Source organism: Lysobacter sp. DMC104 (genome assembly GCF_056313665.1).
Map to the genome: position 1 here is coordinate 335,321 of NZ_JBQUZW010000002.1, position 55,199 is coordinate 390,519.

The 55,199-nt window shown below is 69.6% G+C and carries 57 protein-coding genes and 1 riboswitch (2 of these 58 running past the window's edge); of the genes, 26 read left to right on the plus strand and 31 right to left on the minus strand.

The annotated features are described in order from the left end of the window. The 15 genes from ACT53R_RS04425 to ACT53R_RS04495 form a co-directional block, all read right to left on the minus strand. Positions 1-261 carry the 5' portion of a PilN domain-containing protein gene (locus tag ACT53R_RS04425; protein WP_476170624.1) on the minus strand. The gene continues 993 nt to the left of window position 1, outside the view, so the window shows 261 of its 1,254 coding nt (coding positions 1-261); it begins with the start codon at positions 259-261; its stop codon lies off the left edge, out of view. Positions 262-364: 103 nt separating this feature from the next. Beyond that, entirely contained in the window at positions 365-1,258 is an 894-nt protein-coding gene (locus ACT53R_RS04430; protein ID WP_476170625.1) for a type II secretion system minor pseudopilin, read from the minus strand. After that, the gene (locus ACT53R_RS04435) at positions 1,258-1,923 is read right to left on the minus strand and encodes a prepilin-type N-terminal cleavage/methylation domain-containing protein (protein ID WP_476170626.1); all 666 of its coding nucleotides are present in this window, start codon (positions 1,921-1,923) and stop codon (positions 1,258-1,260) included. The genes ACT53R_RS04430 and ACT53R_RS04435 overlap by 1 nt, the downstream gene beginning before the upstream one ends. Further along, a complete protein-coding gene (gene xpsI, locus ACT53R_RS04440; RefSeq protein ID WP_476170627.1) occupies positions 1,920-2,372 on the minus strand; it encodes a type II secretion system protein XpsI in 453 nt (150 codons plus the stop codon). Before xpsI ends, ACT53R_RS04435 begins: the two co-directional genes overlap by 4 nt. After that, a complete protein-coding gene (gene xpsH, locus ACT53R_RS04445) occupies positions 2,369-2,866 on the minus strand; it encodes a type II secretion system protein XpsH (RefSeq protein WP_476170628.1) in 498 nt (165 codons plus the stop codon). Before xpsH ends, xpsI begins: the two co-directional genes overlap by 4 nt. Positions 2,867-2,896: 30 nt before the next feature. Beyond that, positions 2,897-3,334: a type II secretion system major pseudopilin GspG gene (gspG, locus tag ACT53R_RS04450; RefSeq protein ID WP_476170629.1), complete on the minus strand. Its 438-nt coding sequence runs from the start codon at positions 3,332-3,334 to the stop codon at positions 2,897-2,899. A gap of 83 nt (positions 3,335-3,417) precedes the next feature. After that, a complete protein-coding gene (xpsF, locus tag ACT53R_RS04455; RefSeq protein ID WP_476170630.1) occupies positions 3,418-4,629 on the minus strand; it encodes a type II secretion system protein XpsF in 1,212 nt (403 codons plus the stop codon). A gap of 124 nt (positions 4,630-4,753) precedes the next feature. Continuing rightward, positions 4,754-5,650, minus strand: a complete 897-nt coding sequence (locus tag ACT53R_RS04460; RefSeq protein WP_476170631.1) for a hypothetical protein — start codon at positions 5,648-5,650, stop codon at positions 4,754-4,756. A gap of 127 nt (positions 5,651-5,777) precedes the next feature. Further along, positions 5,778-7,493, minus strand: coding sequence for a type II secretion system ATPase GspE (gene gspE, locus ACT53R_RS04465; RefSeq protein ID WP_476170738.1), 1,716 nt, complete (start codon positions 7,491-7,493; stop codon positions 5,778-5,780). Between the two features lie 227 nt (positions 7,494-7,720). Further along, positions 7,721-10,135 carry a peptidoglycan-binding protein gene (locus ACT53R_RS04470; RefSeq protein ID WP_476170632.1) on the minus strand — a complete coding sequence of 805 codons (2,415 nt, stop codon included), beginning with the start codon at positions 10,133-10,135 and terminating at the stop codon, positions 7,721-7,723. 63 nt (positions 10,136-10,198) lie between these two features. Beyond that, positions 10,199-10,972: a hypothetical protein gene (locus ACT53R_RS04475; protein WP_476170633.1), complete on the minus strand. Its 774-nt coding sequence runs from the start codon at positions 10,970-10,972 to the stop codon at positions 10,199-10,201. Between the two features lie 92 nt (positions 10,973-11,064). Beyond that, positions 11,065-13,233, minus strand: a complete 2,169-nt coding sequence (locus tag ACT53R_RS04480; RefSeq protein WP_476170634.1) for a peptidoglycan-binding protein — start codon at positions 13,231-13,233, stop codon at positions 11,065-11,067. 55 nt (positions 13,234-13,288) lie between these two features. After that, positions 13,289-14,113, minus strand: a complete 825-nt coding sequence (locus tag ACT53R_RS04485; RefSeq protein WP_476170635.1) for a hypothetical protein — start codon at positions 14,111-14,113, stop codon at positions 13,289-13,291. A 292-nt stretch (positions 14,114-14,405) separates the two neighbouring features. After that, a complete protein-coding gene (locus ACT53R_RS04490) occupies positions 14,406-15,536 on the minus strand; it encodes a PilT/PilU family type 4a pilus ATPase (RefSeq protein WP_476170636.1) in 1,131 nt (376 codons plus the stop codon). 51 nt (positions 15,537-15,587) lie between these two features. Beyond that, entirely contained in the window at positions 15,588-16,625 is a 1,038-nt protein-coding gene (locus ACT53R_RS04495) for a type IV pilus twitching motility protein PilT (RefSeq protein ID WP_476170637.1), read from the minus strand. A gap of 177 nt (positions 16,626-16,802) precedes the next feature. Here ACT53R_RS04495 and ACT53R_RS04500 point away from each other — a divergent pair, with 177 nt between their 5' ends. The 5 genes from ACT53R_RS04500 to ACT53R_RS04520 all read left to right on the plus strand — a co-directional run bounded on the left by ACT53R_RS04500 (position 16,803) and on the right by ACT53R_RS04520 (position 21,122). After that, positions 16,803-17,549: a YggS family pyridoxal phosphate-dependent enzyme gene (locus ACT53R_RS04500; RefSeq protein ID WP_476170638.1), complete on the plus strand. Its 747-nt coding sequence runs from the start codon at positions 16,803-16,805 to the stop codon at positions 17,547-17,549. Next, on the plus strand, positions 17,546-18,379 hold the full coding sequence (gene proC / locus ACT53R_RS04505; protein ID WP_476170639.1) for a pyrroline-5-carboxylate reductase: 834 nt from the start codon (positions 17,546-17,548) through the stop codon (positions 18,377-18,379). Before ACT53R_RS04500 ends, proC begins: the two co-directional genes overlap by 4 nt. 168 nt (positions 18,380-18,547) lie before the next feature. Then, positions 18,548-20,098: a phosphatase domain-containing putative toxin gene (locus tag ACT53R_RS04510; protein ID WP_476170640.1), complete on the plus strand. Its 1,551-nt coding sequence runs from the start codon at positions 18,548-18,550 to the stop codon at positions 20,096-20,098. 74 nt (positions 20,099-20,172) lie between these two features. Next, complete coding sequence (locus ACT53R_RS04515; protein ID WP_476170641.1) at positions 20,173-20,583, plus strand: hypothetical protein; 411 nt, start codon at positions 20,173-20,175, stop codon at positions 20,581-20,583. A gap of 38 nt (positions 20,584-20,621) precedes the next feature. After that, positions 20,622-21,122: a DUF4426 domain-containing protein gene (locus tag ACT53R_RS04520; RefSeq protein ID WP_476170642.1), complete on the plus strand. Its 501-nt coding sequence runs from the start codon at positions 20,622-20,624 to the stop codon at positions 21,120-21,122. A 97-nt stretch (positions 21,123-21,219) separates the two neighbouring features. Here the strand turns inward: ACT53R_RS04520 and ACT53R_RS04525 are convergent, their stop codons facing one another. Then, entirely contained in the window at positions 21,220-22,017 is a 798-nt protein-coding gene (locus ACT53R_RS04525; protein ID WP_476170643.1) for a cobalamin-binding protein, read from the minus strand. Between ACT53R_RS04525 and ACT53R_RS04530 the strand changes: the two genes are divergently transcribed. Next, positions 21,946-23,007, plus strand: a complete 1,062-nt coding sequence (locus ACT53R_RS04530) for a hypothetical protein (protein WP_476170740.1) — start codon at positions 21,946-21,948, stop codon at positions 23,005-23,007. The two genes, ACT53R_RS04525 and ACT53R_RS04530, sit on opposite strands and share 72 nt — an antisense overlap. An 8-nt stretch (positions 23,008-23,015) precedes the next feature. Here the strand turns inward: ACT53R_RS04530 and pdxH are convergent, their stop codons facing one another. Beyond that, a complete protein-coding gene (pdxH, locus tag ACT53R_RS04535) occupies positions 23,016-23,612 on the minus strand; it encodes a pyridoxamine 5'-phosphate oxidase (protein WP_476170644.1) in 597 nt (198 codons plus the stop codon). A gap of 39 nt (positions 23,613-23,651) precedes the next feature. Between pdxH and ACT53R_RS04540 the strand changes: the two genes are divergently transcribed. Beyond that, positions 23,652-24,482 (plus strand): kinase, encoded by an 831-nt coding sequence (locus ACT53R_RS04540; RefSeq protein ID WP_476170645.1) that lies wholly within the window; start codon positions 23,652-23,654, stop codon positions 24,480-24,482. A gap of 29 nt (positions 24,483-24,511) precedes the next feature. On the opposite strand, the gene ACT53R_RS04545 is transcribed toward ACT53R_RS04540, so the two are convergent. Continuing rightward, positions 24,512-24,715 (minus strand): dodecin family protein, encoded by a 204-nt coding sequence (locus ACT53R_RS04545; protein WP_476170646.1) that lies wholly within the window; start codon positions 24,713-24,715, stop codon positions 24,512-24,514. A gap of 71 nt (positions 24,716-24,786) precedes the next feature. Between ACT53R_RS04545 and ACT53R_RS04550 the strand changes: the two genes are divergently transcribed. The 6 genes from ACT53R_RS04550 to ACT53R_RS04575 all read left to right on the plus strand — a co-directional run bounded on the left by ACT53R_RS04550 (position 24,787) and on the right by ACT53R_RS04575 (position 29,315). After that, positions 24,787-25,356 carry a shikimate kinase gene (locus tag ACT53R_RS04550; RefSeq protein ID WP_476170647.1) on the plus strand — a complete coding sequence of 190 codons (570 nt, stop codon included), beginning with the start codon at positions 24,787-24,789 and terminating at the stop codon, positions 25,354-25,356. Next, the gene (gene aroB / locus ACT53R_RS04555) at positions 25,353-26,465 is read left to right on the plus strand and encodes a 3-dehydroquinate synthase (protein WP_476170648.1); all 1,113 of its coding nucleotides are present in this window, start codon (positions 25,353-25,355) and stop codon (positions 26,463-26,465) included. Before ACT53R_RS04550 ends, aroB begins: the two co-directional genes overlap by 4 nt. 70 nt (positions 26,466-26,535) lie before the next feature. Continuing rightward, positions 26,536-26,790 carry a WGR domain-containing protein gene (locus ACT53R_RS04560; protein WP_476170649.1) on the plus strand — a complete coding sequence of 85 codons (255 nt, stop codon included), beginning with the start codon at positions 26,536-26,538 and terminating at the stop codon, positions 26,788-26,790. Positions 26,791-26,839: 49 nt separating this feature from the next. Beyond that, a complete protein-coding gene (gene hemE, locus ACT53R_RS04565; RefSeq protein ID WP_476170650.1) occupies positions 26,840-27,925 on the plus strand; it encodes a uroporphyrinogen decarboxylase in 1,086 nt (361 codons plus the stop codon). Positions 27,926-27,947: 22 nt separating this feature from the next. Beyond that, a complete protein-coding gene (locus tag ACT53R_RS04570; protein ID WP_476170651.1) occupies positions 27,948-28,670 on the plus strand; it encodes a hypothetical protein in 723 nt (240 codons plus the stop codon). A 36-nt stretch (positions 28,671-28,706) separates the two neighbouring features. Further along, positions 28,707-29,315 carry a DUF4291 domain-containing protein gene (locus ACT53R_RS04575; RefSeq protein ID WP_476170652.1) on the plus strand — a complete coding sequence of 203 codons (609 nt, stop codon included), beginning with the start codon at positions 28,707-28,709 and terminating at the stop codon, positions 29,313-29,315. 36 nt (positions 29,316-29,351) lie between these two features. Here ACT53R_RS04575 and ACT53R_RS04580 read toward each other — a convergent pair whose 3' ends face one another. Beyond that, a complete protein-coding gene (locus ACT53R_RS04580; protein ID WP_476170653.1) occupies positions 29,352-32,870 on the minus strand; it encodes a hybrid sensor histidine kinase/response regulator in 3,519 nt (1,172 codons plus the stop codon). Positions 32,871-33,062: 192 nt separating this feature from the next. Between ACT53R_RS04580 and ACT53R_RS04585 the strand changes: the two genes are divergently transcribed. Genes ACT53R_RS04585 through ACT53R_RS04595 form a run of 3 tightly spaced genes read left to right on the plus strand, consistent with a single transcriptional unit; the run spans position 33,063 to position 34,980 of the window. Further along, positions 33,063-33,770: a YceI family protein gene (locus tag ACT53R_RS04585; RefSeq protein WP_476170654.1), complete on the plus strand. Its 708-nt coding sequence runs from the start codon at positions 33,063-33,065 to the stop codon at positions 33,768-33,770. Next, positions 33,767-34,384, plus strand: a complete 618-nt coding sequence (locus tag ACT53R_RS04590; protein ID WP_476170655.1) for a cytochrome b — start codon at positions 33,767-33,769, stop codon at positions 34,382-34,384. The genes ACT53R_RS04585 and ACT53R_RS04590 overlap by 4 nt, the downstream gene beginning before the upstream one ends. 14 nt (positions 34,385-34,398) lie before the next feature. Next, complete coding sequence (locus tag ACT53R_RS04595) at positions 34,399-34,980, plus strand: YceI family protein (RefSeq protein WP_476170656.1); 582 nt, start codon at positions 34,399-34,401, stop codon at positions 34,978-34,980. 7 nt (positions 34,981-34,987) lie between these two features. On the opposite strand, the gene ACT53R_RS04600 is transcribed toward ACT53R_RS04595, so the two are convergent. Further along, entirely contained in the window at positions 34,988-35,542 is a 555-nt protein-coding gene (locus tag ACT53R_RS04600; protein WP_476170657.1) for a hypothetical protein, read from the minus strand. Between the two features lie 14 nt (positions 35,543-35,556). After that, on the minus strand, positions 35,557-35,811 hold the full coding sequence (locus tag ACT53R_RS04605; RefSeq protein ID WP_476170658.1) for a glutaredoxin family protein: 255 nt from the start codon (positions 35,809-35,811) through the stop codon (positions 35,557-35,559). 91 nt (positions 35,812-35,902) lie between these two features. On the opposite strand from ACT53R_RS04605, the gene ACT53R_RS04610 reads away from it, so the two are divergent. Both ACT53R_RS04610 and ACT53R_RS04615 read left to right on the plus strand, forming a co-directional pair. Then, positions 35,903-37,285 carry an L-serine ammonia-lyase gene (locus ACT53R_RS04610; RefSeq protein ID WP_476170659.1) on the plus strand — a complete coding sequence of 461 codons (1,383 nt, stop codon included), beginning with the start codon at positions 35,903-35,905 and terminating at the stop codon, positions 37,283-37,285. Between the two features lie 232 nt (positions 37,286-37,517). After that, entirely contained in the window at positions 37,518-39,722 is a 2,205-nt protein-coding gene (locus tag ACT53R_RS04615; protein ID WP_476170660.1) for a putative bifunctional diguanylate cyclase/phosphodiesterase, read from the plus strand. Here the strand turns inward: ACT53R_RS04615 and ACT53R_RS04620 are convergent. The 3 genes from ACT53R_RS04620 to metX are packed head-to-tail and all read right to left on the minus strand — an operon-like array spanning position 39,710 to position 43,100. Next, positions 39,710-40,834, minus strand: coding sequence for a Rossmann-fold NAD(P)-binding domain-containing protein (locus tag ACT53R_RS04620; RefSeq protein ID WP_476170661.1), 1,125 nt, complete (start codon positions 40,832-40,834; stop codon positions 39,710-39,712). The genes ACT53R_RS04615 and ACT53R_RS04620 overlap by 13 nt on opposite strands. Then, positions 40,831-42,060 (minus strand): O-succinylhomoserine (thiol)-lyase, encoded by a 1,230-nt coding sequence (locus ACT53R_RS04625; protein ID WP_476170662.1) that lies wholly within the window; start codon positions 42,058-42,060, stop codon positions 40,831-40,833. Before ACT53R_RS04625 ends, ACT53R_RS04620 begins: the two co-directional genes overlap by 4 nt. Beyond that, a complete protein-coding gene (gene metX / locus ACT53R_RS04630; RefSeq protein WP_476170663.1) occupies positions 42,057-43,100 on the minus strand; it encodes a homoserine O-succinyltransferase MetX in 1,044 nt (347 codons plus the stop codon). Before metX ends, ACT53R_RS04625 begins: the two co-directional genes overlap by 4 nt. 86 nt (positions 43,101-43,186) lie before the next feature. Further along, a riboswitch (SAM riboswitch) is annotated at positions 43,187-43,318 on the minus strand. A gap of 120 nt (positions 43,319-43,438) precedes the next feature. Here metX and ACT53R_RS04635 point away from each other — a divergent pair. Both ACT53R_RS04635 and ACT53R_RS04640 read left to right on the plus strand, forming a co-directional pair. After that, entirely contained in the window at positions 43,439-44,578 is a 1,140-nt protein-coding gene (locus ACT53R_RS04635) for an NHL repeat-containing protein (protein WP_476170664.1), read from the plus strand. A gap of 5 nt (positions 44,579-44,583) precedes the next feature. Beyond that, complete coding sequence (locus ACT53R_RS04640; RefSeq protein WP_476170665.1) at positions 44,584-45,483, plus strand: M23 family metallopeptidase; 900 nt, start codon at positions 44,584-44,586, stop codon at positions 45,481-45,483. 12 nt (positions 45,484-45,495) lie between these two features. On the opposite strand, the gene ACT53R_RS04645 is transcribed toward ACT53R_RS04640, so the two are convergent. Further along, on the minus strand, positions 45,496-46,038 hold the full coding sequence (locus ACT53R_RS04645; RefSeq protein WP_476170666.1) for a DNA-3-methyladenine glycosylase I: 543 nt from the start codon (positions 46,036-46,038) through the stop codon (positions 45,496-45,498). 181 nt (positions 46,039-46,219) lie between these two features. Between ACT53R_RS04645 and ACT53R_RS04650 the strand changes: the two genes are divergently transcribed. The 3 genes from ACT53R_RS04650 (at position 46,220) to ACT53R_RS04660 (ending at position 48,647) form a co-directional block, all read left to right on the plus strand. Continuing rightward, complete coding sequence (locus tag ACT53R_RS04650) at positions 46,220-47,836, plus strand: peptide chain release factor 3 (RefSeq protein WP_476170667.1); 1,617 nt, start codon at positions 46,220-46,222, stop codon at positions 47,834-47,836. Positions 47,837-47,840: 4 nt separating this feature from the next. Next, positions 47,841-48,329 carry a hypothetical protein gene (locus ACT53R_RS04655; RefSeq protein ID WP_476170668.1) on the plus strand — a complete coding sequence of 163 codons (489 nt, stop codon included), beginning with the start codon at positions 47,841-47,843 and terminating at the stop codon, positions 48,327-48,329. A gap of 75 nt (positions 48,330-48,404) precedes the next feature. Further along, positions 48,405-48,647, plus strand: coding sequence for a hypothetical protein (locus ACT53R_RS04660; protein ID WP_476170669.1), 243 nt, complete (start codon positions 48,405-48,407; stop codon positions 48,645-48,647). A 64-nt stretch (positions 48,648-48,711) separates the two neighbouring features. Here the strand turns inward: ACT53R_RS04660 and ACT53R_RS04665 are convergent, their stop codons facing one another. Further along, the gene (locus ACT53R_RS04665) at positions 48,712-49,326 is read right to left on the minus strand and encodes an aspartyl/asparaginyl beta-hydroxylase domain-containing protein (protein ID WP_476170670.1); all 615 of its coding nucleotides are present in this window, start codon (positions 49,324-49,326) and stop codon (positions 48,712-48,714) included. A gap of 24 nt (positions 49,327-49,350) precedes the next feature. Further along, positions 49,351-49,974 (minus strand): sulfotransferase family 2 domain-containing protein, encoded by a 624-nt coding sequence (locus tag ACT53R_RS04670; protein WP_476170671.1) that lies wholly within the window; start codon positions 49,972-49,974, stop codon positions 49,351-49,353. 111 nt (positions 49,975-50,085) lie between these two features. On the opposite strand from ACT53R_RS04670, the gene trhA reads away from it, so the two are divergent. Further along, positions 50,086-50,730: a PAQR family membrane homeostasis protein TrhA gene (gene trhA, locus ACT53R_RS04675; RefSeq protein WP_476170672.1), complete on the plus strand. Its 645-nt coding sequence runs from the start codon at positions 50,086-50,088 to the stop codon at positions 50,728-50,730. 14 nt (positions 50,731-50,744) lie between these two features. Here the strand turns inward: trhA and ACT53R_RS04680 are convergent, their stop codons facing one another. From ACT53R_RS04680 to mtgA, 4 genes are all read right to left on the minus strand, one after another. Further along, entirely contained in the window at positions 50,745-51,209 is a 465-nt protein-coding gene (locus tag ACT53R_RS04680) for a BLUF domain-containing protein (protein WP_476170673.1), read from the minus strand. A 370-nt stretch (positions 51,210-51,579) separates the two neighbouring features. Then, positions 51,580-52,020: a CBS domain-containing protein gene (locus ACT53R_RS04685; protein ID WP_476170674.1), complete on the minus strand. Its 441-nt coding sequence runs from the start codon at positions 52,018-52,020 to the stop codon at positions 51,580-51,582. After that, a complete protein-coding gene (locus ACT53R_RS04690; protein WP_476170675.1) occupies positions 51,980-53,017 on the minus strand; it encodes a glycosyltransferase family 2 protein in 1,038 nt (345 codons plus the stop codon). The genes ACT53R_RS04685 and ACT53R_RS04690 overlap by 41 nt, the downstream gene beginning before the upstream one ends. Before the next feature lie 51 nt (positions 53,018-53,068). Continuing rightward, the gene (gene mtgA / locus ACT53R_RS04695; RefSeq protein WP_476170739.1) at positions 53,069-53,833 is read right to left on the minus strand and encodes a monofunctional biosynthetic peptidoglycan transglycosylase; all 765 of its coding nucleotides are present in this window, start codon (positions 53,831-53,833) and stop codon (positions 53,069-53,071) included. Between the two features lie 108 nt (positions 53,834-53,941). On the opposite strand from mtgA, the gene hslO reads away from it, so the two are divergent. Together hslO and ACT53R_RS04705 are read left to right on the plus strand one after the other, a co-directional pair. After that, positions 53,942-54,865: an Hsp33 family molecular chaperone HslO gene (gene hslO, locus ACT53R_RS04700; RefSeq protein WP_476170676.1), complete on the plus strand. Its 924-nt coding sequence runs from the start codon at positions 53,942-53,944 to the stop codon at positions 54,863-54,865. Positions 54,866-54,993: 128 nt separating this feature from the next. Next, positions 54,994-55,199, plus strand: the 5' portion of a protein-coding gene (locus ACT53R_RS04705; RefSeq protein ID WP_476170677.1) for an XOO1806 family protein. It continues 628 nt past the right edge of the window; only the first 206 of its 834 coding nucleotides appear in the window; the start codon lies at positions 54,994-54,996; its stop codon lies off the right edge, out of view.

Genomic DNA, 55,199 nt, shown 5'->3' on the forward strand with positions numbered 1-55,199 from the left:
GGTCAGCCCGAGCGTGAGCGTCTCGTCGCGCGTCTCGACCAGCAGGCGCTGCTGGGCCAGGCCGAAGACCGCGCGCATCCGCGGCGGCAGCCAACTGCCCAGGGCATGGATCCACCAGGCCCAGAAACCGCGCAGCCCCGGCCACGCGCGGCCGAGGGCGGCCTGCGGCCCCTTGGGAAGCGCCCGGGCGGGCGTCGCGTTGTCGGCGGGTGTACTCAGAACCTGTCCTCGTTCGATCGCCGCGGCGCGCCCCCATGGCACGCCACGCACACAAGACCCCGTGGATCCCGAAAGGTTCGGGCTCCCGGAGCAGGAAGGGTGCGGGCCCGCGACGGGCCCTGGCCGGAGCAGCGCGGTGTCGGGGTCATCGCGCGATGGCACCGACGTCCCAGCGCAGCGGCGTGTAGGCCGACCCCGGCAGCCCACTGTTGCCGGCGCGCACCACGGCGCGGAGCACCGAGACGCGACCGCCGCGCAACCGCGCACGGCTGTCGATACTATACGTGCCCGTGCCCGCACCGACGAGCGGCGCCGCCTCCCCCGGCTGGCGCGGCCGGCGCCGTTCCGACAGGGTGCGATCGGCGTCGATGCCCATCGCCTGCAGCACCTTGGCGTCGGCGTACTGCTCGTTCGGCCGGCCCTGGCCGCTGTAGACGGTGAGGTGCGGCGCCAGCTTGGCGAAGAGCTCCGGGGTCATGCCCAGTACCAGTTGGACCTCGGCCACCGTCTCGAACGGCGCGTCCTTGGCCCCGTAGGGCAGGTCGGCGCTGGCGTAGTCGCCATCCTCGCCACCGCCCTCGGCCTGAGTCAGGGTGTCGGGGTCGCGCCAGTCCATGATCGCCGCCGCCAGCTTGCGTGCCGGCGTGCGCTCGACGCCCTCCGCCTGCATCAGCCCGGCCAGCAGGTCGAGGTCGGCGGCGTTGAGGTCGATCTTCCCGGATTCGTCGGTGATCGTGATCTTCACGTCGGCGTCGCCGTAGTGCCAGTCGTAGTCGCGGCCGTCCGGCAGCCATTGCCGGGTCTGGTCCAGATCGACCACGCGGGTCATCGCGTATTCCAGCCCGGCGCGGGCGGCTTCGTCGGCGACCACGCCGTCGCTGAGCGTCCGCCCCTGCAGGTACTCGACGCGCGCGGCCATGGCGAACGCGCCGACCACCGCGGTCAGCAGCGCGATCAGCCAGATCACCAGCAGCAGTGCGGCGCCCGACGCGGTGCGGCGCTGCGGACGAACGCGACGGCGGCGGGCGGCAGCGGCCATCACGGCACCAACTGCGCCGTGCCGCCGTAGCTCGCCGCCTGCGGCAGCGACACCACGATCGGCGGCCAGCGCTGGCCATCGCCATCGACGATGTCGATGCGCACCTGCAGCGGCATGCGGTCGACCTGCGTCCATTCGTCCTGCCAGTCGGCGACGCGCATCTGCTGGTCGAGCGCGCGATAGCGGATCTTCACCGCGCGCAGGCCGCCGACCAGCGACTCCGGCGGCCGCGGGTTGGTTTCCTCGACGACCTTGTTCGCCAGCACCACCGAGAACTGCGCCTGCAGGCGCACGCCATCGCCGTCGGGCACCACCGTGATGTCGTGCAGGTGGGGACCGCCGCGGCCGAGGTAGGCCGGCAGGTCGGCGACGAAGCGCAGGCGCGCGTTGTCGCCGGCGAAGCGCGACGGATTGCCGGTCTTGCCGTCCATGTCGTAGGCCACCGGCAGCGCGGAAGCGATGCGCTTGCGCAGGAAACCCTCGACCGCGCGCATGCGCTCGTTGCGCTGCGCGCGCTGCTCGCCGCGCGTGGCGGCATGCGACGACGCGCGCAGCGTGGCGAAACCCAGGGTCATCGCCGCCGCCAGCAGCACGGTGGCGACGAGCAGTTCGATCAGGGTGAAGCCGGCGACGCGAGGACGACGGCGCGGTTTGCGGCGGCTCATGGCACCCGCCCCGCGGCGCTCAGGTCGGTGGGCATGACCAGCCGCAACGAACGGATGGCGAGCGTCTGCCGCGGGCCACCCTCGCCCCAGTGCAGCACGAGGTCCAGTTGCATCAATTGCGGCGCGCCGAGGATCTGCTCCGGCTTCTTCGTCATCGTCGGGTCGACATACGGCGACACGGTCAGTTCCCAGCGATAGCGACCGTCCTCCAGTTCGCCGTCCTTGCGGCCCGGCACCAGCGCCTCGCCGACACCGGCCTGGTCCAGCAGCGATTGCGCATGCAGCGCGGCACGGCCGTATTCGTCGGACAACTTCACCTGCTTCGTCGCGTTGGTCATCGCGCCCAGCAGCAGGCTGAGCGCCAGCGCGAGCAGGCCGAACGCGACCACGACCTCGATCAGGGTGTAGCCGCGCGCGGCGGCGCGGCGATGCCGTGGACGACGCATCATGGCCTCGCCTCGCCGCGATGCAACGCCACTTCGCCGGTCAACCAGGCCACGTCGACGTTCCACACCGCGCGCTCGTGGCGCAACTGGATGCGGCCGCCGGTGGAGGCGCCGTCCTCGAAGAACAGAATCACGCCTTCGCCCCGCTTCGTCTGCACCTGGCGCACGCCGATGAACACCACGTCGATCGACGACGGCAACGTGCCGTCGTGATTTTTCGCGCCGGTCCAGGTGCGTTTGTCCGGCACCACTTCGAAACGCTGCACGGTGCCGGTGGCGATGGCCTGCGCGCGCGCGAAGCGCAGTTCGGAGGCCAGCTCCTTCGCCGCGGAGCGCATGCGCATGCCGTCGATGCCGCCGTTCATCGCGCCCACGGTGAGCAACGTAAGCGCGGCGATCAGCGTGACCACGACCAGCATCTCGATCAGCGTGAAGCCGGCGGCACGGCGGGCCGCGGCGGCCGGTCGGCGTTGGCGTCGGAAGCGACGGGTGCGCATGCGTCGACGCCCGGAGCGAAGGCTCCGCGCTTACTGCTCGTAACGGATGTCGGCGTCGACGCTGCTGCCGCCCGGCTTGCCGTCCTTGCCGTAGCTGATCAGGTCGAACGGGCCGTCCTGACCGGGCACCGCGTACTGCAGTGGATGATTGAACGGATCCTTGAGCTGGTCCTTCTTCACGTACGGCCCGATCCAGCCGTTGGCCTGCGGATCGGTGACGAGGTCTTCCAGCGTGCGCGGGTAGTCGCCGACATCGGCGTTGTACTGCTCGATCTGCGCGGCGACCTGGCCGAGCTGGGTCTTCGCCAGCTTGTACTTGGCCTTGTCGCTGTTGCCGAAGATCTGGCTGCCGACGACCGCCAGCACCGCGCCGATCAGCACGATCACGATGATGATCTCGATCAGCGTCATGCCGGCCTGCGAGTGGCGCGGGGAATAGCGACGGGTAGAGCGGCGGGCGTGGCGCATGCGGGTCAGTCCATTCTGAGAGGGAGGACGCGGGGGCGTCCGGAATTATAGGGCGGGCCGTTCTCGTGCCATGAGCACGACGGTCACAACGAACCGGTGAGCTGGTACATCGGCAGCAGCACGGCCATGATCACGAAACCGATCACCAGCGCGAGCACGATGGTGATGATCGGCACGAGCAGCGCGAGCATGCGGTCCAGCGCCTGCCCGGTCTCGGCCTCGAAGGTATCGGCGGTCTTCAGCAGCATGCTGTCGAGCGCGCCGGACTCCTCGCCGACCTGGATCATCTGCAATGCCAGACGCGGGAACCGCTTGCCCTTGCCCAGCGCCGCCGACAGACCGATGCCGTTCTTGACGTCGCCGGCAGCTGCTTCGACATCGGCGATCAGCGCCTGGTTCCCCAGGATGCGGCCGCCGATGCCCAGCGCAGTGAGCAGCGGCACGCCGTTGCGCAGCAGGGTGCCGACGGTGCGCGCCAGCCGCGCGGTCTCCATGCGGGCGACGATCGAGCCGGCGAGCTTGCGCTTGAGCAGCCATTCGTCGAATCGCGCGCGGAACGCCGGCTCGCGGAACTTGCGCGCGAACACCCAGACGGCGACCGCGGGCAGTGCCACCAGCAGCCACCACCAGTCGTGGACCACGTTGCCCAGCGCCAGCACCATCCGCGAGAACAGCGGCAGTTCGGTGTCGAGGTTCTCGTACATCTGCGAGAACTGCGGCACCACGTAGCCGAGCAGGAACAGCAGCGAGAAGCCGACCATCGTCACCAGGATGGCCGGGTAGATCAAGGCATTGATGACGCGTCCGCGCAGCGCGCGGCTGCGTTCGAGATAGTCGGCCAGCCGCTGCAGGGTGTCATGCAGGCTGCCGCCGGCTTCACCGGCGCGGATCATGTTGACGTACAGCCGCGAGAACGCGCCGTGCTGGCGCTCCAGCGCGACCGACAGCGACGTGCCGCCGCGGACCGCGTCGCGGATGTCGGAAATCGTGCGCCGGGCGACCTCGTCCTCGGGCAGTTCCAGCAGGATGGTCAGCGCGCGGTCGAGCGGCTGGCCGGCGCCGAGCAGGGTCGCCAGCTGCTGGGTGAACTGCACCAGCCGCGCGCCGGCAAAGGGCTTGGGCTTGAACAGGCTGCGCAGGGCGATGCCGTCGCCGCCGCCGGCCGGGCGCGTCTCCATCGGCAGATGGCCCTGCTCCTGCAGCCGCAGCACCACGTCGGCGTCGCTGGCGGCTTCCATCTGGCCGTCCAGGACTTCACCGCGGCTGTTCAGGGCTTTGTAGCGGTACAGGGGCATGGCGACGATCGACCGGGGGATGGGCCCGCCGGCAGGGGCGGGGTCCGGCAGCATATCGGCCGCCGTCCCCGATTGGGAGCCTCCGCGGCGGCGAAGGTTCCCGCGGGCGCGAGGTCGGGCCCGGTCAGCCGCCGGCGGCGGGCGGAGCCGCCGGATTCAGCAGCGAGCGGTTGATGATCGCGATGGTGGCCTCGAGCTTGGCCGGGTCGATCGACGAACTGCGGTTCGCCCGGTAGTAGCTGGGGAAATCCGGCTGGTTGCAGGCGAACATGCCCACGCACAGCTGGATCATCACCCGCGACCCGCGCGCGCAGTCGAAACCGGCGCGGCAGGCCGCCAGCGTCCAGGCCTGCTGACCAAGGGCGCCGTTGAAGGCCTCGGCCTGCACGGCGTCCGGCCAGCTGCCGCGCATCCGCGGCACGATGGTCGCGATCTCGAACATCGCCGCCGGATCACCGGAATTGCGCGTCTCTTCGACGAAATAGCGCATCTGGCCCAGACCGACCTGCTGCGCATTGCGGCCCACGTAGCGAATCTGCGCGGCCAGGTCGCCGGCCTTGGCGCTGCGATGCAGCCAGTATTCGGCGAGGCTGGGGGTCTTTTGCAGGTCCGCGTCGGCCTGCACGCACATGCGCTTGGCGTCGAACACGGTCTGGATGGCCTGCTGCGAATTGGGATCGGCCGAATTGAGCTGGGACAGCATGCGCAGGTTGCTCGCCAGCGCCCCGCCGAACGCGGTGCAGTCCTCGTAGACCTCGGAAAGGCGGCGCTGCGCGACGCGGTCGCCGTCCAGCGCAGCCTGGCGGATCTCGACGTAGCTGGCTTCGCGCCACCAGCGGCGATGGGCCTCGACCGCCTTGCGGATGCCCTCGGCGCGCTGTTCCGGGGTGAGCTTCGGCGAGTGCGCGACCGTTTCGGCCAGCCCGGCGTCCTCGTCGCGGTCGCGGATGAGCCACCAGCCAAGCCCGAGCAGGCCCAGAACCACGACGACCGCGATCACGGCCAGGATTCCCTTCTTCATGCCCCCACCTCAGCGAATGTCCACGGGCGCCCCCCGCACGGGCCGGCCTGCGCCGGCGACGGCACCGACCATCCGGGGGTCGGGCCGCGTTGGACCGGATGTTAACGGAGCCCCGCGCCTCCGCGCATCAGGCATCTTCCGTGACGCGCAGCACTTCTTCGATGGTGGTGACGCCGGCCAGGGCTTTGGCGATGCCGTCCTCGTACATCGTGCGCATGCCGGCCTGGCGCGCCAATTGCTCCAGTTCGCCCATGCCGGCGTGGCGCATCACTGCGCGACGGATCTCGTCGTTCATCACCAGGAATTCCATGATCGTGGTCCGGCCGAGGTAGCCGGTCGGCGCGATCGCGGAGCCGCGCGGGCGGAACAAATGGATCGGGCCTTCCGGGCAGTAGCGGCGCAGGTCGAACTTCTCGATCTCCTCCGGCGAGGCCTCGTAACGTTCGGCGTGAACCGGCTCCAGCCGGCGCACGAGGCGCTGGGCGAGGATGCCGTTGATCGTGGAGGTCAGCAGATAGTCCTCGACGCCCATGTCGAGCAGGCGGGTGATGCCGCCGGCCGCGTTGTTGGTGTGCAGCGTCGACAGCACCAGGTGGCCGGTGAGCGCGGACTGGATCGCGATCTTGCACGTCTCCAGATCGCGCATTTCGCCGATCATGATGATGTCCGGGTCCTGGCGGACGATGCTGCGCAGGGCATGCGCGAAATCCAGGCCGATCTGCGGCTTGGCCTGGATCTGGTTGATGCCCTCGATCTGGTATTCGATCGGGTCCTCGACGGTGATGATCTTCACGTCGGGGGTGTTGATCTTGCTCAGCGCAGTGTAGAGCGTGGTGGTCTTGCCCGAACCGGTCGGGCCGGTCACCAGCAGGATGCCGTGCGGCTGCTCCAGCACCTTCTGGAACTGCGGCAGGAACTCGTCGGTGAAACCGAGCTTCTTGAAGTCGAAGACCACGGTTTCGCGATCGAGCAGTCGCATCACCACCGATTCGCCGTGCGCGGTCGGCACCGTGCTCACGCGCAGGTCCAGCTCCTTGCCCTGCACCCGCAGCATGATGCGACCGTCCTGCGGCAGGCGGCGCTCGGCGATGTTGAGCTTGGCCATGATCTTCACGCGCGAGATGACCGCGGCGGTGAGGTTGGCCGGCGGGCTTTCGCCCTCCTCCAGCACGCCGTCGATGCGGTAGCGCACCTTCAGCCGGTTCTCGAACGGTTCGATGTGGATGTCGGACGCACGCAGTTCGACCGCGCGCTGGATGACCAGGTTGACCAGACGGATGACCGGCGCCTCGGACGCGAGGTCGCGCAGGTGCTCGACGTCGTCCATGTCGCCGGACTCGCCCTCGGCGGTCTCGACGATGGCGCCCATCGCACTGCGGCCCTGGCCATGCCAGCGTTCGATCAGGTCACCGATCTCCGAGCGCAGGCCCACCAGCGGGCGGACTTCGCGCTGGGTGGCGAGGCGGATCGCGTCGCGGACGTAGGGGTCCTGCGGATCGGCCATCAGCACGTCGACCCGGCCCGGCGCTTCGGCCACGGGCACGGCCGCGAACTGCTTCATGAACTTGAGGCTGAGGTCGAGGCCTTCCGGCGGCAGGTCCGGCAGCTCCTTGACCGCCAGCAGCGGCAGGCCGAGCACGTCGGCGCAGGTCTCGGCGTGGTCGCGCTCGGACACCAGGCCGAGGCGGGCGATCAGGGCGAGCAGCTCACCGCCGGTTTCCTCCTGGACGCGCTGGGCGCGGACCAGGTCGGCCTCCTTCAGCCGGCCCTTGTCGATCAGCGCCGCGACGACGCGGTCGCCGTCGCTGGTGGGGGGCGGGGTCGGGTCGCCGGTCGGCGCCAGGACAGCTGCATTCACCTTGGTCGTTCTCCGTGCTGGCCCGCGCCGGGCAAGGCCGGACGCGCAAGGCCGTTACTGTAACCCGGCGCTCCCGCCGGAAACGACCGCGCCGCCCGAAGGCGGCGCGGTCGTGTTCCATCCCAAGGCCCGTTCCGTCGGACCCGCCCATGGGACCGCCGGACCGTGCGGAAGTTCCGCAACGGTCCGACGAACGGCGATGCCCGGCGCAATCAGCGCTGGGCGACCGCCTTGGGCTGTTGATCCTGCTCGGGCGCCTGCTGCGGATTCGCCGCCGGCGTGGCTTGCTGCTGCGTGCGCGCGGCCTCGGCCATGCGCGAGCTCTGGTCCACCGTCTGCGTCGTCGCCTGCGTGTAGTCGATGTACGAATTCTTCGACGCCGGATTGGTCGGATTGCCTTCCACCGCGATCAGCAGCGACTGCCCGTTCGGCGTGTTGGTCTTCGCGACGTGGTCGATCGAACTCAGCCCACTCGCCTTGGCGTCGGCCGCGACGGCCGCGGCGGCCTTCGTCAGCTCGTCCTGCGACTTGAAACCGCCGCTGGGGCCGAGCTGCTGCAGGTTCGCCATCGCCTGCTCGTACAGCCGATGGTCCGGGTGCTTCGGATCGGCGATCGACGGACGCTCGGTCTCGGCGCTGCGCTGCGGCTGGCCAGCGTCGGTCGGCGGCTTCTCGGACGACGAGGACGGCGGCGTCTGCGGGTTCGGGGTCTGCTGCGGCGTCTGCGGATTTGGCGTCTGCTGCGGTGCAGTCTGTTGCGGGGCCTGCTGCTCGGGCGCCTGCTGCTGATTCGGCGTCTGCTGAGGGGCTTGCTGCTGCGCAGGCGGCTGTTGTTGCGGCGCCTGCTGCTGTGCAGGCGGCTGCTGCTCGGGCGCCTGCTGCTGCGGGTTCGGCGTCTGCTGCAGCGCCTGCTGTGCCGGCTGCTGCGGATTCGTTTGCTGCTGGCCCGGATAGATGCCCAGCGCGGTCAGCGTGTCGTGGCCGGCCTTGCCGTCGACCGGATGCAGGCCCTGCTGCGTCTGGTACTGCCGCACCGCCGCCTCGGTCTGGTCGCCGAAGTAGCCCGTCGTCGGCAGCGACTTGCCGTTAACCTGCACGTCGGCCGCGTTCAGCGCTTCCTGCAGGTGTTTGACATCGGGCCCCTGGTCGCCGTGCACCATCAGCGTGCGCGGCGGGAATTCCAGGTACTTGCGCGGATCCACCGCCTGCCCGCCCAGCACCACGCCGTTGCTGTTCTCCCGCACCTCGAAATGCAGGTGGGTGTCGCCCTGCGACGGCGTGTTGCCACTGCGGCCCATGGTGCCGATCACGGTGTTCTCGGTGACCCGTGCGCCCGCTTCGACGTTGCGCGAATTCAGGTGCCCGTACAGCGTCTGCAGGCCGTTGTCGTGCTGGATCACCACGGTGTTGCCGTAGCCCTGCATCTGGCCGCTGAAAATGACGCGGCCGGGCCCGAAGGATTCGATCGGATCGCCGACCTTGCCCTGGATGTCGATGCCCTTGTGATCGCGGCCGCCGGCGCGCGGCGTGCCGAATTCACCCTCGCCCTCGCCGGGCTTGTCCGCGTGGTTGATGTTGAAGTTGCCCGGCGCCGGCCAGGTGTTGCCGCCGGGCGTGGTCTGCGCCGGATGCGGCTGCGCGGGCGGCTGCGATTGCGACGGCTGCTGCGGCTGCTGGGGCTGGGACTGCTGCGGCTGTTGGGGTTGCTGCGGCTGCGGCGCGGGCGTGCCGCGGCGCAGTTCGTCGTAGATGCCCAGCGCGGTCAGCGTGTCGTGGCCGGCCTTGCCGTCGACCGGATGCAGGCCCTTCTGCGTCTGGTACTGGCGCACGGCCGCTTCGGTCATGTCGCCGTAGTAGCCGGTGGTCGGCAGCGGCTGGCCCTTGGCGTCGCGGATGCCGGCATCGTTCAGTGCCTGCTGAAGGCGGGTCACAGCATCGCCGCGCTCGCCATGCTTGAGCAGGCCGTCGGCCATCGGGTTGATCACGAGGTCGGTCTGCGTGCGCTGGAAGTTCGGCACGAAGTAGCGGTCGAAACCGTCGTTGTTGCGCGCGATGTCGTTGTAGTACTTGCCGGTGGTGGTGCCGTTGGCGTCGGCCACGTTGCCACGGCCCTGCGCGGCGTCGATGGCGTTGTCGTAGCCGCCGAGGTGGCGCGCCTTGAGGAAGCCGGCGACCACGTTCGGCGGGGTGTCGGCGGACAGCACGCCGTCGCGCACCGCCTGCTGGTACGTCGCGTTGGAGTTGGTGCGGAAAGCCTGGTCCTGCAGATCGGCCGAGGCGAGGTACTTGTCCAGGCTCAGGCCGTTGTTCCAGTTCGCCGGATCGGCGAGGAAGCGCTGCGCGCCGCCGGACTTGCCCCACTGCCAGTCGTTGTCGAAGCCCGACGCCTTCAGCGCGGCGTCGTACTTCTCGCGATTGACCAGCCCCGCATCGGTCAGCCAACCCGCACCGCCCTGGTAGCGGCCGTAGTAGCCGACGCCGTTGTCGGCGCGCAGGTTGCCGCCCGAGCTTTCGGTATCGACGACCGAGGCGATCAGGCGCCGGGTCCAGGCATCGTCGAGGTTCGCGATCGTGCCGGCGTGGTAGTCCGTGGCGGTGCGCACGGAGGTCTGCGGATTCGTGGCCATCGTGGTTTCAACTCCCCTGTCGTGACGGCTTCTGCTCGTCTGGAAAAGCGGCGCCGGGCGGCGTCAGGACGCGACGCAGCCCATTTCGTGGATGCGCGCGTCCGGGCGCGTGCGGGTGAATTCGTAGGTGGTGCTGCCGGGGCCGGTGTTGCCGCCGTCCTTGTCGGCCTTGCCTTCCATGTACAGCGGCGCGCCGGTGCCGAGGCGCACTTCGAAGAAGGCGGTGTCGCGGCGGTCGGGACGCGAAGTGCCGGGCATGCGCGCGCAGCGGTCGGCGATGCGGGTGACCTGCACGTCGGCGCCGAGCTGGGCGCGGATCGACGCTTCGTAGTCGATCGACGGCGCGGCCTTGCGGAACGCCGCCATCTCGACCGCATCGCGACCGATCAGGGTCACGCCGGCCTCGGTTTCCGGCGGCAGCCCGCCCGGCGGCGGATCGGTGTCGACCCAGGCGATCTTGCCGCTGCGCGAACGCGCGTCCTCGAAGCCGAGCGCGCCGGGCGCGGCGACCGGTTCGGCATCCGACCAGGTCACGCCGGCAACGCCCGCGAAGGCGTCCCAGGCGGGCGCATCGCCGGCGAACGCCTGCAACACGCCCCGCGCGGCCGAAACGGCCTGCGCCGGAGGCGGGGCCGCTTCAGGCGCGGTCGCCGGCGGGGCGGGCACCGCCTCGGACGGCGTCGCGGCCGCAGGCGCAGGTGCGGGCGTCGGCGCCGGCGTGGCGTCGGGTGCGGGCGTGGCCGCACGCTCGCAGGCCGCGAGGGCGCCACACAGCGCCAGCGCGAGCAGCGTGAAAGTCGCGGTGCGAGGGGATCGGGAAGGGTTCCTGGAAATCATGGTGCGTCCATCGAAAGGGCAACGTGGGCGGGAGCGCCGGTCCGGCGCCGGTGTCGGGCAAACATCGCACGAACCGGCGCCCGCGGGATCGCTCAGCGCGCGCCCGCCGCGACCCGGTTCTCCGGCGCCTGCTGCTGCGACGGCACTTCCTGCGGGTTCGCCTGCTGCTGCGTGCGCGTCGCCTCGGCCATGCGCGAGCTCTGGTCCACCGTCTGCGTCGTCGCCTGCGTGTAGTCGATGTAGGAGTTCTTCGACGCCGGATTGGTCGGATTGCCTTCCACCGCGATCAGCAGCGATTGCCCGTTCGGCGTGTTGGTCTTCGCGACGTGGTCGATCGAACTCAGCCCGCTCGCCTTGGCATCGGCCGCAACGGCGGCAGCGGCCTTCGTCAGCTCGTCCTGCGACTTGAAACCGCCGCTGGGGCCGAGTTGCTGCAGGTTCGCCATCGCCTGCTCGTACAGCCGATGGTCGGGGTGCTTCGGATCGGCGATCGACGGACGCTCGGTCTCGGCGCTGCGCTGCGGCTGGCCCGCGTCCGTCGGCGGCTTGTCGGCGGAGGCGGGAGCGGGCTTGTCGGCAGGTTTGTCGGCCGTGGCGGCGGGCGGCGTCGGCGCGGTCTTCTGCCCCTGGTCGGCGACCGGGGCGGTGACGTGGCCTTCGGCGGTGACCTTCGGCTCGAACTTGACCTGGCTGCCGAGCTTCTCCAGCGTCGCGCGATCGGCCGTGCCCGTCTCCGGCAGTCCATTCGCCTGCTGGTACTTGCGCACGGCTTCGCGGGTGCTGTCGCCGTAGTCGCCGTCGACCTTCAGCGGCTTGCCGTCGGTGCCGGTCATCTTCAGCTGGTTGAGGTTCTCCTGCAGCCCGCGCACGTCGGGCCCCTTCTCGCCCGGCTGCAACTGGCCGTCGGCGGCCGCATGCCGGGTCATGCCCTTGTCGACGAGGCGCAGCGTCTCCTTGTCGGCCACGCCCGTCGGCTTGAGTCCGTTCTCGCGCTGGAACTGCTCCACCGCTTCCCGCGTGCGGTTGCCGAAATCCTTGTCGGGCACCAGCTTGTTGCCCGCGGCGTCGGTGTAGCCCAGGGCGTTGAGGCGGTTCTGCAGGTGCTCGACGTCGGCCCCCTTGTCGTGCTGCTTCAGCTCCGTGCGCGCCTCGGTCCTGGTCGCGGCGCCGTCGAGCTGGCGGGCACCGTTGAGGATCGGCATGGGATCGACGCGCACGCCGTCCTTCTTGATCTCGAAGTGCAGGTGGGTATCGCCTTCGCGCGGCGTGTTGCCGGTGCGACCCATCGTGCCGATCTGCGTGTCCACGCCGACGTGCTGGCCCTTCTCCACGCTGATCTTGTCCAGGTGCATGTACGTCGAGGTGACGCCATTCCCGTGGTCGACCACGACGTAGTTGCCGGCCCGATCGCTCTTCGGATCGCCGCTCCAGTGATGGACGGCGACGACCGTGCCCGGACGGAACGGCTCGATCCGGTCGCCGACCTTGCCCTGGATGTCGATGCCGCCGTGCGTGTGGTCACCGCGCGGCGTACCGAACTCGCCGCGACCTTCGCCGGCCTTGTCCGCGACGTTGATCTTGTGGTTGCCGGGCGCGGGCCAGTGGACGGCGTTCGCGTTCTGGGCCGGCTGCTGCGGTTCGGGCCTGGACTCGGGGGCGGTGGCATTGGGACTCTGCCGCTGGCCAACCTGCTGGTCCCAATGCTGCTTGACGAACTGCTCGTACTGGTCGACGTAGGGCATCACCTTGCTGCGGGAGAGCCCCAGGCCGCCGTAATCACTCGTCGGACCATCATGGTGGTACTTGTAGATGTATTCCTCCCCCTGGCCGCGGGACTTCGCAAGCTTCATGTTGTCGACATAGTGCGCGACCAACGCATCCGCCTGCTTGCCGACATCGAAGCGATTGCTGCCATTGAGCCCGTAGTGATTGCCGGTCTTGTCGATGAATTGCCCGAGGCCCGATGCAGAGGTGGTCCCCGCGGCGGCATCCGGATTGAAGCCCGATTCGACGCGTGCGATCGCCAGCACCTGGGCGGTCTGCCGCTGCGTCAGGCCAGCCTCTTTCGAGGAACGAATCAGTTCGTCGATGACACGGGACTGGACTTCCGGACTCGCATCGCCCCACACCCGCGAATTCCCGGCGAGACGGCCATTGCCATGGTCGATGGGTTCGCGATAGTGGCTGTACGACTTGATCTGGCTGTCGCGATATGCAGCCCCCTTGGGCTGGATCATCGATTCGTAGATTTCGTTCGACATGCGCATTTCCTTGGTCAACGGCGAGCATTCCGGCCCGCGCCTGCGGTTGGACGTGTTATTCGACGTATTGAATGTCTGGATGCGTGATCTGGAGCTTCTTCAGCAACGCGTCGTAGCTTTCGTTGTCTGGATATTCCTGGCTGCCCTGCGGCTGCGTCCCGTCGACCAGGATGGCTTGCGTGTTCTTCGTCAACACGTTGCCGTCGGTGTCATACAAGTGGAACCACTCGCAGTAGGCACAGCCTTCGGGCAACTGGCCGTACTGGACGACGAGATACGACTTCCCATCCGCCGGCGACACGGCGCATCCCAGCCCCACTGCCGTGTAATCGTGCAGCGCCTCCGGAACGGCAATCCGCATCGACTGGCCATCCGCCGCGTGACGCTGCAACGTGGTGCGCTTGGCGCTCTCATCCCCAACGGCATCAACGGACAGGGAAAACTCAGCATTCCCGCACGATTGCTTGATCATGGCGCCTGCCGTGGTGTCGTGGGCCGTGTCGGCCGTCGTCTCGGGGGGATTCACCGTGTTCACTTCGGCAGTTGGCGGAGAGATTCCGCTTGTCGGCACGGACGGATTGCCGTCGACCGGAACGTCCTGCGCTGACGGGGCTTTCGTACCGGTGTCGGCCGCAGGTGTGCTGCTTTCACGGCAACCCGACAACGCAACGAGGGCAGACATGCCGACGACGAGCAGGAGTTGCGCGCGGGGGCGGGTATGGCTTGATGCATTCATGGCGAGAATCGACTTCCGGGCAAGGAACGGGCCACGAGCATCCGACGGTCCACGGCAAAACGCCAGCCACGCGAACAGGCGCCCAAGCGAACGGGACGCGCAACGCATCGGCCGGGCGCGACTGGAAATCGGGAAGGAAGTCATGCTGCCGGATGCCGGCAGGAAGGGAACGAGAGATCGCCCGTGCACATGGGCGCGGGAATCGTTTCCGGGCCAGGACGGAATGCCGCCCGGCATGTATCGGCAGTGGCCACTGCCTGCAGTCTCGTATCAGCCATGACAACACCGAAATGGATACGAAAGATCTAGGTTGTAGGCGACGCGACCGCCCCTCGGGCAGCGTGACGCAGTGCAATGTTTAACACACCTCCGCGGCGGCGCACCAGCCACCCCGACGAACGGCGCCGGGCAGGGATACCCCGCCCGGCGACCGGGATCAACGCACTTCCGCGACCTCCACGCCATCCAGGCCAGCGGCCAGGGTGCGGGCGTCGCCGCCCTGGGCAAGCTTGATCTTCAGGCGCACTTCGTTCTGCGAGTCGGCGTAGCGCAGGGCGTCCTCGTAGGTGATCTCGCCGGCCTGGTACAGCTCGAACAACGCCTGGTCGAAGGTCTTCATGCCGAGGTTGGTCGACTCCTTCATGACCTCCTTCAGCTTGTGGATCTCGCCCTCGCGGATGTAGTCCTGCACCAGCGGCGTGCCGAGCAGGATCTCCATCGCGACCTTGCGGCCCTTGCCGTCGGGGGTCGGGATAAGTTGCTGCGCGACCACGCCCTTCATGTTCAGCGAGAGGTCCATCAGCAGCTGGCTGCGGCGGTCCTCGGGGAAGAAGTTGATGATGCGGTCCATCGCCTGGTTGGCGTTGTTGGCGTGCAGCGTGCACAGCACCAGATGGCCGGTCTCGGCGAAGGCGATGGCGTAGTCCATGCCCTCGCGGGTGCGCACCTCGCCGATCATGATCACGTCCGGCGCCTGGCGCAGGGTGTTCTTCAGCGCGTTCTCCCAGCTGTCGGTGTCGATGCCGATCTCGCGCTGGGTGATGATGCAGCCCTCGTGCTTGTGCACGAATTCGATCGGGTCCTCGATCGTGATGATGTGGCCGGTCGAGTTCTGGTTGCGGTAGCCGATCATCGCCGCCAGCGAGGTCGACTTACCCGTACCGGTGGCGCCGACGAAGATGATGATGCCGCGTTTGGTCATCGCCAGCGTCTTGATGATCGGCGGCAGCGCCAGTTCCTCGACCGTCGGGATCTTGGACTCGATGCGGCGCAGCACCATGCCGACCTGGTTGCGCTGGTAGAAGCAGCTCACGCGGAAGCGGCCCACGCCGGAGACGCCGATCGCGAAGTTGCACTCGTGCGTCTTCTCGAACTCCTCGCGCTGCGCCGGGGTCATCACGTTCAGCACCAGATCGCGGCTCTGCTGCGGCGTCAGCGCGTTCTGGGTGATCGGCTGGATCTTGCCGTGGACCTTCATCGCCGGCGGCATGCCCGCGGTGATGAACAGGTCCGACGCCTTCTGGTGCGCCATCAGCTTGAGGAAGGAGGTGAAGTCGATGGTGCTCATGGGGTGCTCCGGGGCTTGGACTCGTCGTTCGGCGTCACGCGGGGGCGGACGTCATTCGAACAGGCGCTTGTCCTTGGCGTAGCTCTTGGCCTGCTGGCGGGTGATGAGGCTGCGCTTGACCAGGTCCTGCAGGTGCTGGTCGAGGGTCATCATGCCGAAGTTCTGGCCGGTCTGGATCGACGAATACATCTGCGCGACCTTGTCCTCGCGGATCAGGTTGCGGATGGCGGGGGTGCCGACCATGATCTCCCACGCCGCGGTGCGGCCGCCGCCGACCTTCTTCAGCAGCGCCTGCGAGATCACCGCGCGCAACGATTCGGACAGCATCGAACGCACCATCGGCTTCTCGCCGGCGGGGAACACGTCGATGATGCGGTCGATGGTCTTCGCCGCCGAGCTGGTGTGCAGGGTGCCGAACACGAGGTGGCCGGTTTCCGCGGCGGTCAGCGCCAGGCGGATGGTCTCGAGGTCGCGCAACTCGCCGACGAGGATGTAGTCGGGGTCTTCGCGCAGCGCCGAGCGCAGCGCCTCGTTGAAGCCGTGGGTGTCGCGGTGGACCTCGCGCTGGTTGATCAGGCACTTCTGCGAGGTGTGCACGAATTCGATCGGGTCCTCGACGGTGAGGATGTGCGCGTATTCGCTCTTGTTGATGTAGTCGATCATCGCCGCCAGCGTGGTCGACTTGCCCGAACCGGTCGGGCCGGTCACCAGGATCAGGCCCTGCGGCTGGTCCATCAGTTCGCGGAAGATCGGCGGCGTGGACAGGTCCTCGAGGGTCAGCACTTCGGAGGGAATCGTCCGGAACACGGCGCCGGCGCCGCGGTTCTGGTTGAAGGCGTTGACGCGGAAACGGGCCAGCCCGGGGATCTCGAACGAGAAGTCGCACTCGAGGAATTCCTCGAAGTCGCGGCGCTGCTTGTCCGACATGATGTCGTAGACCAGCGCGTGGACCTGCTTGTGGTCCAGCGCCGGGATGTTGATCCGGCGCACGTCGCCGTCGACCCGGATCATCGGCGGCAGGCCGGCGGACAGGTGCAGGTCCGATGCCTTGTTCTTGACCGAGAACGCCAACAGTTCGGCGATATCCATGCGTGCTCCCCGCGTTGCGATGTCGTGCGGGTCGTGGACCCGGGTGTGCGCCGGAGTATAGCCCCGCCCTTCCCGTTTGCGACTGGTGTCGCGACCGGGCCGCGGCAGCGGCTTCGCCGTACACTGCACGGCGTCCGCAACGTTCCGCGACCGTCGTCGCAGCCACCGCCGCCCGCCATGTCCGATCCCCTGCCGCACCCTGCGCTCGACGCCCTCCTCGCCGGCATGGCCGCCGCTTCCGCCGGCCGCACGCCGGCGCGGCTGCTGGCCGTCAGCAAGACCCAGTCCGCCGACGCCGTCGCCCGCGTGGCAGCGGCCCTGCGCGCGCGCCCGTCCGCCGGCCCGCTGGCGTTCGGCGAGAACTACGTGCAGGAGGCGCTGGAGAAGCAGCATGCGCTGGCCGGGCTGGGCATCGAGTGGCACCTCATCGGCCACCTGCAGTCGAACAAGGCCAGGGACGCCGCGGCCGCGTTCGACTGGGTGCAGACCGTCGATCGCGAGAAGTTGGTCGACGCGCTGGCGAAGCATCGCGCACCCGGTCAGCGGCCGCTGAACGTGCTGATCCAGGTGAACATCGACGACGAGGCCAGCAAGCATGGCTGCCGGCCCGAAGACGTCGACACCCTCGCCGACGCCATCGCCGCGCACCCGCAACTGGCCCTGCGCGGGCTGATGGCGATCCCCGCCCCCGATCCGGACATGGACCGCCGTCGCACCGCGTTCCGGCGCATGCGCACGCTGTTCGACGCCCTCGCCGTCCGCCATCCCGGCGTCGACACGCTGTCGATGGGCATGAGCGAGGACTACGCCCTCGCCATCGCCGAGGGCGCGACCATGGTCCGCGTCGGCAGCGCCCTGTTCGGCGCACGGCCCCCCAAACCCACGACCGATACCCCCGCCGCCCCTGCCCCGGAGCCCGCATGACCTCCGCTTCTCCCATCGCCTTCATCGGCGGCGGCAACATGGCCCGCAGCCTGATCGGCGGCCTGATCGCCCGCGGCACGCCTCCTGCCGACCTGCACGTGGCCGAGCCTGTCGAGGCGCTCCGCGAAGCGCTGGCACAGGATTTCGGAGTCGCCGTGCATGCCGGTGCCGAGGCAGCGGCAGTGGACCGGCAGATCTGGCTGCTGGCGTTGAAGCCGCAGGTGATGCGCGAGGTCTGCACAGCCTTGGCCGAGTTGGCCGACTGGCAGCGCCCGCTGGTGGTCTCCATCGCGGCCGGTATCACCACCGGACAGCTGAAGCGCTGGCTAGGCAACGAGATCGAAGTGGTCCGCGCCATGCCCAACACCCCGGCCCTGCTCGGCGCCGGCGTCACCGGCCTGTTCGCCAGCGCCGAAGTGGACGCCAATGGCCGCGAACGGGCCGCCAACCTGCTCGCCAGCGCCGGCAAGACGGTCTGGATCGACGACGAGGCGAAGATGGACGCGGTGACCGCCACCTCCGGCAGCGGCCCCGCCTACGTGTTCCTGCTGGCCGAGGCCATGCAGGCTGCGGCCGAGGCCGAAGGCCTGCCGGCCGAGGCCGCGCGCACGCTGGTGCTGGAGACGGTGCTCGGTGCCGCGCGGATGCTGACCGAATCGGGCGAACCGGCGGGCGAACTGCGCCGCCGCGTCACCTCGCCGGGCGGCACCACCCAGGCCGCGATCGAGACCTTCGAGGCCGGTGGCTTCCGCGCGCTGGTCGCCGACGCCATCCGCAACGCCACCGAACGCGGCCGCCAGTTGTCAACCGCCAACGACGCCCCCATATAGCGGAAAGTCGCACTTCGATTTTCTGCATCGACCCGGGAATATCCATGCACCCGGAGCGCCGTCACACCTTAAGCATGCCCATTCAGGGTAGTCTTCAGCATCCCCCATCCAATCGAAGAACAAGGCAGTTTCCCTTTTATCGCACGATCCACAGCGAGGCCTGCAAACATGACCCAGAACCCGAACCACGAGGGAAGGTCGGCAGGACAGACAAGCGCAGGGATCGTGCATGCAGTGGATGCTGCAGCTGAAATGTCATTCACGGAGTGCATTCTCCGGACGACGCATTTCGGCATCGCCTTCGGCCCGCGCGTCGTGCTGGCGGACATCGACCTCGATATTCGCGGCCCCGGCATCACGACACTCCTCGGGCCCGGTGGCACGGGAAAGTCCACGTTGCTGCACAGGCTGGCGCGCCTGCCCGCCTCCAGTCGCATGCGCCAGTGGGGCGAAATCCATTATCTCGGCCTTCCGCTGGACCAGGTCCGGGTCGGACCCGCGCTCGTGCACCAGCAGGCGCGCGATCTCAGCGTGAAACTGGTGGAAAGCCTGTCCGCGAGCCTGCGCATGGCGCATCCCGACGCGACGCCGGCCGACCTCCGGCAGATCGCCGGGGATGCGCTGGACACGCACGGGCTGGGCGACCTGCGTCCCCGCCTGGACGCCTGCGTGGCCGAGTTGCCTGCGGCCGCCATCCGTCTGGTCAGCCTGCTGCGCGCCTCTTTGACCGGCGCTGCCCTCCTGCTCATGGATGAACCGACGCACGGCCTGGGCGACGAGGATGCCCGCCGTGTACTGCGCCTGATCCAGCGACTGGGGCAACGGCATGCGTGTCTGGTGACCACGCACAACCAGCGCCATGCCCGCGAGATTGCGGACTGGGCGGTCCTGATGGCGGGCGGACGGGTCCAGATCGCCACGACCGCGGCGGCGTTTTTCGCCAACACGTCCCGGCACCCGGTCCTGGCCCAGTTCCTGCGGACCGGCAGTTGCGCCGTTCCCGCGCCGGACGCGAAACGGGACGATCTGGCCGACGACGCCTGCCTGCCGCCACCGCTGCCGCAGGCCGCCATGGCCGTCACGCCGCCGCCGGAGCCCGCCCCGCCGCAACCGACCCCCACCCCGCCTGCCGCAGCGGTGATCGTCGGCCCGTCCCCGCAGGATATGCGGACGCCGGCATCCGGCACCGACACGATCCTGCCCTGCCATTCGGACATCGGCCCACGCGCCGACGCGCCTGAGGACAGCCGCGGACCACATGGCTTTCACTGGCTGATTCCCGGACGCCTTGCCGGCTGCCCGATGCCCGGCGTGGTGATCCCACTGCGGCACGACCTCGCGCTGCTGCGCAAGATGGGAGTCACCCTGTTGATCAATCTGACCGAGCGCGGCGTACCGGAAGACGCGCTCGCCGAGTTCGATCTCCGGAGCTATGCCCTGCGGATCGAGGACCGCCACGCGCCGCCACTGCTGTGGACGAAGCTCCTGCTGGCCAAGATGGACGCGTTCATGCGCGACGGCGAGGTCCTGGCCGTGCACTGCCTGGCCGGCCTCGGCCGGACCGGCACCGTGCTCTGCGCGTGGCTGATCCGCGAAGGGCTCACCGCCGACGAGGCCCTGCGTCGCCTGCGCCGGATCGACCCCGGCTTCGTCCAGTCCCAGGTGCAGGAAGACCTGCTGCACGAACTGGAAACGAATCTGCTCATCCGGGCGAAATGATTCCCCGGGCGCACGCCGCGCCCAGCCCCGTCCCCCGATCCCTTCACGCAATCACTACGACCAGGAACCCTCACATGAGCCAACTCGACACCGCCCTCCAACAAGCCATCGCCTCCGTGCCCGAATGTCTGGCCGGAGGCTACGTCGACATCGCCTCCGGCATGCTGCTGTCCGTCAAGACCATCGACTCGCATCCGCGGGAAGTGCTCGACCTCGTCGCCGCCGCCACCGCGGACCTGTACCAGGGCCCGAACGTGTCGATGATCGAGAAGTTGTTCCGCCAGTCGCGCGGCCTGCCGCCGGACGACAACGCCCACTATTTCCAGGAAATCATCGTCAACAGCGAGAACCTGATCCATCTCTTCCTGCGCGGCAAACTGCATTCGGACTACGTGCTGGTGCTCGTCTGCCGCCGGGTGGCGAACCTCGGCATGGCGCTGACCAAGGCGCGGCTGGCACTGCCTTCGATCGAAGCGGCAGTCTGAATCCCCTGCGACGATCGCCTTCCGCATCCGGAGCCTTCATGCGTCTGCCCACGCTCACCCTGTGCTGCCTTGCCCTCACCGCCCTCGTTGCCTGCGGCGGCGGCGACAAACCCCGTCCGGCCCGCCAGCTCGACGCCGTGCAGGACGCCGTCGCCCGCGTCGGCGACCTCACGGTCCGCGCCAACGCGGTGTCGACCAGGCATCTCGGCGAGGCGATGGCGAAGCAGTACGGCATCCCCCGCGCCGACGACACCGTGCTGCTGATCGTCTCCGTGCGTCAGGGCCCCGACGGCCAGGACGTCGCGGTGCCTGCGGACGTGTCGGTCACCGCGCGCACGTTGTCCGGCACGCCGGCACCACTGCCGCTGCGCGAGGTCCGGACCGGCGACCCCGGGTCGAGCCCGGGACAGGTCCTCGTCGACCACGTCGGCACGTTCAAGGTCACGCCGCCGGACACGCTGACCTTCGACGTCAAGGTCGCGCGCGACGGCAAGCAGGTGGCGACGCTGACACTGACGCGGGAGATCGCGGCGGAGTAAGGCCCGCGTCGCGTTCGGCTTTTTGCAGGAGCGACGTGAGTCGCGACCCAACGCGTTTTCAGGTCGCGACTCACGTCGCCCCTGCAAAAGCGAAGATTCAGCGTGCGTTGCGCGCCGCCCACGCTTGCACGATCTTCGCGATCTCGCGCACGCCGTCGGTGAGCGCGGCGGGGCCGGGCTGCAGGATGATCGGCGACTTGATCTCGTGCAGTTCGCCGTCGCGCACCGCCGGGATCGCCTGCCAGCCGGGCCGCGCCGCGACCTTCTCCGGGCGGAATTTCTTGCCGCACCACGAGCCGAGGATCAGGTCCGGCGCGCGCCGGATCACCTCTTCGGGATCTTCGAGGATGCGCCCCTTCGCCAGCGACGACGCGGCGCGCTCGGGAAACACGTCGTCGCCGCCGGCGATCGCGACCAGTTCCGACACCCAGCGGATGCCGGTGATCTGCGGCTCGTCCCATTCCTCGAAGTAGACCTTCGGCCGCCGCGGCAGCGTCGCGGCCTGTGCGGCGATGGCGTCGAGCCCGCGGCGCAGGTCGTCGGCATAGGCGTTCGCGCGTTCGGCGACACCGACCAGCGCACCGAGCCGGCGCGCGTAGTCGAGGATGCCGTCGACGCCGCGATGGTTGCTGATCCACACCTCGACGCCGTGCCTGATCAGCGCCGACGCGATGTCGGCCTGGATGTCGGAGAAACCGACCACGAAATCCGGTGCCAGCCGCAGGATCTCGTCGATCTTCGCCGACGTGAACGCACTGACCTTGGGCTTCTCCTTGCGCGCCCGCGCCGGCCGCACGGTGAAGCCGCTGATGCCGACGATGCGGTGCTGCTCGCCGAGCGCGTACAGCACCTCGGTCGGTTCCTCGGTCAGGCAGACGATGCGTTGCGGGCCCATGGCGTGTGGCAGAGTGGCGCGGTCGCCCAGTCTACCCGTCGCCCGATGCGCTTCGCGCCAATCGTCCTCTGTCTGCTGATCGCGTCCGCTGCGGGTTGCGGCCCGTCGAACGGACATCGTGATGCCGAAGCGACGAACGCGGGCGCAGCGCGATCAACCGACACCGTCACGACCCGCGACGACAGCAATGCACCCTCTGGGGCGACGACGTCGGCAGATTCCGAAAGCGAGATCGAGAACGCCGCGGGCACCGCCGACGTGGATCATGCCGACGCAGAGGGTTGGGCGCGTGACCTTCTGCTCAGCGTCGATGTGCGGGATGCACGGACCGGAACGCCGGTCGCAGGGGTCGCGGTCGGGCGCGGCCACACCGACGCCCGCGGGCACCACGAAGAACGCCGGCCGATGCCCTACCCGGGCGAGCGGATCGAGGTGCGCTGCCCCACGCGCATCGCCGGGATGGAAGGCCATCGCATCGGGACGGCACCTTTCGTGATCCGGAACGGACGCGCGGAAGCGGTGATCCGGGTCATCGCCGACTGCACGGAACCCGCCGGACACCGGCGCCTCCGCGCCCTCGCGGGCTTCTACGTTTCGGGGTTCGAAACCTCGGCGTTCCTGCCCTGCTCCGGCATGCCGGTTGAAGCCGCCTACTACGACTGGCCGAACGGCTACTGGGCCGATCCTTCGCCTGCCGTGCAATACGCGCTGGATCGAACGGTGCCGTCACCGTTCGACGTGACCGCACGCATCCCGTTCCAGAGGGGCACCCGCAAAGCGTATGTCGAGTGGCTGGCCACCGAGACAGGACCGGGACTCAAGGGCGGCATGGGCAACGCGCTGTACGCGCTGGAGGTGCACGCCCTGTTCCGCGCCTCGGCCACGCCACCTGCCGCCTGCAATCCGGTCGACTGGGACCGCTTCCCGCTTCCGCCGACGCCGAACGCTGAAGAACGACGCTGGCTGTTCCTTCTTTCGCTCCGACGGTAACCCGAAGCTCAGGGATACAACATCCGCTTTGTCCACGTGCCATCCGTGCCGCGTTCGTACAGGTGCCGCTCGTGCAGGCGGAACTGTGCGCCGTACCAGAACTCGATGGTCGCGGGCTTCACGCGGAAGCCGCCCCAGCGCGGCGGGCGGGGGACGTCGGCGCCCTCGAAGCGCGCCTTCGCGTCGGCGAAGCGCTGCTCGAAGGTGTCGCGGCTTTCCAGCGTCTCCGACTGGTGCGAGGCCCAGGCGCCGAGCTGGCTGTCGCGGGGACGCTGCGCGAAGTAGGTGTCGGCCTCGGCGTCCGGGACGATCTCGACGTCGCCCTCGATGCGCACCTGCACGCCGTCGTCGCCCAGCGCCTTCCAGAAGAACAGCAGCGCGCAGTGCGGGTTGGCCTGCAGTTCCCGGCCCTTGCGACCGTCGAGATGCGTGTAGAAGACGAATCCGTCGGGGCCGTGCGCCTTCAGCAGCGCCATGCGCGCGGACGGGCGGCCGTCGGGCGTGGCGGTGGCGACGGTCATCGCGGTGGGTTCGGGCAGGCCCTGGGTCTTGGCCTGAGCGAACAGATCATCGAACGTGGCGAGCGCTTCGTGCAGGAGCGACATGGCGGGGGTCCAGGTGCGGCGTTGCGTTATTGTCGCCCGATGCCGCAGGCGTCGCATCCGACCACGATCAAATCCGGCGCGACCGGCGTCGACCGGCCCGGCTTCGCCCAGGCGCTCGTCGCCGACCTGCTCGACGACGCCCTGCGCCACGAGGCCCGGATCTTCGGCATCGCCGGGCTGCAGGGCAGCGGCAAGTCGACGCTGGCGGCGCAGGTGGTCGCGCTGGCGAAGACGCGCGGGCTGCGCGCGGCGACGCTGTCGATCGACGACGGTTACCTGAACCCGGGCGAGCGCCACCGTCTGGCGCGCACGGTGCATCCGTTGCTCGCGACCCGCGGGCCGCCGGGCACGCATGACGTCGCGCTGCTGTGCGGGACGCTGGACGCGGTGCGCGCCGGCCGCGCGACGCGGCTGCCGCGGTTCGACAAGGGCCACGACCGGCGCCTGCGGCCGTCGCGCTGGCCGACGGTCGGATCGCTCGACCTGCTGGTGTTCGAAGGCTGGTGCCTGAAGGTGCCGGCCGAGGACGCCGTCGCGCTGGCGACGCCGGTCAACGCGCTGGAACGCGACGAGGACGCCGATGGCACGTGGCGGCGCTGGTGCAACGCGGCGCTGGGCCGCGACTACCCGGCGCTGTGGGCGCACATCGACCGCCTGCTGTGGCTGCAGCCGCCGGGCTTCGAGGTGGTGGCGGGCTGGCGTTGGCAGCAGGAGCAGGCACGGCCGGGCGGCGGCACGCGGCTGTCGCGCGCCGGGGTCGCCCGCTTCGTGCAGCACTTCGAGCGCGTCAGCCGGCAGGCGTTGCGCTGCCTGCCGGGGATCGCCGACCGCACGCTGCGCTTGGATGCGCGGCGCCGGGTCGCGGACTGAGCGTCACGGCATGACCGGCGCCGGTCGGGTCATTCGACGACGAAGCTGACCCGCATGTTCACCCGCCACTCGGTGACGTTGCCCTCGCCGTCGGTGACGACCTTGGTCTCGTTCACCCATGCGCCCCTGATGTTCTTCACCGACTCGGCGCATTTCTTCAGCCCGGAGCGCACCGCGTCTTCCATGCTGTTCGGCGAGGCGGCGCTGATTTCGATGATCTTGGCGACGGACATGATCGGTTCCTCATGCGGGGCCGGCGGAGCGCCGGAGGGGCAGCATACGCCCGCACTGTTAAGATGCCGGGATGTCCCCCGCCCCCCACCTCGTGCTGGTCGGCCCGATGGGCGCCGGCAAGAGCGCACTGGGTCGCCGGCTGGCGCAACGCTGCGGCCTGCCCTTCGTCGATCTCGACCGCGAGATCGAGGCCCGCGCCGGCGCCGACATCCCGACCCTGTTCGCCCGCGACGGCGAGGCCGGCTTCCGTCGGCTGGAGCGCGAGACGCTGGCCGACGTCCTGGACGGCCCGGCCTGCGTGCTCGCCACCGGCGGCGGCGCGGTGCTCGACGCCGGCAGCCGGGCGCGGATGCGTGAACGCGGCTACGTGGTGCACCTGCGGATCGAGGTCGAGCAGCAGTTGGCGCGACTCGCCAACGACCGCAAGCGGCCGCTGATCGCCGGCGACGACCGCGAGGCCGTGCTGCGCCGGCTGGCCGCGGAGCGCACGCCGCTGTACGCCGAGGTGGCCGACCTGGTGTTCCCGACCGGCGGCACCGACCCGGCCGACGAAACCGCCGCGCGGCTGGCGCAGGCCCTCCATGGCCTGTGGCCATGCGATGCGGGACCGTCTTCCTCCCATCCGACGGAGTCGGCATGAGCGCTTCCGGCCTGCAGGTCGTCCACATCGGCGGCCCCCATCCCTACGCCATCGCCATCGGCGAAGGCCTGCTCGACGACGGCATCGCCCTGACCTCGCGACTGCGCGGCCGTCACGCGCTCATCGTCAGCGACGACAACGTCTCGCCGCTGTATGCACGGCGGGTCGAGGTGGCGCTGCACAACATGCGTCCGGACCTGATCCTCGCCCGCTTCGTGATGCCGCCGGGCGAACAGGCCAAGACCCTGGCGAACTTCGCCGAGGCCATCGACGCCCTCGCCCGCCTCGGCGCCACCCGCGACGCCTGCGTGCTGGCGCTGGGCGGCGGCGTGGTCGGCGACCTCGCCGGCTTCGCCGCGGCCTGCTGGATGCGCGGCATCGACTGCATCCAGCTGCCGACCACGCTGTTGGCGATGGTCGATTCCTCCGTCGGCGGCAAGACCGCCGTCGACCTGCCGCACGGCAAGAACCTCGTCGGCGCCTTCCACCCGCCGCGCGCGGTGTTCGCCGACATCGCCGCCCTCGACACCCTGCCCGACCGCGAACTGCGCGCCGGACTGGCGGAAGTGGTGAAGTACGGCGCCATCGCCGACGTGCCGTTCCTCGACTGGCTGGAGGCGAATGCCGGCGCACTGCTGGCCCGCGACCGCACGGCGCTGACGGAAGCCATCGCCCGCAGTTGCCGGCACAAGGCCGACATCGTCGAGCGCGACCTGTACGAACACGGCGACCGCGCGCTGCTCAACTTCGGCCACACCTTCGCCCACGCCATCGAGTCCGAGCAGGGCTACAGCGGCATCGGCAGCGACGCACTGAATCACGGCGAGGCGGTGTCGGTGGGCATGGTGCTGGCCGCGCAGCTGTCGGCCCATCTCGGCATGGCCCCGGCGGCCGACGCCGTGCGCCTGCGCACGCTGCTGGACGCCTTCGGCCTGCCGACGGCGCTGCCGGACGGCCTCGCGCCGGACCGGCTGATCGCGCGGATGCGGCTGGACAAGAAGGCCCACGCCGCCGGCCTGCGCTTCATCCTGTGGGAAGGGGCCGGCGTGGCGCGGATCGTCGACGACGTGCCCGAAGGCGCACTGGCGGACGTGCTGCTCGGCGACTGAACGCGCCGCCCGTCATCGCCTCTCATCGCCCGGCCCGCCACGGACCGCCGCCCGCTTACAATCCGTCCCCATGCGCATCCTCCTGCAACGACGACCCGACGGCCACGAAGCCCCGAAATTCGTGCAGTTGCAGCTGGAGGCCGACCTGTTCGGCGGCTGGACGCTGGTCCGCGAGACCGGCCAGATCGGCGGCCGCAGCACGGTCCGCCGCGAACAGCATGCCGACCAGGCCAGCGCCCTCGCCGCGTTCGAACACGCCCGCGACCAGACCCTGAAGAAGGGCTTCCAGCTGATGTTCGCGCAAGGCGTCGACGCGCCGCCCTGAGCGCGCCGCGTCGCCCGCGTTTCCCCATTCCGTCTTTCCAGGATTTCCCGTGACCCAGCTCGCCCCGCTCCGCAACGACCGCTTCCTGCGCGCGCTCCGCCGCGAACCCGTGGACTGCACGCCGGTGTGGCTGATGCGCCAGGCCGGACGCTACCTGCCGGAATACCGCGCCACCCGCGCCCGCGCCGGCAGCTTCCTGGCGATGGCGAAGAACCCCGAGCTGGCCTGCGAAGTCACGCTGCAACCGCTGGAACGCTTCCCGCTGGACGCGGCGATCCTCTTCTCCGACATCCTCACCGTGCCCGACGCGATGGGTCTGGGCCTGTACTTCGCCGAGGGCGAAGGCCCGAAGTTCGAGCGTCCGGTGCGCACCGCCGAGGACGTGGCGAAGCTCGCCGTGCCCGACATGGAAACCGAGCTGCGCTACGTGATGGACGCCGTGCGCGTGATCCGCCGCGAACTCGATGGCCGCGTGCCACTGATCGGCTTCTCCGGCAGCCCGTGGACGCTGGCCTGCTACATGGTCGAAGGCGGCGGCAGCGACAACTTCTCGAAGATCAAGGCGATGGCCTTGAACGCGCCCGAGCTGCTGCACCGCATCCTGTCGGTGAACACGGATGCCGTCATCGCCTACCTCGCCGCCCAGCGCGCCGCCGGCGCGCAAGCGCTGCAGGTGTTCGACACCTGGGGCGGCGTGCTCAGCCCGGCGATGTACCGCGAATTCTCGTTGCCCTACCTCGTGCGCATCGCGAAGGAACTGGAACGTGGCGACGGCGCCGAGCGCGCACCGCTGATCCTGTTCGGCAAGGGCAACGCACCGTACCTCGAAGACCTCGCCGCCTCCGGCACCGACGCCGTCGGCGTCGACTGGCTGATCGAACTCGGCGACGCCGCGCGCCGCATCGGCGGACAGGTCGCACTGCAGGGCAACCTCGATCCCGCCACACTGTACGGCAGCCCCGACGCCATCCGCGCACAGGTCCGTCACGCGCTCGACAGCTACGCCGCCGGCAACGGCGGCTCCCGCGACGGCCACGTCTTCAACCTCGGCCACGGCCTCTCGCCCGACATGAACCCCGACCACGTCGCGGCGCTGGTGGAAGCGGTGCACACTTCCAGCACGCGGCCAATTTAACTGGAGATCGGAAATGTCTTTGATGTTCGAAGAAGAAGCGAAATTTTCTGATAACAGGCATCGAACCAATTTTATCTTTCTTGGCTTTCCGTACTCCTCACCGATCCCCTTGGACGACTACACAAGCGTACTTAGTGAAATCGAAAACGAGTATCCCGTCAGACTCTGGTCTTTTCTCGCCGAATACACGACCGACGAGCTCATGCGAAAATTATGGAGAGGAATTCTCCGATCAGACCTCTGCATTTTTGACATCTCCGGCGGAAACCCCAACGTTGCCTTTGAAATTGGATTAGCGGTAGCTAGATACAAAAGATGTTCGACGATTCTGAAATCTGGCGCCGAAAACCCGCTGGGACGCGCAGACATGGCATACGCTGAACGCGCCGAATACAGCTCAAGAGCAACATTCAAAGAAACACTCCTCCGCGTCATAAAAAGCAAATCAAGCGCTCTTGGGACCATCAGACAAGCAGCCCAGTATCTTCATGACAGTTCGAAGCCAAGAACCGTCGACGATATTGAAACCATGATCATTAAGCTCGTAAACGAAGTTTTTCGTCACGGAAAAATTACAAAACAACAAGCCAGCGGCCTAATTGGCGACCTTCAATTCACGAATGCAGTGATGAATCATCTTCGAGAACGCCAAGTGCTCGCGATCGATGGCCACAAGGGAGGGGCAAAATGGGTCTTGTCCGAAAACTGGGTGAACAAAAATCATGAGGTCTCAAGCATTTTCTGACCCCTTTATGAAAAAATTCATCAATAAAACGAACCATTGATCGCCGAACCCTACCTGCAACAACTTGCCCACTGGCCGGACACCGGCCGCCACGTCCTCGCGCAATATGACGACACCAGCATCGTCGTCTACCAGGCCTACCGCCCGGCCATCGCCAGTTTCGCGGTGGAACACCAGTGCTTCGGCGGCGAATTCAGCTACCACCGGATGAGCTGGATCAAGCCGAACTTCCTCTGGATGATGTTCCGTGCCGGCTGGGCGACGAAGGAAGGCCAGGAACGCATCCTCGCCGTGCGCCTGCGCCGCGGCTTCTTCGATGACGTGCTGCGCGACGCCGTGCCGTCGTCGTTCGACCCTGCGCGCCACGCCTCGCACGACGACTGGAAGGCCGCGATCGAAACCTCCGACGTGCGGCTGCAATGGGATCCCGACCATGATCCTTCGGGCCGCCCGCTGGCGCGCCGCGCCGTGCAACTCGGACTGCGCGGCGCGATGCTGCGTCGCTACGGCGAAGAGGATCTGCTTTCGATCGAGGACATCACGCCGTTCGTGATCACGCAGCGCGCGCATCTGCGCGACGGGTTCGCCGATCTCATCGTGCCGCGTGAGCGGGTGTATCCGACGCCGCATGCCGGGGCGGATTGACGACACAGGCAGGAAAACGGCGGGTCGAGACCCGCCCTACGGGGGCGCTTCGGCGTGGTGCGCGATGATCTCCGCCAAGCGCTCGCCCGTCACCGGCTTGCGCACGAACGCGTCGAAGCCGGCGGCCAGCGCCTGCGGTTCGGCTTCGGGATCGGCGCGGGCAGTGATCGCGACCATCGGTCGATCGAAGCCCGACCCGCGCAGTTGGCGTGCAAGCGCGAGGCCGTCCATGCCGGGCAGGTCGAGATCGAGCAGCGCGAGATCGAATCGCTGCGTGGCCTGCGCGGACAGCGCCGCGAGCGCATGCGCCGCGTGCACGACACGATGTCCCTGCGCCTGCAGCAGACCGATGAGCACGTCGGCGACGGTCGGGTCGTCCTCGACCAGCAGCACGTCGCACACCGGCACCGCGTTGACTGCAGTTGCGGCGATCGCATCGGCCGGCAACTCGGCGCGGGCCAGCGGCAGGCGCACGGTGAAGCAGGCGCCTTCGCCCGGGGCGCTGGCGAGCTCGATGCCGCCGCCCATCGCCACCGCCAGTTCCTGGCAGATCGCCAGCCCCAGCCCGCTGCCGCCGTAACGGCTGGCGGTGCGCGCACCTTCGGCCTGCTCGAAGCGGCGGAACAGCCGCCGCTGCTGTTCGGCATCCAGCCCAGGCCCCGTATCGGACACCGCGAAGCGCAGGCCATGCGGCGCGAATGTTGCGATCGATAGCGCGATCTCGCCGCGCTCGGTGAACTTGATCGCGTTGCCGAGCAGATTCAGCAGGATCTGGCGCAATCGCGTGGCATCGCCGTGCCAGCCACCGCTTGCATCGGCGGCGACGTCAACGACGAAGCGCAGGCCCTTGCGTTCGGCCAGCGGCCGCATCAGGCCGACGACTTCCTCGACCAGCGGCGCGAGCGCGAACGGCGCCTCCTGCAATTCGAAGCGTCCGGCCTCGATGCGCGCGAGATCCAGCGCGTCGTTCACCAGCCGCAGCAGGTGATCGCCGGCGCGGCGGATCGACTGCACGTGGCCGCGCTGTTTCGCATCCAGCGGCGTGGACAGCAGCAGTTCGCTCATGCCGAGCACCCCGGTCATCGGCGTGCGCACTTCGTGGCCGAGGTTGGCGAGAAAGCGGCTTTTCGCCTGCGACGCCTGTTCGGCGAGTTCGCGCTTCTGCTGGACCAATTGGTAAGCATGCCGGCGTCGCGCGCGCATCCGGTCGAGCCATGCCAGCCACAGCAGCAGTGCCGACGCGGCGATCGCGTAGAGCGCAACCGCCCACCAGCGCTGCCACCATGGCGCCTCCACCAGAATGACGAGATGACGCATCGGCGACCACACGCCGTCGGCGTTCGCGCCTTGCACGTCCAGCACGTAACGCCCGGGCGACAGCGTGGAGAAGATGCGCTCGCCGCGTTCTCCTTCATCGCCCGGCAGCACCCAATCGGGATCGAAGCCGTGCAACCGGAAGCGATAGCGATGCCGCACCGGATTGAGGTATGACATCACCCGCGCGACCACGCGCAGGTCGCGATCGCCGGGCCGGACCACCACCGGCGTGGGTGACGCGGGATCGAAGCTGACGGTGTCCTCGCCGCGTCGCAGCGACAGGCTCTGGATCGACAATGGCGACGGATGCGTCGCCGGCAGCGGCCGGTCGGGATCGAAGCGCACCAGGTCGCGACCGGCGATCACCACGCCCGCGCCGCGCGGGCCGCGCGCGAGCTGGTCGCTCGAAAGGTCGATCTCCGGCAGCCCGTCGGCCAACCCGAACAGTCGCGCCCGTCGTGCGCGCAGGTCGTACTGCAACAGCCCGCGCACGCTGTTGGCCCACAGCTGGCCGTCCGCGGAGACGCGCAGGCTGCGCATCTCGGCATTGGGAATGCCGGCATCGACCGACAGGCGTTCGAGCAGATGCAGGCGTCGGCCATCCCAGCGGTAGTGTTCGAGACTGCCGAAACGGGTGACCCACAGTCGGTCGGCAGCATCGAAATCGAGCGCGTAGACATACTCGCCCGGCAACACCGGCACGATCCGGAACGCCTGCCCGTCCCAGCGCCGCAGGGCATGGCCATCGCTGAACCATGGCGCACCGTCGGGGGCGAAACGCAGGTCGATGAAGGCCTCGGTCTCGCCGCCGATGGTCGCCGCCGCATCGAATCGCCGCATCGGTCCGCCATCCGGCGGCAGCCACACGAGATCGCCGCCGAACAGGGATACCCACAGGCCGCCAGCAGGATCGCAGGCGATGGTCTCCGGCCGCCGCGTGTCGGCGGGATCGTCGATGCGCAGCACGCGATGCGCACGCCGCGTGGCACGATCGAACAGCAGCGCACCCGCATCGTCGGCGATGGCGATGCGGCCGTCGACGCAGGCGCGCACCGCCCTCGGCGCGTCGAGTCCGAGCGCCGCGGCATCGGCGATCCGCGTCAGGCCGTCCTCGCCGGCCGCCTGGCGATAGAGCCCGCCGGCGCTCAATGCCCACGCGGTACCCGTCGTGTCGAGCGTGGCACTGCGCAGGTAGGGCGAGACATCCTCCACCGGCAACGCCGCACGGCGGAATCGCGGCGCCCCCGGCGGGACGTGGAACAAGCCCTGCGAATACCCGGCGATCCACACCCCGCCCTCGTGGTCGGCGACCACGCGCACCGCACCGTCGGTCACGCCGAAGCGTGCATCGCGAAGATCCTGCGCATCCTGCGCTTCCCGGCCGATGCCGGGGCGTCGCCGATACAGACCGTCGTAGGTCCCGATCCATGCGACGCCGTCGCGATCGACGGCGACCATCGCGCGGCGGGTTTCGCGCGGCAACGGCCAGGGCAACGGCTGCGGGCGATCGTCGCGATCCAGCAGAAGCAACCGATCATCGCCGGCCACCCAGACCCCACCGTCCGGCGCCGGACTGAAGGCATAGACGCCGGCGTCGCCCAGACCGGGAAGAGAGACTCGCTCGACCTGCACGGGGACACGACGGGGATCGAGGCGCCACAGGCCATCCCCGGTCCCGACCAGCAATTTGCCGGAGGGGCGAGGGGTCATTGCCACGACTAATCCATCGCCAAACAAGGTATCACCGCCCGGAGACAGTAGACGAAACGCGTTACCACTTGGATCTATGCTGCATAGACGGCCGGCCATTGTAAGCACCCAGAGCGTTTCATCTGCAGCAGACGCCATCGCCTCTATATCAATCCCACACGGCGCAGCCGCCCCGCGGAACACGACCGGATGCAGCCGCTCGCGATCGCGGTCCATCCATGCCAAGCCGTACCAGCTCGCGATCCACAGCCGGTCGCGGACATCGACGTGCAGCACGGTGATCTCGTTGCCCGGCAGCGTCGGCGCACGGCCGATCTCGCGTCGCCAGAGACGGAAGCCGGTGCCGTCGTAACGGGCGAGTCCGTCACCGGTGGCGAGCCAGACGTAGCCCTGGCGGTCGACGGCGATGTCCGACAGCGTCGGCGACAGGCCCTGCGCGGCACCGAAATGGACGAGCTGCGGCGGCGTGTCCGCCGGCCGCAGATCGGAGCTGGCGGCGCACGCCGGCCGCATCGCCATGGCGGGCATGACGAGCGCGACACAGGCGATCGCGGGCGCGACCGCCCTCCAGACGCTTCCTGCCCGCATTCTTCCCCCTGCGCGTTCGTCCCGCGCGTCCCGTGCCGACGTCATGTCCGCGACGGATCGTTGCGGTCGCGGACGGGCACATCCTGCGACATGGCCTAGAATCCGGCAAACCCGACGCGGAGGTCTCCGTCGATGCCATCCATCGCCCGTTCTGTCCGCCGCCCGATCCTGTCCTTCCTCGCCGGCCTGCTGCTGGCCGGCCACGCCCATGCGGCCGAACCCGCGCACTACCGCCTCGATCCGGTGCACACGCGGGTGCTGTTCGCGATCGAGCACGCCGGTTTCTCGCATGCGCTGGGCACGGTGTCGGGCAGCACCGGCACACTGGACTTCGATCCCGACGACTGGACCACCGCGCGCCTGCACGCCAGCGTCCCGCTGGCCCGCGTCGATCTCGGCGACGACGCGTGGAACCGGGCCGTGATGGCCGGCAACCTGCTCGACGTCGCGCACTTCCCCGTCGCCGAGTTCGTCTCCACCGCCGTCGAACCGCTCGCGCCCGACCACGCCCGCGTGCACGGCACGCTGACGCTGCACGGCGTTTCGCGCGCGATCGTGCTGGAGGTGACGTTCAACTCGCTCAAGCGCCACCCGCTGCCGCCATTCCGTCGCACCGTCGGGTTCTCGGCGACCGCCACGCTCAGCCGCAAGGCCTTCGGCATCGACGCCTGGCCGACGGTGATCGGCGACGCGGTCGAGCTGCGGATCGAAGCCGAAGCCGTGCGCGCCCGCGCCGACGGCAGCGACGACGACGCAACCGAATCGCCCGACGCTGCCTCTGTTCCGGCAGCGGCTTCCGCCGACACGCCTTCCGACTCCGACACGGACTCCACGCCATGACCCTGAAGAACACCGCCGACCGCTGGGGCGCCATCAGTCAATTACTGCACTGGACGATCGCCGCCCTGATCCTCTACATGGCCTATCTCGGCCTGACCATGGGCGATCTGCCCAACGGGCCCGGCAAGATCCAGACCTATGCGCTGCACAAGTCCATCGGCATCACCATCCTCGGGCTGGCGGCGCTGCGGCTGGTGTGGCGGCTGTACGCAGGCTCGCCCGCGCACGTGGCGGGCACGCCCGCGTGGCAACTGCGCATCGCCGGTGTCACCCATCTCGCGATCTACGGGCTGCTGTTCGCGATCCCGATCAGCGGCTGGGTGCTGAACTCCGCAGCCGGTTTCCCGCTGCAGTGGTTCCACCTGGTGAACCTGCCGCACATCGTCGAACGCAACCACGACCTGCACGAACTGGCCGAGGAAGCGCACGAACTGATGTTCTGGGCGCTGGCGCTGCTGGTCGTGATGCACGCCGGCGCGGCGTTCTACCACCATCTGTTCCAGGGCGACGCCACCCTCGCGCGGATGCTGCCCAAAGGCTGGCTGAAGACCGGCACGACCGGCGCAACCGATGCGCCTCCGGCCGCCTCTGGTGGCGACACCCCCGCCGAATGACCCCTTCAGGAGCCATGTCCATGCTGCGCACCACGCTGTCCGCCCTCGCCATCGCCGCTGCGCTCGTCGCGCCGGCCTTCGCCGCCGACTACACCCAGGCCGCCGGTTCCAGCCTGACCTTCACCGGCAAGTACCAGGGCGAGGCCTTCAACGGCCGCTTCCCCGGCTTCGGCACCGCGTTCTCGTTCGATCCGGCGAAGCTGGCGACGGCGAAACTCGACGTCGTCATCCCGCTGGCCACCGCCACCGCGGGCAATCCCGACTACGACAGCGAACTGCGCGGCGGATCGTTCTTCAACAGCGGCAAGTTCCCGCAGGCGCGCTACACCGCGACGAAGTTCCGCAGCCTCGGCGGCAACAAGTACGCCGCCGACGGCGTGCTGTCGCTGCGCGGCGTCGCCAAGCCGGTGACGCTGACCTTCACGTGGACGCCGGGCGCGAAGCCGGTGCTCGCCGGCACCGCGGTGGTGAAGCGGCTGGACTTCGGCGTGGGCAGCGGCGACTGGGCCGATACCGGCGTGATCCCGAACGAGATCCAGATCGCGACCAAGGTGATCTTCCAGCCGAAGCCGGCAGCAGCGCCGGCCGCGCACTGAGCCCGCGTCACTGCGTGCCGGGCGGCACCGGCTGCAGGCGGTAGACGAACGCGCCGAGCATGTCGCCGGCGCGTTTGCGCTTGTGGCAGCCGAGGCATTCGTCGCCGGCGCGGATCGCACCGGTGACGCGCAGGCCCTTGCCGTCCGGCACCACCACCAGGCGTTCGCCCGCGTCGAGCGCACGCAGCGCCTGGCGCTCTTCGTCCGTGATCGGGCGGCCCGGGCCGCGCTGCAGCGGTGCCTGCTTTGCGGGCCGGTGGAACACGTCCATCGACATGCCGCCGCCGAACACGCGCGGCGGATCGTGCTTCGCCACGCCGATGAGTTCGAGACCGAACACGAACCAGGGCGTGTCGGCAACGGGCCGGCGCAGCACCCGCGCCATCGCCGGCAACCGGGTCTGGCCGAAACCTTCGCTGTCGATGAACGCCAGCACGAAGTCATCGTGCATGCGCAGCAACGCAGGCGACGGAGCCGGCGCCTTCGGTCCGGCGGCCACGGCGCCGGCCAGCATCGCCGGCAACAGGCACGCGGCCGTGAATCGCAGGCATGCGGCGGTCATGCGCCGATGCCGGTTCATTTGCCGACGCCCGTGCCGCCGGCCCAGTCCGCGACCATCGCCGCATCGAACGGCCAGTCGAGCTCGGCGCCGTCGTCGCGCCGCAGCACCGGCAGGCGATGGCCGTAGGCGGCTTCCAGCGCCGCGTCGTCGTCGACGAACACGCTGTCGAACTCGGGCAGGCGCGCCTGCGCCAGTACGCCGATCGCGCGATCGCACAGATGGCAATCGTCGCGCTGGTACAGCAGGAATCCCGACTTGCGAGCCACCATACGCCGCCGTCCCTGTCGCAGGAGTGATGGGGCATAGAATAACGCCCCGCCGCGCCGGCACCCGCCGCGCACCGTCTTCCGGAGCCGCCGCATGGCCGTCAGCACGTTCGACCTGTTCAAGATCGGCATCGGTCCGAGCTCCTCGCACACGGTCGGGCCAATGCGCGCCGCCTGCCGCTTCGTCACGCACTGGCTGGACGAAGCCGGCGACCTCGCGCGTGTTGCGCGGGTGCGCGCCGAGGTGTTCGGCTCGCTGGCGCTGACCGGGCGCGGCCACGGCACCGACAAGGCGGTACTGATGGGGCTGGAAGGCCACTGGCCGAACGAGATCGACCCCGACCTCATCCCGGAAGCGCTGGCGCGCATCCGCGGCGAGAAGCGGCTGCACCTGCTGGGCCGGCACGCGATCGACTTCGACGAGAAGCGCAACCTGATCATGAACAAGCGCCAGAAGCTGCCGTTCCACACCAACGGCATGCGCTTCTCCGCCTACGACGCCGCGGGCGCCGAGATCGCCACGCGCGACTACTACTCCGTCGGCGGCGGCTTCGTCGTGAACCAGGACGAAGCCGCCGAAGACCGTATCGTCGCCGACACCACCGAACTGCCGCATCCGTTCCGCAGCGGCGCCGAACTGCTGGCGCAGTGCCAGCGCAGCGGCCTGAGCATCGCCGCGCTGATGTTCGCGAACGAGCGTGCGTGGCGCGACGACGACGCCATCCGCGCCGGCCTGCGCGAGATCTGGGACGCGATGCAGTCGTGCGTGCGCCGCGGCATCCGCGAGACCGGCACCCTGCCCGGCGGGCTGCACGTGACCCGGCGCGCGCCCAGCCTGCAGGCGGAGCTGTCGTCGCGCCCGGAAGCGGCGATGCGCGACCCGCTGACCGTGCTCGACTGGGTGAACCTCTACGCGCTGGCGGTGAACGAGGAAAACGCCGCCGGCGGCCGCGTCGTCACCGCGCCCACCAACGGCGCGGCGGGCATCATCCCGTCGGTGCTGCATTACTACGACCGTTTCTGCGCCGGCGCCAACGAACAGGGCGTGTTCGACTTCCTGCTGACCGCCGCCGCCATCGGCATCCTCTACAAGGAAAACGCCTCGATCAGCGGCGCCGAGGTCGGCTGTCAGGGCGAGGTCGGCGTGGCCTGCTCGATGGCCGCCGCCGGCCTCACCGCCGCGCTCGGCGGCACTCCGGCGCAGATCGAGAACGCCGCGGAAATCGGCATGGAGCACAACCTCGGCCTGACCTGCGACCCGATCGGCGGGCTGGTGCAGATCCCGTGCATCGAACGCAACGCGATGGGCGCGGTGAAGGCGATCAACGCCTCGCGCATGGCGCTGCGCGGCGACGGCGAGCACAAGGTCAGCCTCGACAAGGTGATCCGCACCATGCGCGACACCGGCCGCGACATGCAGGACAAATACAAGGAAACCAGCCGCGGCGGACTGGCGGTCAACGTCATCGAGTGCTGAGCCGCGGGGACGGGCAATCGCGCACGGCGGCCGGGTCGGCCGCAGACGGGGGGGCGACGATCGGTTTTGTCTATTGCGCCGGGCACCCGCCCCCAGCGCACCCGGACGGCTTGGCAGCGGCGCCGGCTTGGCGCATTCTGACCGTCGAGCCGTTCTCCCCCGTCGATGTCCGCCCCCGCGGACGTCCATCCGTCTCGCCCGTCCCTTTCCGCGACCACCGGGAGATGCCGTCGTGCTGCGAGTGCTGTGGCTGTCGGGCCTGTACCTGCTCGGCGTCTGGTACGCGGGCGTGTTCATGCGAACGCCCGAGGACGTCACCCTGTTCTGGCCCGCGGCCGGGGTCGCATACGCCGCCGTCGTCCGCTACGGACCGCGCTGGGCCCTGTTCATCCCGCTGCCCGTCGTGCTGGCCCACCTGCTGTGGGAACCGGTGCCGGTGCTGTTCCTGCCGTTCTCGGTGATCAGCAACGTGATCGGCACGCTGGCCGGCGAACGCGTGTTCCGCGCGCTGTCGGAGGGCCCGGTGCGCATCGGCGTGCGCAACGGGCTGGCGCTGCTGTGCGGCGCCAGCGTGGCCTCGATGCTGGCGGCGCTGATCGGCGGCAGCGGCATGCTCGCGACCGGCATGGCCGACCCGGGCACCTTCTGGCCGACGTTCGCGCAGTGGAGCATGGCCGACCTGCTCGGCATCGTGTCGCTGACGCCGTCGGTGCTGCTGATCACCCAGCCCCGCCCGCGCGACATCACCGGCGGCCTGCCGCCCGGCGAGCCACGCCGGTTCGAATACGTCCTGTGGGCGTGCTGCGCCGCGCTGTTCGGCGTGTTGTTCTACCTGCTCAGCCTGCGCGTCAGCCTCTACGCGCTGGGCATCAGCACGCTGCCGCTGGCACTGCTGGTCTGGACGGCGCTGCGTTTCCCACCCTCGTGGACCGTGCTCGGGACCGGCGTGATCGTGGTGACGCTGACCAGCCTCACCGGCCTGGGGCTGATCGGTTTCCGCGCACCGGCCGCACCGCTCGACGCCGCGTTGCTGCTGGTCTTCCTGTGCGTGTTCGCGTTCATCCCGCTGATGCTGCTGGCGGCGGTGATCGAGCAGCGCCAGGCCAACCGCCGCGCGCTGCTGCGCGCCACCACCGATGCCGCCACCGGGCTGCCCAACCGCTCGGCGTTCATCGACGCGCTGGGCCGCGCGCTGCAGCCACGCGATGCGGTCGGCGGCGTGGCCTACCTCGACCTCGACCACCTCAGTGTGATCAACGACACCTCCGGGCATGCCGCGGGCAACGCGGTGATCCAGGCGGTCGGTTCGCTGCTGCGCACGCTGGTGGGTCCGGAAGGCCAGGTCTTCCGCATCGGCGGCGACGAATTCGCGCTGCTCGTGCATGGCGACGCCGAGACCGTGCGGCAGCGTGCCGAGGCCGCGCGCGCGGCGATCGAACGCTACCGCGTGGGCTGGCAGGACCAGGGGCTGAACGTCACCGCCAGCCTCGGCGTGGCGACGTTCGCGGCCGGCCGCACGCACCTGTTCGACCTGCTGTCGCTGGTCGACAGCGCCTGCTTCGCCGCGAAGGAACTCGGCGGCAACCGCATCTGCGTGGTCGGCAGCTCGCCCGGCGAACTGGAAGCGCGCAACGAAGCCATGCGCTGGGCGGTGCGGATCCGCGACGCGCTGGAGCACGGCTGGTTCGAGCTGTACTGCCAGGCGATCTCGCCGCTGGGCGACGAACCCGTGACCGGCCGCGCGATCGAACTGCTGCTGCGCATGCGCGACCCCGATACCGGCCAGGTGCTGACGCCGGGCGTGTTCATCCCGGCGGCCGAACGCTTCCATCTCGGCGTGCGCCTGGATCGCCACGTGATCGAACTGGCGCTGGGCTGGTTCGAGCGCCGGCCGGACGCGGTCGCGGGGCTGCGCCGCTGCGCGATCAACCTCACCGCCGCGTCGATGGTCGACGAACCGTTCCGGCGCTTCCTGCTCGATCGCGTGCGCCGCAGCAGCGTGCCGCCCGGCAAGCTGTGCTTCGAGATCACCGAAAGCACGGCCGTGCGCGACCTGGCCGAAGCGCAGTCGCTGATCGACCAGTTGCGCGCGCTGGGCTGCCGCTTCGCGCTGGACGATTTCGGCACCGGCTTCTGTTCGTTCAACTACCTGCGCGCGCTGGATGTCGACTATTTCAAGATCGACGGCAGCTTCGTGCGCGGACTGGAAGACTCCGCACTGTCGACCGCGATCGTGCGCTCGATCACCGACATCGCTCACGTGCTCGACAAGCGCACTATCGCCGAGCACGTCGAGACCGCCACCACCTGCGTGACCCTGCGCGCGTTGGGCGTCGACTTCGCGCAGGGCTTCGCGCTGCACCGCCCGGAGCCACTGGAAAGCTTCTTCGCACCGGCACGCGCGGTCGCCGGCGGCACGGAGCGTCATTCGATCTGAGGCGAGCGCCCGCGCACGATCGCCAGCGCGTCGTCCAGCATCGCGGCGGCGGTGACGTCGGCACCCGCGCCGGGGCCCTGGATCACCAGCGGCTGCACGCGGTAACGGTCGGACCAGATCGCGACGCGGTTGTCGGTGCCGGCGCCGCCGGCGAGCGGATGGTCGGCCGGCAGCGCTTCGAGGCCGACGCGCGCGCGGCCGTCCTCGAGTCGCGCGATGAAGCGCAGTTTCTCGCCGCGTTTGTACGCATCGGCGTAACGCTCGCGCAGCGGGGCGTCGAGCTGCGGCAACGCGGCGTCGACATCGGCCGCCGCGAGCGCAGCCAGTGCCGGCGGCACCAGTGAATCGACCGCAACATCGCCCGCCTCCAGCGCAACGCCGGCCGCGCGGGCGAGGATCAGCAGTTTGCGGCGCACGTCCTCGCCGCTGAGGTCTTCGCGCGGATCGGGTTCGGTGTAGCCGGCCGCGCGCGCCTGGCGCACGAAACCCGAGAACGGACGCAGGCCGTCGTAATGGTGGAACAGCCACGCCAGCGAGCCCGACAGCACGCCGGCGACGGCATGGATGCGGTCGCCGCCGGCCTGCAAGGCGCGCAGTGCGTGCAGCACCGGCAGGCCGGCGCCGACGGTGGCGCTGTCGCCGTAGCGCGCGCCGCCGATGGTCTGCGCGTGGCGGATCGCGCGCCAGCGCGCCAGCGACGTGCCTTGCCCCAGCTTGCAGGCGGTGACGACGTGCAGCCCGCGCGCCAGCCATTCGGCGTGGCGGTCGGCAACCGCATCACTGGCGGTGGCGTCGAGCACGATGCGGACGCCGTCGTCGCCGAGGCGCGCCGGCAGGTCGTCGAGCGACATCGCCGGACCGGAGACGGCACGGCGCGATGCGCGCAGGCGTGCACCGACGCAACTGTCCGGACGGAACCACGTGCGCGAATTCGCGACGTGCACCAGCGACAGCGCCGCGGCGGGCGCGATGTCGGGCGTCGCTTCCCACGTCGCCAGCCGTTCCAGCACGGCGCGGCCGACGGTGCCGGTGCCGAGCAGCGCGATGCGCGCCGGCGCCGGGGCGGTGGCCGCCGCGACCGGCGACGAGGCGGGCGCGACGGCGGCGTTCATCGCGTGCCCAGTTTCTGCGGCCGCACGATGTCGGCGACGGCCGCGGCGCGATCGAGCGCGGCGGCGAGGTCGGCAACGAGATCATCGGCGTGTTCAATGCCCACCGACAACCGCACCAGCCCGTCGGAGATGCCGGCCGCGGCGCGCGCCTCGGCGGTCATCGCCGCGTGCGTCATCGTCGCCGGATGCGCGACCAGGCTTTCCACGCCGCCCAGCGATTCGGCCAGCGTGAACAATTGCAGGCCGTCGACGAAGGCGCGCACGGCCGCCTCGCCGCCTTCGAGTTCGAGGCTGAGCATCGCGCCGAAACCGCTCTGCTGGCGCGCGGCGACCGCGTGGCCCGGATGCGAGGCCAGCCCCGGGTAGTGCAGCGCGCGCACCGCGGGATGGTCTTCGAGCAACGCGACGATCGCCTGCGTGTTTTCCTGATGCACGCGCAGGCGCGCATCCAGCGTGCGCAGGCCGCGCAACGTGAGGAAGCTGTCGAACGGCGCGCCGGTGAGGCCCAGCGCGTTCGCCCACCACGTCAGCTGCGTGCCGGCCTCGGCGTCCTTCGCGATCACCGCGCCGCCGACGACATCGCTGTGGCCGTTGATGTACTTCGTCGTCGAATGCAGCACGTAGTCGGCACCGAACGCGATCGGCGTCTGCAGCGCCGGCGAGAGGAAGGTGTTGTCGACCACCGCCAGCGCGCCGGCGGCGTGCGCGGCCTCGATCACGAAACGCAGGTCGGTGATGCGCAGCAGCGGATTGGACGGGGTTTCGATCCACACCACCTTCGGCTGCTGCGCCAGCGCATCGGCGAGTGCGCGCGGATCGGTGAAGTCGATGGTGATCAGCTCGAACGCGCCCTTCTTCGCCAGCGCGTTGAACAGGCGCCAGCTGCCGCCGTACGCGTCGTGCGGCACCACCAGGCGATCGCCCGGCGACAGCAGCGCGTGCAGCAGCAGGGTAATCGCCGACATGCCGGTGGAGGTGACCACCGCGGACGCGCCGCCTTCCAGCGACGCCAGCGCCTCGGCCAGCAGGTCGCGGGTGGGATTGCCGCTGCGGGTGTAGTCGTACTGCCGCTTCTCGCCGAAGCCGGCGAAGCTGAAGTTGGACGACAGCACCAGCGGCGGCGTGACCGCGCCGAAGGCGGTGTCGCGATCGATGCCGGCGCGCACGGCACGCGTGGCGGACTGCGGGCGGGAAGCGGCGACGTCGCCGTCGAAGTGCGCGCTCATGCCGCACCTCCGCAGGCGTCGAACGCAGCGGTGTCGAGGGTCTCGCGCACGAGTCCGGCGATCGCCGCGGTCTCGACCAGGAACGCGTCGTGGCCGACCTTCGAGCGCAGCACGCGCAGCGTGCCCTGCGGCAGCGCCGCGGCCAGCGCGGCGAGGTCTTCCTGCGGCACGAGGCGGTCTTCTTCGATCGCGACGACCGTGGTCGGCACCGCCACCGCGGCCGGATCGACGCGGTGCAGGTCGATGGATTCGGACAGACGCAGGAAGGCGGTCGGCGAGGTGCGCGCGACCCACGTGGCGGCGCAGTGTTCGAGGTAATCCTCGGCGGCGACGCGGACGCGGCCGTGGGCGACGGCGGGCGCGTCGTCGAAGCGCTCGGCGAATTCCTCCGGCGTGCGGTAGCTCAGCATCGCCAGCTGCCGCGCAAGGGCGAGGCCCTGCGCTTCGTCGCACTGCAGCTGGCCCAGCGCCACCGCCTGGCGCTGCAGCGCACGCCACGCGCTGGCGAAGGGATGCGCGCGATGCGCGCCGCTGATCGCCAGCAGCCGGCCGACGCGGCGCGGATGCCGCGCGGCGAACTGCAGGCCGACCATCGCGCCGTAGGAACTGCCGAGGAACGCGGCGACGCGGGCGATGCCCAGCGCGTCGAGCACCGCGGCGAGCGCATCGGCCTGGTCGGCGCTGTCGATCACCGCGTCCAGCGTGCCGTCGGCGCCCAGCCAGTCGATGGCCAGCACGCGCACGCGGCGCAGGTCCAGCCCGGCGCCGTTCTGGCCTTCCCACCAGCCGGCCTCCGGAAAGGCGGCGCTGGAGACGACGTGACGGTGCGCGGAGATGCCGCCGGCGGCGATCACCACCGGCGCATCGGCCGGGCCGGCCAGTTCCCAGGCGATGCGCAGGTCGCGCTCGCCGGCGTGGCGCAACGGCAGGCGCACGGGCAGCCGGCCGCGCAGGGCATCGGTGGCGTCGTCGGGAACGAAGGGCGCGTGCGGCGTGCGACAGGCATCGGACGCATCGGCGAAGGCGGGGGCGAGGGACATGGCGGCGGTCTCCGGGGAAGGGGCCCATCGAGCCCGCGGGGAGACCGAAAACTGCTGAGCGCACGGCATGACGCAGCCGCTGCGCGCAACCATCTTCCGGTGGACCGACAGGTCCCCGCAGGAATTGGCACCTCGACGGCTGCGTGCGCTCCGCGCTCGCTGCCATCAGGTTGCCCCGGCGTCTTCGGGCCTGTCCCTCAGCCGGATCTTGATGGATGCAGGCAGCTTGCCCGAGCCTTTTCCGGATGTCAATCGCTTTATCCGCATGAAGCGATGGCCTCGCATGGGACGAAAGTCGAAGCTGTGACGGACGCCGGCCATCGGCGATACTCGCGACGATGCAGATCCCGACGTCCGCGCCCAGGCGCCTCCTGTTCCCGACCACCCTCCTCGCCTGCCTGCTGGCCGGTTGCACCGCCGCCCCGGCCCGCCAGGCGACCGCCACCACGGACGCTGCCCCCGACCTCGGCGGCGTGCGCGTGGCCGAGGCCTACGTGTCCGCGCCGCAGCCGGGCGAGGAACTCGATTCGATGACCACCTGGCGTGCACCGGACGGCGCGCAGTGGCTGATCACTTCCGCCAAGTCGATGCACCGGCTGGTGGTGTTCGATGCCGACACCGGCGCGCGCCTGCGCGACTTCGGCGGCAAGGGCACGGAAGACGGCCGGTTCAAGCGCCCGAACGGCGTCGCCGTCGCCGGCGACCGGCTCTTCGTGGTCGAACGCGACAATCACCGCGTGCAGGTGCTGTCGCTGCCCGACTTCCGCCCGCTGGGCACCTTCGGCCAGGGCGAACTGCGCTCGCCTTACGGCCTGTGGCTGACGCCCGCGGCCGACGGCTCGGTCGACCTGTTCGTCACCGACAACTACATGCTGGGCGAGCATTTCGACGTGGTGCCGGCACTGGCGACGCTGGACCACCGCGTGCAGCACTACCGCGTGCGCTTCGGCGCCGACGGCCGGGCGGAGGCGGCCGCGGTGGCGCATTTCGGCGCCACCGACGAGGCCGAGGCGCTGAAGATCGTCGAATCGATCGCCGGCGACCCGGCGCAGTCCCGGCTGATGATCGCCGACGAATCGCTGCCGCATTCGACCCTGCGCGAATACACCTTCACCGGCCGTCCGACCGGTCGCCGCATCCCCGGCGAACCCTTCGCCTACGAGGCCGAAGGCGTGGCGCTGTGGGCCTGCCGCAGCGACGCCAGCAAGGATGGTCCGGTCGCGCGCGGCTACTGGGTCGCCGTCGACCAGTCGGCGGACCGCACCGTGTTCCATCTGTTCGACCGCCGCACGCTCAAGCGCATCGGCAGCCTGCATGGCGACACCGTGGCCGCCACCGACGGCATCGCGCTGCGCACGACGCCCAGCCCGCGCTTCCCGTACGGCGCGCTGTTCGCGATGCACGACGACCTCTCGGTCGCCGCGTTCGACCTGCGCGACATCGGGGCCGCGCTGAAGCTGGACACGCACTGCTTCTGACCACGATGCGCCCGCTCGCCCGCGCACTGCCGTGGTGGCCGGTCGTTGCCGGGCTGGCCATCGCGGGCGCGGCACAGGCCGACGACTTCTACCGCTGGCGCGACGGTGGCCTGCATCGCGATCCGCCGCCGGCATCGACCGCCGCGACGTCGCGGACCGATGCCGCGATGCCTCCGGTGACGCTGCGCTTCGAGCCGCACAGCGACGCGATCGAGGCCTGGGTCGACAACACGCTCGGCGGGCCGGTCGAAGTGGAACTGCACCAAGTGGAGCCGCGCCCGGTGCGCGGCCGCATCGCCGGCGCCGAGCCGCCGCTGCCGGTACGCGCCCTCGTGCCGGCGCGGCAGCAGCGCCGCATCGCCCGATTGCCGCCCGACACCGATGCCCGCTTCGCGCTGACCGCCATCCGCGGCGCGCCGGATGCGCATCCGGAGGACGTGGAGTACGGCTTTCCGCTGGAGACCGACGCCTTGCGCGTCGAGCAGGGCTGGGGCGGCGGGTTCAGCCATCGCGATGCCGAAAACCGCTACGGCGTCGACTTCGCCGCGCCGTCCGGCACGCCGGTGCGCGCCGCGCGCGCCGGGGTGGTGATGGAAGTCGAGAACGGCTTCGACGGCGGCGGACGCGATCGCGCCAACGACCTCGGCCGCGCCAACTTCGTCCGCATCCTCCACGCCGACGGCACGATGGCGCTGTATGCGCACCTGCAACGCGGCGGCCTGCGCATGCGCGTCGGCCAGCGCGTGTCCACGGGCGAAACGATCGGGCTGGTCGGCGCCACCGGCTTCGCCACCGGGCCCCACCTGCATTTCGCCGTGCAGGCCAATCGCGGCCTGCGGCTGGAGGCGATCCGCTTCCGCATGCTCGGACCGCAGGGGATCCTGCGCTTCACCGAAGCGCCGTGAGCGACGCAGGCGTCAGCCTTTTGCGCGCGCGGCGGTGATGCGCACCGCCACCGGGCAATCGGCGCGATGCGCGCCCGGCAGGTAGCCCAGGCTCATCAGGAACTCGCCGACGATCTCGCCGCCGGTGAAACGGAAGGTCTTGCCGAACAGCTTCACCCACGCCACCTTGTCGCGCGGCCGTCCGTCGAGGACGACATGTGCGTCCAGCCACTCGGCGAAGCCGCCGTGCGTGGCGCGGAAGCCGCGGATCACCTGCGCGTTGTGGATCGCCGCGTTCACCTTCAGCCGGTTGCGGATGATGCCGGCGTCGGCCAGCAGCCGGGCGCGGTCTGCGTCGCCGTAGGCGGCCACGAGGTCGACGTCGAACCCGTCGTAGGCGCGGCGGAAGCCCTCGCGCTTCTTCAGGATCGTCTCCCAGCTCAGCCCGGCCTGGTTGATCTCGAGGATCAGCCGCTCGAACAGCGCCGCCTCGTCCCGGGTCGGGAACCCGTATTCGTGGTCGTGGTAGGGCCCGTGGACGGGATGGCCGGGGGCGATGTCGCAATAGGCGCTCATGCCGCGCAGGATACCGCCGGCTGCTGACAGCGAATGTCCGTAGGGCGGGTCTTGACCCGCCGTAGCGCCGTTTTCGTGCAATGGCGGGTCAAGACCCGCCCTACGGCGTGGGACTGGAGGCCAACCGCTATAATCCCGCCCTTCCCTTCGCTCCCCGGGCGCCGTGCGGCGCCGTTGCCGCATGTCCGAACTCCTCACCGAAGTCGCGCGCGAGACCGCCCGCCGCCGCACGTTCGCGATCATCTCGCACCCCGACGCCGGCAAGACCACGCTGACCGAGAAGCTGCTGCTGTTCGGCGGCGCGATCCAGATGGCCGGCTCGGTGAAGGGTCGCAAGGCCGCGCGCCACGCGACGTCCGACTGGATGGCGCTGGAAAAGGAGCGCGGCATCTCGGTGACCTCGTCGGTGATGCAGTTCCCGTACGAGGACCGCATCGTCAATCTGCTCGACACCCCCGGCCACGCCGACTTCGGCGAGGACACCTATCGCGTGCTGACCGCAGTCGACTCGGCGCTGATGGTCATCGACGTCGCGAAGGGCGTCGAGGAGCGCACGATCAAGCTGATGGAGGTGTGCCGCCTGCGCGACACGCCGATCATGACCTTCATCAACAAGCTCGACCGCGAAGGCAAGCCGCCAATCGACCTGCTGGACGAAGTCGAATCGGTGCTGGGCATCCAGTGCGCGCCGATCACCTGGCCGATCGGCATGGGCCAGCGCCTGAAGGGCGTGGTGCATCTGCTGACCGGTGAAGTGCATCTGTACGAAGCCGGCCGCAACTTCACGCGGCAGGATTCCACCATCTTCCCGTCGATCGACGATCCCGCGCTGGAAGCGAAGATCGGCGCGCAGATGCTGGCCGAACTGCGCGAGGAACTGGAACTGGTCGAGGGCGCGTCGCATCCGTTCAGCCTCGACGCCTACCTGTCCGGCAAGCAGACGCCGGTGTTCTTCGGCTCGGCCGTGAACAACTTCGGTGTGCAGCTGCTGCTGGACTTCTTCGTCGAGCACGCACCGTCGCCGAAGCCGCGCGCCACCACCGGCCGCGACGTCGCGCCGACCGAGGAAAAACTCACCGGCTTCGTGTTCAAGATCCAGGCGAACATGGACCCGCAGCACCGCGACCGCGTCGCGTTCATGCGCGTGTGCTCGGGCAAGTTCACTGCCGGCATGAAGACCTTCCATCCGCGTACCGGCAAGGAAGTGAAGCTCGCCAACGCGCTCACCTTCATGGCCAGCGACCGCGAGATCGCCGAGAGCGCGTATCCCGGCGACGTGATCGGCATCCACAACCACGGCACGATCTCGATCGGCGACAGCTTCACCGAAGGCGAGAACCTGTCGTTCACCGGCATCCCGAACTTCGCGCCGGAACTGTTCCGCCGCGCGCGCCTGCGCGATCCGCTGAAGCTCAAGCAACTGCAGAAGGGCCTGGCGCAGCTGTCGGAGGAAGGCGCGACCCAGTTCTTCCGGCCGCTGATGAGCAACGACCTGATCCTCGGCGCGGTCGGCATGCTGCAGTTCGACGTCGTCGCGTACCGGCTGAAGGACGAATACGGCGTCGACGCCTCGTTCGAGCAGGTGCAGGTCGCCACCGCGCGCTGGATCCGCTGCGACGACGCGAAGAAGCTGGAGGAATTCCGCGACAAGAACGCGATGAACCTCGCGCTCGACGCCGCCGGCCAGCTGGTCTACCTCGCGCCGACGCGGGTCAACCTGCAGCTCGCGCAGGAACGCGCGCCGGCGGTGACCTTCCTCGCCACGCGCGAGCACGCGCAGGCCGTCGGCATCGACTGACGCCATGCTCGCGTCGCTCCGCACATGGCTGCGCTACTTCCTCGGCAAACGCAGCGAGGTGGCGCAGATGGACCACAAGGACGCCTACATGGCGAAGGTCGTCCTCGACATCCACCGCAAGCGTCGCGACAAGCGCATCGTCCTGGTGCCGCTGGCGAAGCTGGCGCCGATCCACCGCATCGACCGCGAGAACGCGCTCGCCGCCACCCGCGCCCGCACCGACGCCCTGCGCGCGCATCGCGACGCGCTGCTGGCCACGCGCACGCTCGACGGCGCGGCGCTGCAGGCGATCATCCCGTCGGTGTCCGCCATCAAGGTCGTCGCCGATGGCGACCGCTGGCTGGCGTTCGAGGGCAACGGCCGCCTGTACGCGATGCGCGAGGTCTTCGCCAACGACGACGGCATGCAGGTGGAAGTCGAGGAGTACCTGTTCGCGGACGACCGCAGCATCCGCCGGCGGTTGAACCGGGTGCGGCGGCTCAACCGGCTCTGACCGCCTTCCCCGCCCCGGCGGGCTCCGCTACGCTAGCCCTGCTCCGAACGGGGGCACGCACACTGGGGAACCGCCATGCAATACATCGGATCGATCCTGACGCTGATCGGCGCCATCTGGATCGTGGTCAACGCCTTCAAGAAAGATGGTGCCCTTCCCGGCATCCTCTGCCTGATCTGCGGCTTCTACACCATCTATTACGGCGCGAAGAACTTCGCCGAGAACAAGATCCCGCTGATCCTGTTCCTCGTCGGCATCGCCATCAGCGTCAGCGTCGGCTACTCGATGGGCGCACAGGCGGCTGCCGCCGGCATGTGATCGCCTCGCCGGCCATCGCGTTCGAACGGACATCCGGCTTCGGCCGGATGTTTCGTTTCCGGGCTCAGGCTCCGCCCGCCAGCACCCGCGACAACCAGTCCGGGGGCGGCTGGTCCGGATCGAAATACTCGAAGATCAGGTGGATGCGGTCGGTGTCGCCATCGTTCTTCACCGCGTGCACGCCCATGTTGTTGACCTCGGCGGCCTCGCCTTCGGGCATGTGGTAGCCGGTGCCCTCGACGTAGAACGTGACCTTGTCGTTGGTCAGCAACGGCACGTGGATCTTGTGCGGCCACTTCGCCGCGGCGTTGGCGTCGCGGTGCGGCTTGATCTCGCCGCCGGGGGCCATGCGCGCGAACATCACCCGCGGGAATTGCCCGTTGGCGTAGCCGTACGGCGCGACGGCCTGCTGCAGCACCGGTTCGATCAGCGCCTTCCATTCGGCCCAGGCCGGGCGGTCGTGCGAGCTGCGCCAGTCGCGCACGCTGTCGACGAAGCGGAAGACGATGTGCCGGGTCTTGTCCAGCGCCTCGAAGCGGTTGGGCTTGGTCGCGTTCTCGGCGTCCCACACGGCTTCGGGCAGCGCCAGCACCGCGGCCTTCAGCGCGGTGATGTCGACCGGGCCGAGCCGGCGGATCGTGGTGGTCTTGCGCGGGTTGGCGTAGGGATCGTGGGCCATGGCGGCGGGCTCGTCCGACAGGATTCAGAAGGTGTAGCCGAAGCGCTCGAGGTCGCCGCGATACAGCTCGGCGACGCCGTCGATCAGCGCCTGGTCGTAGTACTGGCGGTAGTCGCCGCGACGCGAGCTGTTGACCTTGTCCAGCGCGCGCGACGGGATGCCGATGCGCGCGCAGACCGCGTCGTAGTCCTCCTGCATGCGCTCGACCCGGCCGACGATGTCCATCTCGATCTCACCGGCATCGTTGGTCAGCAGCGTGTACTGCGGCTGGAAGTGGACGTGGTCCATCGGTCGCACCTCGAACAGGATGCGACGCATCGTGCCCTGCGGGTCACGCTCGAACGCGCCGTGCTGGCGGGTCATGAACGCGCAGTAGGACACGAAGCGGTCGAACGGATTGCGCACGAAGGTGAACTTGCAGTACGTGTCGCAGACGTCATCCCCGAGATACGGCCGCACCTGGCGCACGCTGAGGTGGCCGTGGCGGATCTGCGCGATGGCGTCGAACGGGAAGCGCTTCTCGACGAACAGGCCGACCTGCTCGATGTCGTCCGGCCCCAGGTGCTCGCGCAACGCCTGCCGCACCGAGTGCGTGCCGGTTTTGGGCATGGCGACGAAGATGTAGCGGTGCAGGTGTGAGACGATCATGGCCAGGGCGACACGGAACCGCGCCCATGATCGCACAGCCGTCGACCGTCCCTCCCCCCGGTTCGGAACCACTGGAATGTTTGCACTAGCTCGCACGGGCATGGTCCCCCGATGACCGACCGCATCGAAACCCTCCGCGAGGAGATCGCCAGCGCGCTGACCCACGGGCTGGGCGCGGCGGCAGCTCTCGCCGGCGGCGCGGTGCTCATCACCCTCGCCGCGCTGTACGGCGACGGCTGGCAATTGAGTGCCGCGATCGTCTTCGGCATCACCCTGCTGCTGCTCTACACCGCCTCGACCCTGTACCACGCGATCCAGCACCCGACCGCGAAGGGCCGGCTGCAGATCTTCGACCACTGCGCGATCTACCTGCTGATCGCCGGCACCTACACACCCTTCACGCTGATCGGCCTGCGCGGCACGGTGGGCTGGTGGCTGTTCGGGATCATCTGGGCGATCGCGATCTTCGGCGTCATCTTCAAGCTGTTCTACACCGGCCGCTTCCACCGCCTCTCGACGCTGCTCTACATCGCGATGGGCTGGCTGATCGTCTTCGCCGCCAAGCCCGCGATGCAGGCGCTGGACGCATGGACCTTCGGCTGGCTGCTGGGCGGCGGCGTGGCCTACACCTTCGGCACGTACTTCTACCACCACCCGCGGCTGCCCTACGCGCACGCGATCTGGCACATGTTCGTGATCGCCGGCAGCGTCTGCCACTACATCGCGGTGATGGCCCAGGTGCTGTCGGGGCGCTGAGCCCGAGGCCGCGCTCAGCGCAGCACGATGGCGTCCCGCGGCGCCTTTTCGGGTTGATCCGCGACCCAGCGGCTCCAGTGGGACAGCACCAGCGACAGCGCTTCGGAACGATGCAGGCTGGCGCGGGTCAGCGGCATGGCCGACGCCCATTCCGCGTTGGCGATGGCCTGGAAGGCGTTTTCCGGCGCCTCGCAGAAGCCCATGTACCACGACGCGAACAGCCGCTCCGGCTGCGGGCCGTCGAGCAGCACCCTCAGCGAATGGTGCCGCGGCGAGGCGATGATGCGGGCATGCACGCGGTTCACGGCATCCTCGTCACCCTCGAAATACTGGAAGAACCGGCCGGCATGGTGGAACAGCACACCGGTGACGCCGACCATCGCGTTGAACCTGCGGGCGCCTTCGAGCAGTGCCACGAGGTCCGCGGCGGGCATCGGGAAGGCGACGCTGGTGTAGGCGATGCCGTGGACGTCGGACATGGGCCCTCCTGGGGGAATGGGGCAGGCACCCTGGCCGCCCGGGCACGCGGGGCGCATCCATCACGATCAATGCCATCGATCGCCGGCCATCGGGCGTCGATCATGCACGCGTGAACCCGCTCGTGTCGATGCGGAAGTGACGATCCTCGAAATCGACGCCGCGCTCCGGGCCTCGTCGTCCGGCAAGGGGCAAGCGATGCCGGCGGCACACCGGATCACGCGCGGCGCGGCCTGCGCCCGATGCACGTCCCGTGCGGTCGTGCGCTGGCAGCAGGCGACGATGTGCAGGCGGTCGGCGCGCACTGCGTGCCCGCCCCTGCCGATGCCGAACCGAAATGCCGGCCGCCGCGGCAACCGGCGCAGCGGCCGATCAGCTCGCGATGTAGCGCTGCAGCTGGTCCAGCTCCACGCGCTGGTCCTCGATCACCGCCTTCACCAGGTCGCCGATCGAGACCACGCCGATGACGTCGCCCCCGTCGACCACCGGCAAGTGGCGGATGCGGCGCTCGGTCATCACCTGCATGCAGTGGTCGGAGGTGTCGTCGGGGTGCGTGGTCACGACCTGTGCGGTCATGATGTCGGCCACCGGCGTGGACGAGGACGCGCGCCCCTGCAGCACGACCTTCCGGGCGTAGTCGCGCTCGGACAGGATGCCGACCAGCCGCGGCCCGGCCATGACCAGCACGGCGCCGACATGACGCTCGGCCATCAGGCGGATGGCGTCGAGGACCGGGGCTTCGGGCGGGATGGCGTGGACCGCGGGGATGCGGTCAGCGGACTTCGCTTCCAGGATCTGACGGACGGTGCGCATGCTGCGGCTCTCCTTCAGGGGCGATGTCGCCCAAGGATACGCCCGCCGCGTACGGCAGGTGCCCCGCCGATCGGTCGAGGAGATACAGCGGCCGCTGCTTGGATTCCTCGTACAGCCGGCCGAGGTACTCGCCGATCATGCCCAGCGCCATCAGCTGCACGCCGCCCAGCAGCAGGATCACGGTCATCATCGTCGGCCAGCCGGCGACCGGATCGCCCCACAGCAGCGCCTTGACCACGATCCACGCCGCGTAGACGAACGCCAGCGCGGCGGTCAGCAGGCCGAGGTAGGTCGCCACCCGCAGTGGTGCGGTGGAAAAGCTGGTCACGCCTTCCAGCGCGAAATTCCACAGTTTCCAGGCGTTGAACTTGCTCCGCCCGGCCAACCGGGCCTCGCGGCGATAGGGAATCGCCACCTGCCGGAAGCCGACCCAGCCGAACAGGCCCTTCATGAAACGGTGGCGCTCGCGCAGCTGCCGCAGCGCCGCCAGCGCCCGCGGCGACAGCAGGCGGAAATCGCCGGTGTCGGCGGGGATGGGCGTCTTCGACAGCCGCTGCATCACCCGGTAGAAGCCGTGGGCGGTGGCACGCTTGAACCAGCCCTCACCATCGCGGGCGGTGCGGGTGCCGTGGATATCGTCGTAACCCTCGCGCCACTTCGCCACGAACCGCGGGATCAGCTCCGGCGGGTCCTGGCCGTCGGCGTCGAGGATCAGCGCCGCGCCTTCCCGCACGAGGTCCAGACCGGCGGTCAGCGCGGCCTCCTTGCCGAAGTTGCGGCTCAGGCGCAGCGCGGACACCCGCGGGTCGGCGGCGGCCAGCGCCTCCAGCACCGCCCAGGTGCCATCGCGGCTGCCGTCGTCGACATATAGAAGGTGTCCCTCGATGCCGTCGCCGGCCAGGCCGTCCAGCACCGCCGCCAGCCGCGGGTGCAGCAGCGGCAGGGTGTCCGCCTCGTTGAAGGCGGCGACGACGACGGTCAGGCGATCGGCAGGCATGGCGGGAGTGTACGGCGCGGCGGTCGACGGGCGGCGTCGACCGTCGCGCGGTCAGTCGAACGCGAGGTAGCCGGGCCCGCCCAGCGCGCGCATCTGGCGCTGGATCGCCGCGCTGCGCCGCTGCACGTAGGCACCGGGCTTGGCGACGCTGTACTTGCGCGGATTCGGCAATACCGCCGCCAGCCGCGCGGCCTCGGCCGGGGTCAGCGCCGACGCGTCCTTGCCGAAGAACCGTCGCGACGCCGCCTGCGCGCCGTACACGCCGTCGCCGTACTCGATCACGTTCGCGTACATCTCCATGATCCGCGACTTCGGCCACATGGCCTCGATCAGCACCGTGTACCAGACCTCCAGCCCCTTGCGCACCCAGCGGGTCAGGCCGCTGCCGCGCCACAGGAACAGGTTCTTCGCCAACTGCTGGCTGATGGTGCTGGCACCGCGGACCTTGCGGCCCTTGGCGTTGTGCACGCGCGCCTTCTCGATCGCCTCGAAATCGAAGCCGTCGTGGAACGGGAAGCGCTGGTCCTCCGCCGCCACCAGCGCCAGCGGCAGCTGCTTCGAGATGGCGTCGGCATCGCGCCAGTCGTAGGCCAGCGCGAAGCCGCGGTCGCCCTCGCCCCAGGCTTCCACGTAGCGGCCCACCATGAACGCGGTCAGCGGCGGATTCACGAACCGCAGCACCGCCACCTGCAGCACCGTCACCGTCACGAAGATCAGCGGCAGCCACAGGAACAGCCAGCGCCACCAGCGCACCCGGCCGCGCGCGCGCACTACCGGCGGTGCGCCGGGGTTTGAATCCTCGTCCGCATGCCCCATCTTCTGCGTCATTCCCCACCCTTCGGAACCCTGCGCCGGATCGCGGACCCGGTGCGCCTGCAACGGCGCATTATCGGTCATCGCGTGACCGCCCGGCTCTATGCCCCCATGACCCACCAGAACGACACCCCCGACGCCCTCGTCCGCTTCCTGCTCGAACAGGCCGGCGTGCGCGGCGTCCACGTCCGCCTCGACCGCACCTGGGCCGAGATCCGCGAGCGCGCCGATCCGCCTGCCGCCACCCTCGGCCTGCTGGGCGAAGCGGTCGCCGCGGCCGCGCTGTTCACCGGCCACGTCAAGGTGGACGGGCGCCTGTCGGTGCAACTCCGCGGCCAGGGCGCACTGCGCACGCTGTTCGCCGAATGCACCGCCGGCGGCACGTTGCGCGGCATCGCCACGCTCGCCGAGGACGCCGATCCGGACGAGGCCCCGCCGGCCGGCGACACCCTCCGCGCCCTCGGCCCGGACGCACTGCTGGCGATCACCATCGAGAATCCCGGTGCCCGTGGCCAGGACCCGGCCCGCTACCAGGGCCTCGTCGGCCTCGACGCGGACCACCTGTCGGCCGCGTTCGAGGCCTACTTCCGGCAGTCCGAACAGCTCCCGACCCGGCTGCTGCTGGCCGCCGACGGCGACCGCGCCGCCGGGCTGATGCTGCAGAAGCTCCCGGGCGACGCCGGCGATCTCGACGGCTGGGATCGCGCCAGCATCCTGTTCGACACGCTGTCCGCGGCCGAACTGCTGGCGACGCCGGCGGAGGTCGTGCTGCACCGGCTGTTCCACGAGGACGGCGTGCGCCTGCTGGGCGAGCGCCCGCTACGGTTCGCGTGCTCCTGCTCGCGGGATCGGGTGTCGGCCATGCTCGAGTCGCTGGGCGAGGACGAATCCCGCGAGGCCGCCGCCGGCAACGACGGACTGGTCGAGGTGCGCTGCGAGTTCTGCGGCGAGGCCTACCGCTTCACCGGCGACGACCTCGACGCCCTGTTCGCCCGCCGCCCGGCCGCCTGGGCGCCCTCGGACCGCCTGCAATGACGACCCTGAGGGGTGCGTCACAGATCGTCCACCCCTTCAGGATTGTTAAAGAACCATAAATCTGATAGCCTGACCCTCAATCGACCCAACAAGGAACTCGACCGCCAGCCTGCGGTCTGACCCTCGCCATGCGCCGCCTCGCCCTGCCCCTGCTGATGCTGTCCGCCGCCCTTCTGGCGACGTCGGCGCATGCGCAGTCGCGACCGGCCGGCGATCGGGTCGAGCTTCCGATCTGGAACAAGATGAGCGGTGAAATCGAGGGCATCGTCGTCCTCGAACCCACCGACGTCGCGAAGAGCCGCTCGCTGGCCCGCTTCGGCGTACGCCATCTCGA

Coding starts and splice junctions, on each gene's coding strand:
- ACT53R_RS04430 (WP_476170625.1), bottom strand. CDS start 1,258: ATGGCCGCTGCCGCCCGCCGCCGTCGCGTTCGTCCGCAGCGCCGCACC.
- ACT53R_RS04435 (WP_476170626.1), bottom strand. CDS start 1,923: ATGAGCCGCCGCAAACCGCGCCGTCGTCCTCGCGTCGCCGGCTTCACC.
- xpsI (WP_476170627.1), bottom strand. CDS start 2,372: ATGATGCGTCGTCCACGGCATCGCCGCGCCGCCGCGCGCGGCTACACC.
- xpsH (WP_476170628.1), bottom strand. CDS start 2,866: ATGCGCACCCGTCGCTTCCGACGCCAACGCCGACCGGCCGCCGCGGCC.
- gspG (WP_476170629.1), bottom strand. CDS start 3,334: ATGCGCCACGCCCGCCGCTCTACCCGTCGCTATTCCCCGCGCCACTCG.
- xpsF (WP_476170630.1), bottom strand. CDS start 4,629: ATGCCCCTGTACCGCTACAAAGCCCTGAACAGCCGCGGTGAAGTCCTG.
- ACT53R_RS04460 (WP_476170631.1), bottom strand. CDS start 5,650: ATGAAGAAGGGAATCCTGGCCGTGATCGCGGTCGTCGTGGTTCTGGGC.
- ACT53R_RS04470 (WP_476170632.1), bottom strand. CDS start 10,135: ATGGCCACGAATCCGCAGACCTCCGTGCGCACCGCCACGGACTACCAC.
- ACT53R_RS04475 (WP_476170633.1), bottom strand. CDS start 10,972: ATGATTTCCAGGAACCCTTCCCGATCCCCTCGCACCGCGACTTTCACG.
- ACT53R_RS04480 (WP_476170634.1), bottom strand. CDS start 13,233: ATGTCGAACGAAATCTACGAATCGATGATCCAGCCCAAGGGGGCTGCA.
- ACT53R_RS04485 (WP_476170635.1), bottom strand. CDS start 14,113: ATGACTTCCTTCCCGATTTCCAGTCGCGCCCGGCCGATGCGTTGCGCG.
- ACT53R_RS04490 (WP_476170636.1), bottom strand. CDS start 15,536: ATGAGCACCATCGACTTCACCTCCTTCCTCAAGCTGATGGCGCACCAG.
- ACT53R_RS04495 (WP_476170637.1), bottom strand. CDS start 16,625: ATGGATATCGCCGAACTGTTGGCGTTCTCGGTCAAGAACAAGGCATCG.
- ACT53R_RS04500 (WP_476170638.1), top strand. CDS start 16,803: ATGTCCGATCCCCTGCCGCACCCTGCGCTCGACGCCCTCCTCGCCGGC.
- proC (WP_476170639.1), top strand. CDS start 17,546: ATGACCTCCGCTTCTCCCATCGCCTTCATCGGCGGCGGCAACATGGCC.
- ACT53R_RS04510 (WP_476170640.1), top strand. CDS start 18,548: ATGACCCAGAACCCGAACCACGAGGGAAGGTCGGCAGGACAGACAAGC.
- ACT53R_RS04515 (WP_476170641.1), top strand. CDS start 20,173: ATGAGCCAACTCGACACCGCCCTCCAACAAGCCATCGCCTCCGTGCCC.
- ACT53R_RS04520 (WP_476170642.1), top strand. CDS start 20,622: ATGCGTCTGCCCACGCTCACCCTGTGCTGCCTTGCCCTCACCGCCCTC.
- ACT53R_RS04525 (WP_476170643.1), bottom strand. CDS start 22,017: ATGGGCCCGCAACGCATCGTCTGCCTGACCGAGGAACCGACCGAGGTG.
- pdxH (WP_476170644.1), bottom strand. CDS start 23,612: ATGTCGCTCCTGCACGAAGCGCTCGCCACGTTCGATGATCTGTTCGCT.
- ACT53R_RS04540 (WP_476170645.1), top strand. CDS start 23,652: ATGCCGCAGGCGTCGCATCCGACCACGATCAAATCCGGCGCGACCGGC.
- ACT53R_RS04545 (WP_476170646.1), bottom strand. CDS start 24,715: ATGTCCGTCGCCAAGATCATCGAAATCAGCGCCGCCTCGCCGAACAGC.
- ACT53R_RS04550 (WP_476170647.1), top strand. CDS start 24,787: ATGTCCCCCGCCCCCCACCTCGTGCTGGTCGGCCCGATGGGCGCCGGC.
- aroB (WP_476170648.1), top strand. CDS start 25,353: ATGAGCGCTTCCGGCCTGCAGGTCGTCCACATCGGCGGCCCCCATCCC.
- ACT53R_RS04560 (WP_476170649.1), top strand. CDS start 26,536: ATGCGCATCCTCCTGCAACGACGACCCGACGGCCACGAAGCCCCGAAA.
- ACT53R_RS04570 (WP_476170651.1), top strand. CDS start 27,948: ATGTTCGAAGAAGAAGCGAAATTTTCTGATAACAGGCATCGAACCAAT.
- ACT53R_RS04580 (WP_476170653.1), bottom strand. CDS start 32,870: ATGCCCGCCATGGCGATGCGGCCGGCGTGCGCCGCCAGCTCCGATCTG.
- ACT53R_RS04585 (WP_476170654.1), top strand. CDS start 33,063: ATGCCATCCATCGCCCGTTCTGTCCGCCGCCCGATCCTGTCCTTCCTC.
- ACT53R_RS04590 (WP_476170655.1), top strand. CDS start 33,767: ATGACCCTGAAGAACACCGCCGACCGCTGGGGCGCCATCAGTCAATTA.
- ACT53R_RS04595 (WP_476170656.1), top strand. CDS start 34,399: ATGTCCATGCTGCGCACCACGCTGTCCGCCCTCGCCATCGCCGCTGCG.
- ACT53R_RS04600 (WP_476170657.1), bottom strand. CDS start 35,542: ATGACCGCCGCATGCCTGCGATTCACGGCCGCGTGCCTGTTGCCGGCG.
- ACT53R_RS04605 (WP_476170658.1), bottom strand. CDS start 35,811: ATGGTGGCTCGCAAGTCGGGATTCCTGCTGTACCAGCGCGACGATTGC.
- ACT53R_RS04610 (WP_476170659.1), top strand. CDS start 35,903: ATGGCCGTCAGCACGTTCGACCTGTTCAAGATCGGCATCGGTCCGAGC.
- ACT53R_RS04620 (WP_476170661.1), bottom strand. CDS start 40,834: ATGAACGCCGCCGTCGCGCCCGCCTCGTCGCCGGTCGCGGCGGCCACC.
- ACT53R_RS04625 (WP_476170662.1), bottom strand. CDS start 42,060: ATGAGCGCGCACTTCGACGGCGACGTCGCCGCTTCCCGCCCGCAGTCC.
- metX (WP_476170663.1), bottom strand. CDS start 43,100: ATGTCCCTCGCCCCCGCCTTCGCCGATGCGTCCGATGCCTGTCGCACG.
- ACT53R_RS04635 (WP_476170664.1), top strand. CDS start 43,439: ATGCAGATCCCGACGTCCGCGCCCAGGCGCCTCCTGTTCCCGACCACC.
- ACT53R_RS04640 (WP_476170665.1), top strand. CDS start 44,584: ATGCGCCCGCTCGCCCGCGCACTGCCGTGGTGGCCGGTCGTTGCCGGG.
- ACT53R_RS04645 (WP_476170666.1), bottom strand. CDS start 46,038: ATGAGCGCCTATTGCGACATCGCCCCCGGCCATCCCGTCCACGGGCCC.
- ACT53R_RS04650 (WP_476170667.1), top strand. CDS start 46,220: ATGTCCGAACTCCTCACCGAAGTCGCGCGCGAGACCGCCCGCCGCCGC.
- ACT53R_RS04655 (WP_476170668.1), top strand. CDS start 47,841: ATGCTCGCGTCGCTCCGCACATGGCTGCGCTACTTCCTCGGCAAACGC.
- ACT53R_RS04660 (WP_476170669.1), top strand. CDS start 48,405: ATGCAATACATCGGATCGATCCTGACGCTGATCGGCGCCATCTGGATC.
- ACT53R_RS04665 (WP_476170670.1), bottom strand. CDS start 49,326: ATGGCCCACGATCCCTACGCCAACCCGCGCAAGACCACCACGATCCGC.
- ACT53R_RS04670 (WP_476170671.1), bottom strand. CDS start 49,974: ATGATCGTCTCACACCTGCACCGCTACATCTTCGTCGCCATGCCCAAA.
- trhA (WP_476170672.1), top strand. CDS start 50,086: ATGACCGACCGCATCGAAACCCTCCGCGAGGAGATCGCCAGCGCGCTG.
- ACT53R_RS04680 (WP_476170673.1), bottom strand. CDS start 51,209: ATGTCCGACGTCCACGGCATCGCCTACACCAGCGTCGCCTTCCCGATG.
- ACT53R_RS04685 (WP_476170674.1), bottom strand. CDS start 52,020: ATGCGCACCGTCCGTCAGATCCTGGAAGCGAAGTCCGCTGACCGCATC.
- ACT53R_RS04690 (WP_476170675.1), bottom strand. CDS start 53,017: ATGCCTGCCGATCGCCTGACCGTCGTCGTCGCCGCCTTCAACGAGGCG.
- mtgA (WP_476170739.1), bottom strand. CDS start 53,833: ATGGGGCATGCGGACGAGGATTCAAACCCCGGCGCACCGCCGGTAGTG.
- hslO (WP_476170676.1), top strand. CDS start 53,942: ATGACCCACCAGAACGACACCCCCGACGCCCTCGTCCGCTTCCTGCTC.